The following is a 57671-nucleotide window of genomic DNA, read 5'->3' as shown; positions in this document are numbered from 1 at the left end:
GTCTTGAGGAGCCAAAGTATCGTAGGCGGCTTTTTCAAGATATCCGTATCGCACCATTTGGTTCAACACTACATTTCTTCGTGCTTTCGAGTTTTCGGGATTTCTTATAGGGTTATAACGCGTAACTGCTTTCTGAAGTCCAACCAAAACTGCGGCTTCTTCAACATTAAGTTCTTTAGGTTTTTTATTAAAGAAGCTTTCTGCTGCAGATTGAATTCCAAATGTGTTGTTTCCGAAACTTACCTGGTTGAAGTACATGGCCATTAGTTCGTCTTTTGTATAAGATCGCTCCAATCGCACCGCTAAAATCCATTCCTTAGTTTTATATATAAGTTGGTCTAGCATGCGGTTTATGCCTTCTAACTTTCCTTTTTCGTCTTCTTCAATAACACGCGTATCAAACAAGTTTTTAGCCAACTGCTGGGTTACGGTACTTCCTCCTCCTTGTGGATTAAAAGTTAGCACCCCAAAAGCTGCTCTTAACATACTTCTTAAATCAATTCCTGAGTGGCTATTAAAACGAATGTCTTCTGTCGCTTTTAATGCATTAATAAGGTTAGGCCCAAGCTGATCATAGGTAACAGGCTTTCTATTGTCTCTATAATAAGCACCAAGAATTTCGTCATCGGCACTAAAGAGCAATGAGCTGAGGTTTTGCTCGGGATTTTCTAACTGACTATAGCTAGGAAGTTCACCAAACAGGTTGCTCATATTGCTACTAACTGCCCAAATGTACACAGGGAAGCCCACAAAAATTAGAACGAAACTCACCCAAAGTAGTACCGTTAATTTTTTGAGTATTTTTTTGTCACCTTTCTTTTCTTCCTTGGCCATGTCTATTGATAGAATGTATTATGAAATCTGAGGTAAGCTTCTAACTCTTTACTTTGAAAGAGCATCTGAAAGTTATCTCGTGATATTGCAAAATTATTAAAATTTGAATCGACTTCTATTGTGAAGTCGGCTAAAGCTTTTTTGAATGCCCTATGATAGGCTTCTACTGTTTTTTTGTCTTCAAAAGAATTGATGAAGATAATACCCAATTTTTTACTTTCATCGAAAGCCAACTGCCCCACACTCAGTTTTAAATGACTGAAAGTTTCTTTATTGAAGTTTTCGATTGCTGTTCTTAAATCAGCTGTTTTGGTTACTTCACTGTTATATACAATTGCCAAAAGGTGAAGTTGTTTGAAATCTTCACTGTATTCAAAATCTTCACTCCTTACGATGGTTTCCTTAACTGGGTTAACCGCGATTAAAAGATCTTTTGCATAATTGGTCAAACGACCCTCAGGATATTTGGCTACAAAAGCTTTTAAAGCTTCTTCATAAGAAAACAAGCTTTCAGTTTTTCCTTTTAATATGGCCGATAGCAATTCAACAGTTGGCATAAAATCGACATCTTCAAAGGATTGCAACGCGCCTCTTAATATTTGGTCAGCTTTTACGTATTCTCCGTTTTCATAGGCACTATAGGCCGAAGCATATACTTTTTGTAATGCCTTGTTACGCGCTTCTTTTTCGGCCAAGTAATTTGGGTTGATGAGTGTTTTGGCGATTAAAGATTCAGGGAAAGCATCAATAATTTGCTGCTTATAAGTTTGAGCCTGATTTGGGTCTGATTCGAGATAAAGGGTGTACAGCGCAAAAAGGGCATCTAATTTATATTCAGTATTGGGGTATTTTTGAACAAGCGTTTTGTAAGTAGTGGCAGCTTTGGCCGTTTTTTCGAGCCCAAACCTATATACCGACCCAAGCTTAAAGTAGGCTTCTTGAATTTCAAGGTGAAGTTTTTCTTTCGCTTCTGCAGTAGTAGGAATAGTAGCCAGCAACTCTTTTTTCTTGGCGGCTCTTCCTTCATCTGCAAGGGCAGCTTCTTCTGGTTGGTCAGTAGCATCGTCTGTAATATTCTCTTCAGTCGATGATTTTGTAGTGGAAGATGCTTCTTTTGTAGATCTCCTCCAATTATCTTCTAGTTTTCTATTGCCCCATCGTCTTTGGAACTCGATTGTTCCTAGTTCTACTGCTGCATCATTATAGAAATACCATTCGCTTGATGGCGCATTGGAAGAAAAACCACTTCCGCTAGAGGGAGATATTACCGCTCCTGTGGAAGCCGCGTTTCTAGCTTCTTCTTTTTCGCGTTCCTTAGCCTCTTTTTCTTGTTGGTTTAAATAATTGTCCACAAACGCGTCTAGCGAAATAGCGGGTAATTCTGCCAAAGACAGCAAGCTATCGTTTACCTGAATGGTTTTGAGTTGTGTTACAAAATCAGTGAGTACTTCTTTTCTTTTTACATGATTTGGATAACCGTCAATATCAGTAGGCATTATAGAAACTGCACTGTCGTAATAGTTGCTGGCGAGTTCAAACTTTTCGTAGATATCGAAATAAAGTTGGCCAATTCTTAAATAAGAAAGAGACTTCTGTCGGGGCGAAGGTTCTTCAACCGATACCGCCTTTAGGTAATTATCAATGGCCAAATCGTAATGGGTTTGTTTCTTTTCAAACTCTCCCATTTCATAATAAATCTTGCCTTGGTACTCTTTGTTTTTGCCGTCTTTTAAAAGCTGGGCATAAAATTTCCTCACTTTTTCTACTTCAGAAGTGCCATTCACCGAACTTACTTGTTGCATGTTTAACTTGGCGTGGAAAGTAAGGTCGTATGGCGGGGTGCCGGCCAATGAGGCTTTATAGTATTGATAAGCTTCGGCATTCTGACCTTTTTCTTGCTCAATTTGTCCAAGAATGAAATTGATCCTCGATTTGGTGTCTTTTTTAGTAATGACCTCTGCCACTTCTTTAAGATTTTCAGCCATGGCTTCATAATCTTCTTCGCGCTGATAATAATAAGCGAGCATCACCTTATAGTCGGCCATGTTTTCATCTGTAAGCTCTTCGGTTTCTAAATAATTAGAAACTTCCTTAGCTTTTTCTTTATCGCCAGCGTCCATATAGGTTTGCATTAAAGCAATCAATGAGGCATGCCTAGTGGGGTCGTCTTCGCTGGTTTGATTGATGTATTGAAGGGTTTCAATGGCGAACTGAAATTGGGCTCGAAGGTGGCGGATTTTTCCAATTATTAAATAATTATCATCCGTCCAGTCGCTGCTTCCGTACCATTCAATCACCTGAGATGCTTTTTTAAAGGCATCGTCTAATTTGGCTTTATTGCTCTGGATGGTGCTTGAGTCTATATCAGGATAGATTTTTAGAATCTGATCGTAATTGTATTGATACGAATCTTCAATTTGCTGATTGACTTCATTTAAATATTGGTTGGCATAGAAGTATCCATTATACCGGGCGTTCATATTCTGATACCCTTTGGAATTACAGCCTACGAACAATGATATAATGGCCAGCAGACCAAAAAATCTAATGATATGTAAAAATCTAAATCTCAAAATTTCGTTTACCCGATTAAGGAACGAAATTAAATCTTAATTAATACAAATAAAGGAAGTGGATTATCTATTAATCTATAATTTTGTTGTCCTTAGAAAATAACGGTGGCTAAAATTAAAAAAACACTCTCGAACTGGTTGAATAACAGGCACATTCTGATCATTCAGAATGAAGAGGATTTCTCTCATAAAGCAACATATAATTTTACTTACGCGAGAATTATCTTTTTTAGCTTCCTAGCATTTGTCTTGATATTCGTTATCAGCTTTTATTTGGTAAATACAGTTTTAGCACAATGGTTTGACCCTACCCATGCCGAAAGAGAAACCAGAAAGGATTTAGTAACGATGAGCCTTTCTCTGGATTCGTTAGCCACAGAATTAGAAAATAGAGACCTTTTTATTCAGAGCATCAAGCGAGTATTAGAAGGCGATGAAGGAACTGGAAAAGAAGAATTGGCCGAGACTGAGGCTGGGCAAGTGGAGCTTTCAAGAAATCCCAACTCTCAAGAAATAGACTCACTTTTTAAATCTGAGTTCGAAACAGGAGGAGATTTCTTATTAGGCCGAAACATCGATAACATGGAGTTAAGGCAAACCTATTTGTTTTCGCCCATCAGTGGTTACGTTTCGCAGCCTTTCGATCCTAAAAACGAGCATTTTGGAATTGATGTGGTTTCGAAAAAGGATGAACCTGTTAAATGTATTGCCGATGGCACGGTAATTTTTGCCTCATGGACGCAAGATGCCGGGAATGTAATAGCCGTTCAACACAAAGAGAATTTAATTTCAGTTTATAAACATAATTCTGCACTGACCAAAGAAGTGGGGAACTTCATTAGTGCAGGCGAAATTTTGGCAATAATTGGCAATACAGGAGAGTTAACCAATGGGCCACACCTGCATTTCGAACTTTGGTATAACGGAAGCGCTGTGAATCCTGAAGATTTCATCGTATTTTAGGCGCACTCAACTCAACAGTATATAGTAAAATGTTCACATCTAAGGAATCAAAGAAAGATACTAGGACTACCGAAGAACAAAGCAATACCAGTAATATAATTGGTAAAGACACCGTGCTCGAAGGTAGTATCGAGTCGGTCGGTAATATCAGAATTGAAGGCAAAATATTTGGCCACGCCAAAGCAAAAGCCAAACTGGTAATGGGTACAGACGCCACAGTAGATGGCAATGTAACGGCTAGAACAGCTGAAATTGCAGGAACCATTAACGGTAATATTGAAATTTCTGAACTGCTAATCTTAAAACCTTCTGCAGTAATTAAAGGTGATATACTTACCAATAAATTGGTGGTAGAGCCAGGCGCAACTTTTAACGGAGGCTGTAAAATGGGACACTTGGCCAAAGAAATTGAAATAGGTAAGCCAGCAAGCCAAACCAGAGAAGCCGCCATAAAAAGAGCGTAGGTAACTTCTTTTTTCTATTTCTTACTTTATTTATGAAGCCTAAGAAATCACCTTTCGAAAAAAAGCCAGTGAATATTTACCTCAAGTATTCACAGTTAGGCTTACAGATGTTTTTAACCATAGGCCTTTGCGCTTGGCTAGGCTACAAAATCGATCACAGGTATTTCGAGGGTAAACCTATTTTTTTTATCATTCTATTCCTCCTAGGAGCCTTTGGGGCTTTCTATCAATTTTATAGACAAATAAAGTCTGACTGAAATCAACATAATTCGCTACCTTTGCGCGATGAATTCGATTAAGACGCAGACGCTCAGGCTTTTGGTATTTTCCGGGGTCGTGTTTTTGCTTATTTTCGTTCTAGATAAAGTACCTGTTACCAGTGGTTTAATTCACGAAAAGGCCTACGGATTATACGTTTTTATAACCGTTTTAAGCTTTGTATTGAGTATTGGAACCTTATTCTTTATTAAAAATACCGACCAGAATGTTTGGAAGGGAGTTTTTATGGGTGTGATGGTAATAAGGTTATTATTTACAATAGCATATATCGCTATTGTGCTTTATTTGGGAATGGAGGATCGACTTCTCTTTGTAATTAATCTTTTTGTTGTCTATTTGTTTTACATGGTGTTTGAAATCATGGGCTTAGTGTCTAACTTGCGCGCGATTTCAAAGAAGGCTGAATAAGTAATGTTCGAAAAAAAATCAGTAGTACCAAGCAAAGCGCTTTTAATTAGTTTTTTAGCGTTATTCCTACTCTTAGTTCCTGCACTTTCTAGTGCAAAAGCATCTTCGGGTGGAGATGATAAAGAAGGAGCAACAGACTTTATCCTTCATCACGTAGTGGATGATTATACTTGGCACTTCTTTGATGGAGATTATGGTACAATTTACCTACCAGTAATTCTTTATTCTGAAGATAGAGGTATAGAAGTTTTCTCATCACATCACTTCTATAATGAAGCCCACGAAAAAATAGCATATAACGGTTATGAGATAAGTGAAGATGGCCACATTGCTGCTTTAGATGAGGGCAGACACGCCATGGACTTCTCGATTACAAAAAATACGGCCATGCTTATTCTTATAATGATTGTTTTATCAGTCATTGTGTTAAGTGCCGCCCGCCATTATAAGAAGAACCCTAGAACAGCTCCAAAAGGAGTGGCTTCATTTCTAGAACCTATTATAATATATATAAGAGACGAAATTGCAAAACCAAACATTGGTAAGAAGTACGAAAAGTTCATGCCTTATTTGCTCACGCTTTTCTTCTTTATTTGGTTTGGAAACCTTTTAGGGTTGTTGCCAGGAGCTTCTAACCTAACAGGAAATATTGCTGTAACTTTTGTTTTGGCAATGTTTACTTTCGTTTTCACGAATATCAATGGTAATAAAGATTACTGGAAACACGTGTTTGCAACACCTGGTGTTCCAAAACCATTATTATTAATTATGGTACCAGTAGAGTTTGTAGGCCTTTTCACAAAGCCTTTCTCTCTAATGGTTCGTTTGTTTGTAGCCATTACGGCAGGTCACATTGTAATCTTAAGTTTGATTGCTTTGGTATTTATCTTCCAGTCTCATGCGGTAGGTGTGGCCAGTACAATAATGGTAATCTTTATTAATATGATTGAATTGTTGGTAGCAACTATTCAGGCGTATGTGTTTACGCTTTTCTCTGCTATGTATATTGGCGCAGCGGTAGCAGAACACGAACATCACTAAGAAACTTATTTGTTTAATTTTATAAAACACGAATTATGTTAACTACAATTTTACTTACTGCAGGTTATGCTCTTATGGGAGCAGGTATTGGTGCAGGGATCGTTGCGATAGGCGCGGCCATAGGCATCGGTAGAATCGGTGGTCAGGCAATGGAAGGTATTGCAAGACAACCAGAAGCTGCGGGAAAAATTCAAACAGCAATGTTGATCATCGCTGCTTTGATCGAGGTAGTTTCTCTATTTGGTGTGGTAGTTTGTCTTTTGATTGCTACTAACCCAGGTATTGTTGAGAAATTATAAAAAAACTAATCGGAGTGGCGTTAGGCCACTCCTTTTATTTGATTTGAACACAGATTTTAAAATATAAATTATGATTGCTGCTAACTTATTATCTCCGGGTGTTGGCTTAATTGTTTACCAAGCAATAGGTTTCTTAATCTTATTGTTTGTTCTGGGTAAATTTGCTTGGAAACCAATTTTAGGTGCCCTAAAAGAAAGAGAAGACAGTATTGAAAGTGCATTGCTTTCTGCCGAGCAGGCAAAAAACGAAATGCAAGCTTTACAGGCCGATAATGAAAAACTATTGGCAGAGGCAAGAGTAGAAAGAGATAGCATCTTAAAAGAGGCCATCGCTACTGCTACTTCAATCAAAGAAAGCGCTAAGGAGGAAACTTCTAAAATTACTGCAAGAATGATTGAAGATGCCAAAGCAGCAATCGAAATCGAAAAGAAAGCCGCTCTTACCGATGTGAAAAATAAGGTTGCTGTGCTTTCATTAGAAATTACCGAAAAGCTGCTTAGAAAGCAGTTGGAGGATCAAAAAGCTCAGAAAGAGCTGATTGATGGTTTCGTAAAAGATTTGAACCTTAACTAATAGGTATAAATGTCAGAATTCAGAATTGCTTCCCGATATGCCAAATCACTGCTAGAATTAGCCAGTGAACAAGGTAAGTTGGAAGAAGTGAACAAAGACATGCTACTTTTCTCTGAAGTTATTTCAGAGAATAGAGATTTTCAGTTGTTTCTGAAAAACCCAGTAGTAGCACACGACAAGAAATTGGCGGTATTGAATCAGGTATTTACTGGTAAAGTAAATGACCTCACATTGGCAATCTTTAGAATTCTAGTAAAGAAACAGAGAGAAGCCTATTTATCGGCAATAGCTACAGAATTTCATCACCAGTATAATGCCAAAACAGGGATAGAAGAAGCTACGGTTACTACTACTTTCCCTATTGATAATGAACTCCGCAATGAGTTTAAGGCTGTAGTGAAGAAAATATCTGGAAAGGAAGTAGAACTTACCGAAAAAATTGATGAAAACTTAATCGGGGGTTTTATTCTAAAAGTGGGCGACCGTCAAATAGACGACTCCATTAACTCAAGGCTTAAGGCCTTAAAATTGAAATTTAGTCAAAACCCTTATGTAAAGGAGTTTTAAATAATTAACACATAACTGTATCATAAAATGGCAGATGTAAGACCTGATGAGGTTTCAGCAATTTTAAGAGAGCAACTCTCAAACTTTAAATCAGAAGCTGAATTAGAAGAAGTAGGTACCGTATTGCAAGTAGGTGATGGTGTAGCCAGAATCTATGGCCTATCTAAGGCGCAATCGGGAGAGCTTCTTGAATTTGAAAACGGACTGAAAGCCCTAGTATTGAACCTTGAAGAGGACAATGTAGGTGCTGTATTACTTGGTGAATCAGCTGAAATCAAAGAAGGCGATACCGTTAAAAGAACAGGTAAAATCGCATCTATCAATGTAGGTGAAGGAATGGTTGGCCGTGTGGTCGACACCCTTGGTAACCCAATTGATGGTAAAGGACCTATTTCTGGCGAAACGTTTGAAATGCCATTGGAGAGAAAAGCTCCTGGGGTAATTTACAGACAACCAGTAACTGAACCTCTTCAAACAGGTATCAAAGCAATTGATGCTATGATTCCGATTGGAAGAGGACAGAGAGAATTGGTAATTGGTGACCGTCAGACAGGTAAAACTGCCGTAGTTATCGATACTATTCTTAACCAAAGAGAATTCTACGAAAAAGGAGAGCCTGTATTCTGTATCTACGTTGCCGTAGGTCAAAAGGCATCTACTGTAGCAGGTGTAGTAGCAGCCCTTGAAAAAGGTGGTGCAATGGATTACACTGTTGTAGTTATGGCTTCTGCTTCTGATCCTGCTCCAATGCAGTTCTTCTCGCCAATGGCGGGTGCTGCTATTGGTGAGTATTTCAGAGATACCGGAAGACCAGCGCTAGTAATTTATGATGACCTTTCTAAGCAAGCAGTAGCTTACCGTGAAGTTTCTCTTCTTTTAAGAAGACCTCCAGGGCGTGAAGCTTACCCAGGTGATGTATTCTATTTGCACTCTAGACTTTTAGAAAGAGCTGCAAAAGTGAACGATAACGATGACATTGCTGCGGCAATGAACGACCTTCCTCCTTCATTACAGGGAAAAGTGAAAGGTGGTGGTTCGTTAACAGCCCTTCCAATCATCGAAACACAAGCAGGTGACGTTTCTGCTTATATTCCAACCAACGTAATTTCAATTACAGACGGACAGATTTTCTTGGAAACTAACCTTTTCAACTCTGGTGTGCGTCCTGCAATTAACGTAGGTATCTCAGTATCAAGAGTAGGAGGTAACGCTCAGATCAAATCAATGAAGAAGGTTTCTGGTACTTTAAAGCTTGACCAAGCTCAGTTCCGTGAATTAGAAGCTTTCGCAAAATTTGGTTCTGATTTGGATGCATCTACTAAACTTACAATTGATAGAGGTAGAAGAAACCAAGAGATTTTGAAACAACCTCAATTTTCTCCAGTACCTGTTGAAGAGCAAGTAGCAATCATTTATGCTTCTACTAAAGGACTTTTAGATAGAGTGCCAGTTGAGAAAGTTAGAGAGTTTGAGAAGGAGTTCTTAACAATCATGAGAACTTCTGAAAGAGCAGCGCTTGATTTACTAAAAGCAGGTAAGCTTGACGAAGCTGCTACTTCAGCAATCGAGAAGACGGTTAAAGATTTAGCAAGTAGGTATTAATTTCATTAAGCCTAAATCGTAATAGATGGCGAATTTAAAGGAAGTAAAGGAAAGAATTAAGTCGGTATCTTCTACCCAGCAGATAACCAGGGCCATGAAAATGGTGGCTGCTGCAAAGTTGAGAAGAGCTCAGGATAAGATCATTCAGTTGAGACCTTATTCAGAGAAATTATCGGCTATTCTTGCCAATGTATCTGCTGGTAACAGCGATGAGTCTATGACCACTTACGCCCAAGAGCGTGACGTAAAAAATGTACTTATTGTGCCAGTAACCTCTGATAGAGGACTTTGTGGAGCGTTCAACTCAAATATCAACAAAGCATTAAATGTAGTAGTAAAAGCCCATGAGGGTGCAACTATTCACGTAATGCCTATTGGTAAAAAAGCGTTCGATATGTCTAAAAAGCAGAAATTCACTAACGTGACTGCTTATTGGGATATGTTCTCGAAACTGAGCTTTGAAACGGCTCGTGAGGCAGCAGAATACGCTATGAACGGTTATGTTGAGGGTAAATACGACAAAGTAATATTGGTATATAACGAGTTTAAGAACGTAGCCACTCAGGTTGTAAGAAGCGAACAGTTACTGCCTATTGTTCAGGTAGAACAAGAAGGCGAAACAACCGCTACTGGAACGGATTATATCTTCGAGCCTTCAAAGGATTTTATCATTGAAGACTTGATTCCGAAATCGTTGAAAATTCAGTTTTACAAAGCAATATTAGAATCTAATGCTTCTGAGCATGGTGCTCGAATGACGGCCATGGGCAAAGCAACCGATAACGCTGGTGATTTGCTGAAAGAACTGAAATTGATGTACAACAGAACACGTCAGGCAGCCATCACCAAAGAAATCCTAGAGATTGTAGGTGGAGCAGAAGCTTTAGCTGCCGACAACTAGAAATTCAATTGTAATAAGTAGAGAAAGCCCTTTTGAGAAATCAGAGGGCTTTTTTGTTTGCTGTAGGCTCGTGAATTTCCTGCATCCCTTCCTAGTTCGCAATGCAGTGCGGACTGGTCTTATTACTCTTCTCAACGCTTAATCTCATAAAAAAACCAGCCTTGTTCCCAAAGCTGGTTTTCTGTTCTTTCTAATTTATGCACTTAAAGCTTTGCCTGCCGACTTTAGGCAGGTGCATTACAAAATAGGTACTCGCCAAAGGCTCGCTTGCCGCTAGGCAGGCAAGCACCAGTTACCGTAGTGGACAAGTGAGTGCCAGGGGGAGTAAATCAAATACTTTGATACATTACTGAAGCATAATCCAAAACAAGAAAAACGATTTTTTCATAAATAGATTAATCTCCAGCTGACTTGACTAAAATCAGTCAAGTCAGCTATTTCTAGACTTTATTCTACTAACTATACTTAAAAATATGATTAAAATATTGGCTATAATAAACGGAAATATATGAATTTTAGAAAAAACACTTTTTTCCACATCAGGCTCTGATCTTAACCAATAGAAGGCAAGTAAAACTGAAAGAAAGAATATGCTTAAAATTGCAAAACACCAAGCCTTTTTATTATTAAAGAGGATTACTGGCGAAAAGACCACGAACAATACCACCGACCTAAATAATCCAAATGTAAAACCCAAGAATAGAGCCTTCGAAATTGAATTCATGAAGAGAAAGTATGCCAAAACCGTAAAAATGAAATCGGATACAATTAATACTACGGCCAGTTTTTTCATCTCACAGGTGGGTAACTTACTTTCATAAATTCAATCAAACGCCCTTGTTGGTGGCTTTTGACCAAAGGATGCTTTGGTTTATGCCTATTGGCATCTAATACATCAAGACCGTTCTCCTCTGCATATGCTTTATAAGCATCATGATTCGCAAACTCAAGTAAACCACTAGGGTCAGAATACGAAATTGGATTATCGTAAAACGCACGATATGGAGTCCAACTAGTTTCAACGTCTGCCAATGGATCAATATTGGCAAACCTACCCAATGTAGCATCATACATTCTGGCATTGAAATCGTACAGATTCAGGTCGAATTCCGTCTGCTCTTCGTTACCATTGAACTTGTAGTTGTTGGGCTTGGACAGCGGGGCAGTGGAACTTAATGCACTTATGTTGAGACCGAAAGGATAGTAATGATCCTCTTGAAGAATTGCCCCCTTGGTGTGGGTGATGTTCAGGTCATCAAAATATACATCAAAGCCCGTTTGGCCTTCGTTCGATAAATATACATAAACATAGCCGCCTTGTGTAATATTTACTGTATTGAAGGATAATTTTTCATGGGCTCCACTGGCCGCACTGGTCACCTGGTTAAAGCCTCCGCTAAGGTAATTGAAGTCTTGGTTACAGGGTTAGCACACACAAAGTGTACGCACCAGTTACCGAAGTGGATAAATGAACCTCAGAAGCTTCTTAGTTGGCAATGCAGTGCGGACTGGTCTTATTACTCTTCTCAACGCTTAATCTCATAAAAAAACCAGCCTCTTTTTGTAGCTGGCCTTTGCTAATTCATTCATTTTATAAGCCAATCAAAGCTTTATAAACTTACCTTCTAAATTAATCTTATAAGACTCCTTTGATTCAGTAACCTCACTGCCCCCCGAACTTACATCAGTTTTTTTATCACTGTAAATCATACTTAAAGTCAGATCAGAAGTTAATGTCGAGTAAGTCATTTTATCGTTTCCAAAATGGTATTCAAAACCTCCTATTTCTTTAGAGTCGATGAGCTTTCCATCTTCATCATATATGCCCAAAAGAACTTTCTTCATCTTAACATCAAAAGGAATTTTAGGATTAAGCCTGACTACATAAATTAACCCTTGATTAGACTTACCTAAAGTGACCTTAGAGAGTAGGTTAACTTCGTACATAGGTAATTCTCCATGCTTCTCTGATAGTTGGTCAATCTGAGATAGTTCAAGTAACTCAGTTTCAAGAATCAAATATTCTTTGTCTTCGGTATTCAAGGAAGATAAGAATGCAGAGTCAATATTAATTGGCAGGTTAGTTTCATCAAAGGACTTGACGAAAGCGTCAAAACCGGTATCATTGATTTCGCAACTTTGAAAAGCCAGTGATAAAGCCAAAACAGTAGTGAAAAAAAGTGATTTCAGTCTCATTTTTATAATTTTTAAACCTATTAGATAATTCTTTAAAATTTATCCTCCCCCCAATATTCTTCTCCTACCTTCCGCTAAAAACGAAGCTACCTGACCTCTAACATTACGAGCAGTTGAAGAAATTCTACTGGAAACACTCCTTCCAGAAGAACTCGTTCTTGATGCTGAAGTCGATGACGCTTGACTAGTTGCTGTAGGTGCCCCACCGCTAGTATTAGACTGAGCATCTGGAGTAGTATCCCACTTGAAAAATGCAGGAGAGTTAGAGTCCCAACTTTCGCCACTGCCCAGAACAAAAGAGTCTGATTGAGCTCCATTTCCTGACGAATTATGGCCAAAAGTAATCACTGTATTTCCTTCATCATTTGTTGAAACACCTGTGACCAGACCTGTATGATATGGGTAGTTACCATCCATTCGGAAAGTCACGATATTACCAGCTTCGACTTCACTATTATTGACAGAAGTCGTATTACCTTCAATATTTAATACACCACTACCAGTATCTCCGGTAGGTGTCACATTACTTGGGTTTGGCTCGCCCGCAGTAACAACACAATTGGATACAGTTGATGAGCAGTTACCAGCAACACCAGGAGCATTTCCACTAGGGGCAGTATATGCAGAGATATTCCATGTATAGGTGGTTCCTTCATCAATATGCTGTTGCATTTGAGCAACGGCATTTGCTCTTTGAGTTGAATCAGACCCCAACGGATCATTGAAAGATATAGGATTATTGGTATTCCATGCATAAAGGGATTCATGATGCTTGACAACTGGGTCTACCTGATGGAACCGTCCTAATTGCGGATCATAAGACCTAAACTCAGGTGTGTACCAGTCCAGGTCGAACTCTTCATTTAACTCCATGCCGTTGTATTTAAACTTGTTCGGCTTGGTCAGTGGGGCAGTAGAACTCAGGGCGGATATGTTTAGACCAAAGGGATAGTAATGATCTTCTTGCAAGATTGCGCCTTTGGTGTGGGTAATCCTCAAATCATCAAAGTACACTTCAAAATTTGTATTGCTCTCGTTAGAGACAAACACATAAAGATAACCACCTTGAGTAATATTTACTGTATTGAAGAATAATTTTTCATGGGCTCCACTGGCCGCACTGGTCACCTGGTCAAAGCCTCCGCTAAGGTAATTGAAGTCTTGGTTACAGGATTAGCACACACAAAGTGTACGCACCAGTTACCGAAGTGGATAAATGAACCTCAGAAGCTTCTTAGTTGGCAATGCAGTGCGGACTGGTCTTACTCCCTTCTCAACGTTTAATCTCATAAAAAAACCAGCCTTGTTCCCAAAGCTGGTTTTCTGTTCTGTTATCAGGCTCTTAACTCTTAAAAAGCGTAAACCAGATACTTTGATACGCTGCTGATTACTTCCAATGCTGCCAGACAGTATCCTTTTCTATCAAAACTAAATCTCCACTTTTAACATTGTACTTCCAAACTGGAGGAAAAGTCTCATCGAAACCATCATCAAAGTCAAACATCTGAAAGCTAGACATTAGGCTGTCATTAAAAAGGCCCTTGTTGTAAAGTTCACTTGTTTTTTTGCTTTTCAAATCCATTAGTGATACAGGTTTACTGTTATAGTAAAACATCCCCTTTAATTCTAATTGTAAATCTTCTGGTGACAAAAAACCTATTCTCATAAATTTTATCAGGTTGCCGTCTATTATTATATGATAGTGATAATAGTTGGTCACACTTATATGAGGAATTGGATATTCTTCTTGGTAATGCCCTAACTCAGTTAATATGCTTTGGTTAATTTGAAGGGTATCACTAGGAGATATTGGCTCTTTACTTTCGGTACTGGCTTTATTCCTGCTCTGGTTACAAGAGTTACAGATTAAGACTAATATTAGAAATAATAATTTTTTCAATTACTTAGAGTTTAATTGACCAAAAAACAAACGTTTATAATTTCCTTTTATATTACGTATATATTCGCCTTCGGAATAGAAGCTACTTAACGCCCAAAGCCTACCTGAATTTTTCATATATATGTAATTGTTAAAAGGCTGAATTCCACCATTCCTATTAGTCAATCCCTGTATCCTTCTACGATCACCATACAAACCATCCTTTTCATCAGCTATTGTGGTTGTTTTTACGTGAGAATGTATTTCAGCAATAGTTTGATTTGCAGTAAGTCCGAAATGACTGAAGCCAGGAGCTACTTCTTCATTTTGAAAAGTTCCCACGCCAAATAATTCCTTCCCATTTTTACCCCCCCCTAACCGCAGACCATTCAACCTCACTATTGTTAGAAGCAAATAAGAATAATTTAAACACATCATCTTGACCATCTGCACCAGTCGTTGCAATGCTTTTTAACTTTTTCGTTCCTCCTGTGTGCTCGCCTGCAAATTCCGAAACTGACAAATCAGATATTATAGTCCCATCACCAGCGTCTTTTTTATCCACTTGGACGTATTTAGATTCCTTAACATTACCATTTTTATCGGTGGCATAAAGGCGATCATACTTATCATCAGTTTCTTCTAATAACTCAACTGAACCATCTTGATTTAATTTATAGTCATCCAGTGTACCACTGGGGTCAACCCTGATCATAGGGTTGTTCTGGACATAGTTGTAAGGGGTCAGCCACTCCCGACTGTCCGCCATTGGGTCTATGTTCATAAACCTGCCCAAGGCGGCATCATACATCCTAGCATTAAAATCATAGACATTCCAATCAAAGTCAACCTGCTCTTCATTCCCAGACAGTTTGAACTTATTAGGTTTAGATAAAGGAGCGGTGCTTGAGAGGGCGGATATGTTCGCGCCAAAGAGATAGTAATGGTCTTCTTGAAGAATTGCCCCCTTGGTGTGGGTTATGTTCAGGTCATCAAAATATACATCAAAGCCCGTTTGGCCTTCGTTCGATAAATATACATAAACATAGCCGCCTTGTGTAATATTTACTGTATTGAAGGATAATTTTTCATGGGCTCCACTGGCCGCACTGGTCACCTGGTTAAAGCCTCCGCTAAGGTAATTGAAGTCTTGGTTACAGGGTTAGCACACACAAAGTGTACGCACCAGTTACCGAAGTGGATAAATGAACCTCAGAAGCTTCTTAGTTGGCAATGCAGTGCGGACTGGTCTTATTACTCTTCTCAACGCTTAATCTCATAAAAAAACCAGCCTTGTTTCCAAAGCTGGCCTTTCTGTTCTTTTCTAATTTATGCACTTCAAGTGCATTACAAAATAGGTACTCGCCAAAGGCTCGCTTGCCGCTAGGCAGGCAAGCACCAGTTACCGCAGGGGGCAAGTGAGCGCCAGAGGGTATACCTTTAATCCTCAAAACCTTAAGCTTAATCAAACTTCTTCACGAGTTTGTACTTACCATCCTTAGATTCAAAGTAACCTTCAACTGTCGTGACTTTTTCTTCTATGATCTTGCCACCTTGGTCTATTCTATAACGGGTCTTAACTTCTAAAAGAGCGTGATTTCCTTTCATGTCTTTATCTTCTATTTCAGGATACAGATACTGATAAAAACTCTTGTTTATAATATAACCCTCCAAAATATTAGAAAAAGCCTGCCAGGAGTCAACTAAAAAGCCTGCCAGTTCCTTGTCGTCAATGAGAGTTCCGTCATGTTTATATGTAATAGCATGTATTTTAGTAACAGTGTCTCCGTACCCGTCTATAAACTTCTCCATTATTAACACTGCCTTAAAATTATCTCTCACAGGTAATAGACATACTCCTCGAAAAGTGCTTTTTACATTTTCTCTTAAGCTAGATGGTATAAACACCGTAAAATTGTCATCAATAATGAATGTAGCCTTCTTATCTTCAAAAGTATATGCGGCATATGGTAAGGATTGGTTCTCAAACTCCTCAAGATAGTCATCGAACAATTCTTGACTCAAGTCTTGTCCCTTACATGCAGTTATAGATAATATTATCAGAACTGCTGATAAAGTTCTTTTTATTGTACTCATTTATATCTTTTCATTTATTGGTTTCTTCTTACTGCAACAATCGTATAGGTTACATTTGAATTTGCCCTGTATGCTGTTGTCCCTGAAATACTCCCATTATTAAGACTTAAGGTATTATCTCTAGAAGTACCATTAGCTTGATTAATTGTTCTAGGATCATAAAAATTAAATGTAGAACTACCGTTTTGAAGGTTTGTTGTAGCCGATGATATGGACACCCAGTGGTCACCAACCCCATCACCATTGTAATCAACATGCACTCTTACCGAGCTCCCATTAGTAACTTGCGACCTGATATAATCTATTTGATTTTGTGTTCCAGTTATGTTATTGACAGTTCCTCCCAGAGAAGTTGCCCCACTATTACTAACCATTACACCACATTGATAAAAACAATTACCTTCGTCCCCTTCTTTATTTTGAGATCCTATCTGCCTTCCATTTTCATCATACCTAGGTTCTCTTTGAGTTTCCCAGTCATCTTCTTCCAAGACAGTTTCAGTCCTTGACTCTAATTGATTCTGATTAAATGTGATGCTTAATCCATCACCTAAATCCATAGTGTAGCTCGTACCAATATTCTGATATCCATCTTGCTCATCACTGCCTTCTCTCCAAAAGACAGCACCACCATCAACTAAATTACCATCTTCATCAACCTCTTGATACCAATCAGTACCTAATGGATCAATAAATCTTGTTGGATTATTTGCAACATAGTGATATGGTGTCATACCAATACTATGCTCTACATCTGCCATAATATCAATCTGCATGAATCTTCCCAAAACCGGATCATAAGTTCTGGCATTAAAATCATAAACGTTAAGGTCGAATTCTGTTTGTTCTTCATTGCCTGACAACTTAAACTTGTTCGGTTTGTTGAGTGGAGCGGTGGAAGAGAGTGCTGCAATCGACAAACCGAAAGGATAGTAATGATCTTCTTGCAAGATTGCGCCTTTGGTGTGGGTGATGTTCAGGTTGTCAAAGTAGACCTCAAAATTGGCGGTGCTCTCATTGCTGAGGTATACATATACATAACCGCCTTGGTTGATGGTGGCTGAAACGGAGAGGGTTTGGTAACCAGAAGTCTGGTCAGCCCTGTCGAAACCGCCAACGCCCACAAAGTTGAAGTCTTGGTCAAAGACAAGCATGTTCAAATAGGCCTTTGCACTGGTGGACGTACTTCCCGAATACAAAAACCCTGTGGTTGACACTCCATTAAAAAGGTCATACACGGCCTGCTGCTCTACGCCCCCACCGCTTAGGCTTCCAAAGAGCCCTGCTATGGCTGATACCATGGTGGCCTTGGTTTGCACACCAGTGGAAGTGTTGCCCGTATGATAGGAGTCCACGGTGACGGACACCTGGTCGCCTGCGGTTACGGCCAGCAGTTTGGCCGGGCCTGCCCGTCTTGCGGCCACAGAACCGTTCAGGGCGGCTACCTTGTCATCGGTAAAACCGGGTACATCGGTGGTGTTGATGCCCGGTTGGGTGCTGCACACTTCTTCCACATTGAGGAACAGGTTTTCTTCATAGGTTTCCATGTTGGTACCGGAACTGCTCGTCCCGGTTTCCATGGTGGCCCTGTACTCAGTTATGTCGGTGGCTTCTGTGAGGGTCATGCGCGTATTGCCCAAATGGTCTTTAATATAGTAATCATAGACCAGATTTGCACCACTTTTTCTTACCCTGCCTTCTTCGTGGGCAAAGTGCTGCAGGGCGTTGTTCTCGTAAATAAAGCCCCCTGAATAGTCGGTGGTGGTCACTGTGCCGTTGTCGTTGGTGGTCTTCTTTAGTTTTGTGCCTGCTGCATCGTAGGTGTAGGTGATGGTGCGGTTGCAATTACTGAACGATCATAGAGTTCTACCATGCTATTTTGTAATTACCCACAAATGTGTTTAACAGTAATTTCAGTAAGTTTCATTACCATTTGGTCGTTCGTGTGTCGGTTTTCAGTAAGCCAAAGAGTTTTCTTGTTTAAGCTTTATAACTTTCCATACATTTGATCCATCGCTATGAGAAAGCTTTTGATCCTTATTCAGAACCTTAGTCTTGACGTTACGACAGGGGCTATAATTTGTAGCTTGTATGTAGCCAGATTATTTGGTGTTACCCTCGAAAACTCGATGCTCATCGGTCTGGGTGTGGCGATTTGGCTTATTTATACTGTAGACCATCTTTTTGATGCCAAGAAAAGCATTGGATATTCAACCAATCAACGACATGCTTTTCACCAAAAATACTTCAAGCCAATTGCCTCTGTTGCGTTCATGGTTTTTCTAGTAGGAGCGTTTAATCTATATTATTTGCCTTGGGTTACTACTAAGCTAGGGTTGATTTTAGCACTGTTGGTTGCGATTTACATTGGCTCCCTGCATTTGCTTAAGCTCAAGAAGACATGGCATAAGGAATTTTTAGCCGCCATAATCTACAGTTTTGGGATTTTTGTTGCGCCACTCAGTTTATTAGAACACTGGGATATTTTCGTTTTTTATGTCTTCATCGTGTTTTTTCTCATTGTGATTACCAACCTACTTATTTTTCCAATGTTCGAATATGAGAATGATAAAAATGATGATATTCAATCAATAGCTACACTTTACGATAGCGCTTTTGTCGGGAAACTGGCTACCGCTATTCTTGTCTTTAATGTATTGCTTATTGTTGGCGGAATGGTTTACCTCAACCCTGTGATGACAGGTGCTCGCTGGTTAAGTTCAGAGTATATATTGTTTATGATGACTTTGGTTTTGGCGATGCTCTTAATGTTCCCTAATTTTTTTCAGCGAAATGACCGTTACAGATTGGTGGGAGATGGCATCTTCTTTTTCCCTTTGATTTATCTTTTACTGTGAAAAACAACTTCAACCTTATCGCCCCAGTATATGACGGCTTGGCTAAAGTTGTTTTTGGGAAAAAGCTAAAGCAGATTCAGACTCATTTTTTACCCGTGATTCCCGAAAATGCTAATGTATTAATCATGGGCGGAGGCACAGGATGGATTATCAACGAACTGTTCAACACGGGTTTTAAAGGGAAACTTACTTATGTAGAAGCCTCTGAGAGGATGATTTCCTTATCGAAGAAGAACTGTGAGTTCAGTGAATCAGTAAACTTTATTCATGGGGAAGAAAGTGCGCTCCCTGCAGATAGACAATATGATGTAATTATCACCAACTTCTTTCTCGATGTCTTTTCCGAGGTGAGGTTAGATGAAGTAATCGTTCAGCTTTCTAAGCAACTCAATAACGATGGAATATGGATTTGTTCAGACTTTCAGAATACTGATCGATTTGGTCACCAGTTATTGCTGTGGTTTATTTTTAAGTTTTTCAAAATTACAGCAAACCTAGAGTCAGGATCACTGATGAACTTTGACCACAAGTTCAAAAAAATAGGCCATTCAAGAAGTGAAAATTTCACTTTAATGAATGGCCTAATATTCTCGTCAGTATATACTAGCGAACGATTACTTTAAAGGTTTGTCGCTCTTTAGTAGCTTTATCGGTTAGCGTAATCATGTGCAAGCCTTTGCTCAGCCCTGAGGTTTCCAGAGTAATGCTTCCAGTTTCAGGATTCAGTATGGTAGATTGACTATTGATAAGCACGCCCGATGCTGAAATTAGCTGTACAAGTACTTCGCTTTCTACCTCAACACCGTATTCTATGGTAATCAAATCTCCTCGATTTACCGGATTCGGGAATACATTAAAGGTTTGAACTAAGGTTGTTTTTTCTACAAACACTCTTTTGATTTCAGAAACCGTAGACATTCCATTGAAATCGGTTTGTTTTAAGCGGTAGAAGTTGTTACCTGATTTAGGTGCTTTGTCTATGTAGAAATAATTGTTTACATCCTGGCTGTTGCCTGCACCTACGAGTGTACTAATGCCTTCAAAGTCTTCACCGTTAGTGCTTCTTTCAATGGTAAAGTAAGCGTTATTGGTTTCGTCTGCGGTGCTCCAATCTAATCTAACATAATCCTCATTGGTTTTTTGGGCCTCAAAGGATAATAGCGTAATAGGTAGCGAAGCCGCTTGTAAAGAGCCTAAAGTGAAATACTGAGTGTCATTTAGGTTGACCGCAAAAGTTACCGTTTTTTCTGTTGCGTTGATGGATGTTGGAGCCACTAAGGTTACTCCAGAAGTAAAGTCTCCATCATTATCTACCATTAATCTTACTTGGTTTAGGTTGTTTGTTCCAACACCGCTTGGTCCCATAATATCGGCCAGATCGAAGGTTAGATTTACGGTTCCTACGGTACCTGTTTCTTGTACATACCATTCTCTGAATAGTCGGCCACTTACCTGAGAAGAGTTGTATTCTGTATTGCCTTCTTCTCTAGTTCCAGTTTTCGCTACATTATCATTTCCCCAAATTAGGAATGAATTGTCGGTAGTAAATGATCCCGCCATTTCCATAGTAACAATAGCATCATCATTTTCACTTTTTGACTTCCATTGTTGGAAACATGAGTCGTCATCGCGGCCTATACCAGCAATATCGTTATTGTAAACGGTCTGTTCAGACCAGTCCCATGTGATGGTACCCGCAGACGACAAATAGTCTTCAGTAGCAGTACCACCAGCGTTTCTTGTAATACCGTATTTAACAGCCAAATAAGATTCAACTCTTTGCCTTTCATTTTCTGTAAGATCATCTGAGAAAACCAGTACTTCAGCAATTCTACCGCTAAACTGCGAAGCTACGTTTGAGTCATCGTGGTTTCCTATTCCGAAAGAACCAGGACCGGTAAGCGAAGTGTTGGTAGAGGTTCCTGAGCCAACATTTGCAGAGTTAATATATAGCTGAATAGATCCTGCCGAGGTTAATCTTCTACGGGTACCAGTAGCAATGAATGGTTCAAAGTTGTTATATACTGGGCCAGATGCACTTCGCACATTCAATGTAGAGTTATTGGCGGCATTCATATGTACCCTGCCACCAGAAATTCCTAACCCGTAATCTGCCGACCCACCAGAATCACCGCCTCCAATAATAGCTGGGGCATCTTCAAAGTTAGAAGTTGAACCGCCTGTTTGACCAGTTTCAAATACTGCTATTAATGTAAAATCTTCCGACACGTTGTTTCCACCAGAAGTTTCCATAAAGGAAGCGTTGGTTGAGTTAGGGTCGCTAAAATTAATTGCTGGGTTAAAGTTGATTTGGTTGGTTTGGTATTTTGGCTCTACCGGTGCACCTCCGCCCAAGTTGATTTCATTGGCATTTCTACCGATTGGGCTTTGGTCTGTCCAAGTATTAAGGTCAGTGTTATTTGTGGTTGTGCCGGTGCCGTCATCAGCCCTTAACCATAATGCTAGGTCGGTTGTTACTCCACCAGGCCCACATGTTTCTCTTGCTGTTCCCAGCGTAAAGTAATCTCCATCGGCAAAATTTACATTATTAAATGTAATCACATTGCCGTTAAATGTACCTCCAGAAATGGTTGAACCACTAGCCATTGTTGAAGATGAAGATACAATTAATTGAAAATCTGAGGCATTAGATGAATAGCCTAAACCTGTCAGGTCGAAAGAAACAGATGTATTTCCAACTGTTCCTGACTCATCTACTCTCCAAATACGTTCCATTCTTTCCGTTACGTTACCAGGAACATCGCCAGTATTTGCGTTGGCTTGATTGGCATTATCTCCATCATTTCCCCATATCAAGAAAGAGTTATCAGCAGTGAAACTATTTGGATTAGAAGCATTGTCTGTAAAAATCCCACCATTTCCGATGGTAACTATTGAACCAGAGTTTTGGCTCTTAGATTGCTTTTGCTGTAAACAAGAACCATCGTCTCGGCCAATTCCAGCAATGTCTCTATTATATGTGCTGTTTGTAGTCGCATTCCAAACAGTGGTTCCAGATGAATTTACGTAGTTTTGAGCTGTATTCTGGCTTAGTGTGATTCCATATTTAATGGCTAAATATGATTGAATTCGGTTATGTTCTGCATCTGAAGGGCGAGCCGAAAAGGATATCACTTCGGCTATTTGTCCATCAAAAGTATCATTAGTAAAAGTGTTAGCGTCTAGGTTACCACCTATTCTGTAAGCCACGTTGGTAGAGGTTAGGAATGTTCCTCCTTGTAGGTCTGCTTGGTTTATACCATTTACAAACATTTCTGTGTTGTTATTGGCGGCATTGTTTTTTACTCCAAACAGCATGGTTTGGTTATTATTAATCCCACCAAATGCTGCGAAGCTAGTACCTCTTCTCCAACGGGTTCCAGTTCCTCCAATGGAATGAGAGAATACCTCATTAGTTATTACTGAAGTTACGCTTCCAAAAAGTAGACTCCCAAACTGGTTTGTTGCTGTGCCAGGTACTGCAAATTCTACGATTGTTTCTTGTGGAGATGAGTTATTATAAGTTTGATCTGTATTCAACACTATATAATAGGCACTTGAATTAAAACCAGCACTTCCGGAAATTTCTTCGGTATTAGCGGCATCAAAATTAAGTGCGGGGTTAAAGTTGATGGAATTACTCTCATAATTAGGTTCATCGCCAGAGGCTGCGGTGGCGTTATTACTACCTGCCTGATCGAACCAAGTGCTTACATTGCCTCCATTTGTAGTTGAGCTTGGTCCAACATCCGCTTTAAGCCATAGAGTTAAGTTTGAGCTTACTTCGCCAGGAGCACAGTCTATAAATCCAGTGCCCAGTGTAAAGTATTGACCATTAGAAAGGTTGACATTACTAAAGGTTATAGTATTACCAGAAATAACACCTCCTGTTATTACTGAACCAGAAGAAAAGTCTCCATTGGAACTATTACCTGCTACTAACAGACTGTAATCAGCGGCCGCTGGGCTACCAGAAATAGTAAGTTCATCAAGGTCAAAAGAAATAGAGTTGTTACCCGTTTCCCCCGTTTCTCCAACGCGCCAAACGCGTTCTACACGTTGCGAAATTAGTGGTGGAACATCTGTAGTTTCTGTGTCAGTATTAGCTCCACCATCATTTCCCCAAATAAACCAAGAATTATTAGAGGTTATGCTTCCTCCGTTGTCTACTGTTACCACAGAGTTATTGTTCTCGCTTCTTGATTTAACCTGTTCAAAGGCAGAATTATCGTCTCTTCCTATACCTGCAATGTCTTTATTGTATTCTAAAAATCCACCAATAGAGGCAGCCGAGGTGGTGTTGAAAATAACAGTGCCCTCAGAATTTACATAATTAAGAGGCGTAGATTGATCGAGGGTAATGCCGTATTTGATTGCTAAATAGCTTTCTATCCTGTTGCGCTGTGTAAGTGGGAATGCGCCTGGTTCGTTACAGTAAATGAGTTCCGAAATTTCTCCGTAAAACGAATTGCCGTTGTTATCGGAGCCATCATCAAATCTCATATTACCGTCAGCACCACCGAGTTGGATTCCTCCGGTATGTTGATAAAGTAGACCAACATTTCCAAATGATCCAAAACTCTGTCCGTTTAAATATCCAGTAATAGTTCCAGTTCCTGAAGAGTTTCCGTTTTCTTCTAATGTAACAATGTATTCAGTGTTTGTAGTTATTGCGGTGCTTACCGTGGTTACGTTTCCGCTGTTGTTCCATGGAGAACCGGCTCCATCATTTGGTACGTTCCAAGCTGTAAGGTGTAGAAAACCATTTCGGATATATATGTTGATTCCTCGTGAATTTCCGCCTTGCTCATATAAAACTTGTCTTGTATTAATGTCACTTGTGCTAGTTCTGAATGCAAGGTTAATTCCCTTTCTGGTGTAGGAAGTAGCGGTGTTGAAGCCATCATTATTAGCTATATCGAGGCTATTGTTTCCGTTGCCAAAATCTGCTGTAGGGTTAAAATTAATACTGCTTGAAGTACTTCTATACACCACTGTTCCAGTGCTTGAAGTAGCATCATTATCTCCTACCCATTGGTCTTGCCAGTCAGATAAAGTACTGCCATCTGTTGCGGTGGTAACACCTACATTGGCTTTCAACCAGGTGGTAAGCGCTGCTTTATAACCTCCAGGGCCAACGGCTGGTGTTAAGCAATCATCAGAAGATACTGCTGCCGAAACCCCAGCTACTAAATCCAAACCTGAGTTTAGTGCAGTTGTATTAGTAGGGAAAGTATTAATGTCGGTTAAAGTATGGTCGGTAGCATTGGTGTCGAATGCAAAGATTGAATAGCCATATACTACTTGGTTGGCCGAAATACCAAGCTCTGTAAAAGAAACTCCAACCCCCTGAATGGTTTGAGCTGATTGCCCAGCAAATGTACCGATGTTTATAAGTGGTAATGGGTTTTGCCCCACGGTTTGCCTTCTTAAAATAAGGTAGTTATTAAAGCTATTTCCCGTACCAGGCCAGTCCGAATCCTCGATATCCACCATATTACTATAAGCAGAAGGGTTACCATTACCATCTAGGGCTGTAATGGCGGCAATCTTTATTTCGTCATTTCCTCCTCGTTCAATAACAGGAAAAACAGCATTATTTGGCTCGCAGGTTACAATTCCAGTATACCAAATTACATCTACCCGTTCGATTTGTGCTTGAATACTACCGCTCGCTTCGTCATCTGTATTTACCAAAATATTGTCATAACCAGTAATCAAACTTCCAGTTTGATAGATTGCATCAGCATCGTCTACTTCTAGACCATCAAGACTAACAGTATTTGCGGTAAGGTTATTAAGAGTGTACCAAATGTTTACAAAACGCCCCCCGTCAGTTCTTTGGATGATTAATGTGTCAGGTTGTAAAAAGTTATTGTAAGAAGAACCGCCTATGGTATAACCATTTAATATAAAGTCGTTACCAGTTCCATAATTAACTGTGTAAGAAGTTGAAGCATTGATGTTGTTGCTTGCATCACTAGGAGCAGTAGCCGTATATGAAGTATTTGCCGGATTTACGGTAGTTGTACTGTATGCAGTAATTGCTGTCTGACCAAAAAGTTTTTGGTTTGAGCACACGATCAAACATAAAACAAGGAATACCTTGAGCAGTTTTGGCATTGAAGCGACATGTTTAGGTGAACACAGCATATAAAATCTTGCTATCTGTTAGGTATTGTAGAGCCAAGGCAAAAACCTCAACTATTTATACTTAACAAAACAGTGCCAAGAATTTACTTCTTGCTGATAGAACAAAAATGTTGGTTTTTTTATTATAAAACAATAATAATTCAAAGGAATTTATCTCCATTTTGGAAATCGTTTCCCAATTTGAGACTGCGGTGATTTGAGCTAGCTTTTATTAATTTCAGATGATTTTAATATTGAAGCTAAGCGAACAAGCTTACCTTTATCACGTAATAGGGTTGAATGCTCATTTCTATGATGTCAAACCACTTTTCTGTATTTAAATACCTCAAAATGGTGAGAGGTTTGAACCTCATTATCGTGGGGCTTACTCAGTATTTTACTGCTATTTTTTTATTACATGAGGGGCTTAGTTGGCATCTGTTAAATGATCAAAAATTTTTTTTGCTTGTTCTTTCCACGGTAATTATCACTAGTGCTGGATACCTGATTAATGATTATTATGATGTTAAAATAGATTATGTCAATAGGCCTGATAGGGTGATAGTTGGCAGAGCCTTGAAAAGAAGATGGATAATTATTGCACATACTGCTTTTAACTTTATAGGAATTGGTATTGGGTTCTATATTTCACCAACCATTGGTACTATTAATTTTATTGCAGCTTTTCTTCTTTGGCTTTACTCAAATCAGTTAAAGAGGCTGCCCTTTATAGGAAATTTCACCATTGCTATTCTTACAGGTACTACGCTATTTTTAGTTGGTCAGTATTTTCAAGAGCGAGAATATTTGGTTTTATGCTACGCCATTTTTGCGGGATTCATAACACTTATTCGAGAGATTATTAAGGATATGGAAGACTTGAAAGGAGATGAAAAATTTGGCTGTAAAACCCTTCCAATTGTTTTAGGAATAGCCAAAACTAAGCAGATTATTTATGGAATTGTTTTGATCTTTTGCACAGTGGTATTCGTTCTGATGAGTTCCATAAATATTGTTTTCCCCATCACACTTTCAGTTATTATGATTTTCCTCATCTTTGAGCTTTTAAAGGCTGATAAGATCAAGGATTACGGTAAACTCAGCACATTTTGTAAAGTTATTATGCTGTTGGGAGTAATCAGTATGGTTTGGATATGAACAAAAATCGAATTGCAATTTTTGCCTCAGGCAGTGGTACTAATGCCCAAAAAATTTTCGAATATTTTGAAAATCATAATAAAGTAGAAGTTGTTTTGCTTTTGTGTAATAAGACAGAAGCTGGGGTTCTTGAAAGGGCGAAGAATTTTGATATTCCTACTTTCAATTTTTCGCGAGAGCAATTTTACAATACTCAATCAGTGCTGCATACTCTAAAGAAGTTCAAGGTTGATGCTATTGTTTTAGCGGGTTTTATGTGGTTGATTCCAACCTATTTGGTAGAGGCTTTTCCAAATAAAATTGTAAATATTCATCCCGCCTTATTGCCAAAATTTGGTGGTAAAGGCATGTATGGAATGCATGTGCATGAAGCTGTGAAAGCAGCTGGAGAATCAGAAACGGGTATTACCATACATTTGGTAAATGAACATTATGACGAAGGTTCCATTTTAGCTCAGTTTTCATGTCGTATCGAACCAAACGACTCGCCTGATGAAATTGCGAGAAAGGTTCAAGTGCTGGAACATGAAAATTATGCAAAAGTGATTGAGAATCTAGTTCTTAATAAGTTCTAAAATGCCTAGTTTTGCGACTTAATTAAAAGCCAACCTACATGTCAAAGGTTAAAATCCAATCTGCATTAATTTCTGTTTTTCATAAAGACAACCTAGCTCCAATTGTTAAGAAATTAGGGGCTTTAGGTGTTCAAATTTACTCTACAGGGGGTACGCAAACTTTCATCGAAGAATTAGGTGTTCCGGTTACCGCTGTTGAAGATCTTACGAGTTATCCGTCAATTTTCGGTGGCCGAGTAAAAACGCTTCATCCTAAGGTATTTGGTGCAATTTTACACAGGAGAGATAATGCTGGAGATTTAGATCAAGCGAAAGAATTCGAAATCCCTTCAATTGATTTGGTGATCGTAGATTTATATCCTTTCGAAGCTACTGTAGCTTCAGGAGCACCAGAGCAAGATATTATTGAGAAGATAGATATTGGCGGAATTTCATTGATAAGAGCGGCTGCCAAAAATTTTAAAGATGTAGTAATAGTTTCGTCAAGAAACCAATACCCCACTTTAGAAAAGCTACTTGAAGATAAAAAGGGGAGTACGGACCTTTCTGATAGAAAAGCATTTGCTGCGCAGGCCTTTGATGTTTCGTCTCATTATGACACAGCTATTTTCAACTACTTTAATCAAGATGAAGCACTTGAAAGATTTAAAGTAAGTGAAACAGAAGGTCAGACATTGCGCTATGGAGAAAACCCACATCAAAAAGGGCAGTTCTTTGGTCCGCTTGATGAACTTTTTGAAAAACTAAACGGTAAAGAACTTTCCTACAATAACTTGGTAGATGTAGATGCTGCTGTAAGTTTGATTGAGGAGTTTTCAGAAGATGAAAAGGCTTTCGCTATTTTAAAACATACCAATGCCTGTGGCGTTGCAATTGGCGACACCGTTAAAGAGGCTTACTTAAAAGCTTTCGCAGCTGATACGGTGAGTGCTTTTGGAGGTGTATTAGTAAGCAACCAACCAATTGACTTGGTTGCTGCCGAAGAGTTGAATTCGCTTTTCTTTGAAGTTTTGATTGCTCCAGCGTTCGATGCCGATGCTTTGGAATTGCTGAAAGGCAAGAAGAACAGAATATTATTGGTGAAAAAGCAGCCATTAAACACTACAAAACAGTTCAAGAGTTTATTAAACGGTGTTATTGTTCAGGATAGAGATTTAGTAACCGATCAAATTTCTGATTTTAAGCAAGTAACTAAAAAAGCTACTACAGAAGCTGAGAATTTGGCATTAGCTTTTGCTAGTAAAATCTGTAAGCACACTAAGTCTAACACTGTTATTTTAGCAAAAGACGGACAAATGCTTTCTAGTGGAGTAGGCCAAACCTCTAGGGTAGATGCTTTGAAACAAGCTATAGAAAAGGCCAAGACTTTCGGTTTTGATTTGAATGGAGCCGTAATGGCTTCAGATGCTTTCTTTCCATTCCCTGATTGCGTAGAAATTGCAAAGGGTGAAGGAATTGTTGCTGTAATTCAACCCGGTGGATCAATTAAGGACGATCTTTCAATTGATTATTGCGACAAAAACAGCATGGCGATGGTGTTTACAGGCACTCGCCATTTTAAACATTAAAAGAATTTTTCAACCCTTAGATAATTGCGAGTAATTCGTAACTTTCAAGGATATAAAATATAGGAGACAAGACTGAATATGGGCTTTTTCGACTTTCTGACAAGTGATATTGCAATTGACTTGGGTACAGCAAATACCCTGATCATACATAAAGATAAAATCGTTGTAGACGAACCGTCTATTATTGCTATCGATAGAAATACCAACAAGGTGTTGGCCATAGGTAGAGATGCAATGAACATGCACGAAAAAACGCATGAAAACATCAAAACCATTCGCCCTTTGAAAGACGGTGTAATTGCCGATTTCGAAGCTGCCGAACTGATGATCAAAGGAATGATCAAAATGATTGACTTAAAGCGAAGAAGCTTTATGCCGTCATCGCACCGAATGGTGATTTGTATCCCTTCTGGAATTACCGAAGTAGAAAAAAGGGCTGTTCGAGATTCGGCCGAACATGCGAACGCCAAAGAGGTATACATGATTTACGAACCAATTGCTGCGGCCATTGGTACAGGAATAAAGATTGACGAGCCAATGGGCTCAATGATTGTAGATATTGGAGGGGGTACAACCGAAATTGCGGTAATTGCCCTTTCAGGAATTGTTTGCGACCAATCCATTAGAGTAGCAGGAGATACCTTTACCAAGGATATTCTCGACTACATGAGAAGACAGCACAACCTTTTGATTGGAGAGCGATCTGCAGAAAAGGTGAAAATCGCCATTGGGTCAGCCTTAACAGAATTAGACGATGCACCAGACGATTACGAAATCCGAGGTCGTGATTTAATGACAGGAATTCCTAAGGTGATTAAAATTTCATATTCTGAAATCGCTTTCGCGCTAGATAAGTCTGTTTCTAAAATTGAGGAAGCTGTATTGAAAGCCCTTGAAATTTCACCACCAGAACTTTCTGCCGATATTTATGATCGTGGGATTCACTTGACAGGTGGTGGAGCAATGCTTAAAGGTTTGGATAGACGTTTGGCCTTGAAAACTAAACTTCCAATTCATATTGCAGACGATCCGTTAAGAGCAGTAGTGCGCGGAACAGGCGAAGCCTTAAAAAACATTGATCAATATAGAGCGGTGTTAATGACTTAATAATGAATGGGTCAGTTATTTTCTTTTCTTTATAAATACCGAGCGTTTTTTACATTTCTAACCCTAGAGGTACTATGTATTTGGATCATTGTTCGAAATAACAATTACCAAAGAGCAGCGTACTTCAGTGTGGCCTCTGGCTTTGTTGGAAATATTAATGAAAGAACGAATAACATAAGCGATTACTTTAGCTTAAAAAAGGTGAATAGCGATTTGGCCGAAGAAAACGCCAGGTTGCGAACACTGTTGTTACAGCTAACGGAAACCCCATTAGATTCGCTCAAAACCTTTGATATTGATACCGATACTACTGATGCGGTACATTACAGACTAATTGCTGCCGAAATCGTAGACAATTCCATTCGCTTAAGTCATAACTTCTTTAAAATTAATAAAGGAAGTAATGATGGTATTAAGACGGGCATGGGTGTGATTAGTCAGAAGGGGGTAGTGGGTAAAATTAGAACAGTATCTAAAAACTACTCTAGCGGTATTTCGCTACTGAATTCCAGAAATCAAGTTTCGGCTAAACTTAAGAATTCAAACAGAACGGCCACTATTCAGTGGGATGGTGATGGGCGTAACCCAAGGGTAGCAAAACTCTTATACATTACTAGAGAAGATAATGTTCAAGTGGGCGATACGGTTGTGACTTCTAGCTTTAATGCTGTTTACCCAAAGGATATTATGATTGGAACTGTGGCCAGTGTTAAGCCCGACCCTAATCAGCGCGATTTGGAAATCGAAGTATCCTTAAGTGTGGACTTTGGAACACTGGCCTATGTGTATGTTATAGAGAATATATATAAGGAGGAAGAGGACTCAGTTTCTTTAATAAACAACCCTGTAGACTTTAATGAGTAGAAACCTGATCATATTGACTGTTACAGCAATCCTGCTGATGATTTTTCAGGTACTAATTCTGAAATACTTTGTGATTTTCGGTATTGGGTTTTGCTTTCTATACCTTATGTTTTTGCTATTCCTACCTTTAGAAATTGGCTTCGCCTCGGCTATGATCATTGGGTTAATAGCAGGCCTAATTGTCGATTTATTTTATAATACGCTTGGTATTCATGCTTTTGCCTGCGTTCTGATAACGTTTCTTCGTCCTTATTGGATGAAATGGAATAAGCCTAGAAGTGGCTATGAAGTTAATGATTTGCCGATGATTACCAATTACGGTCTTGGTTGGTTTGTTATCTACGCGCTACCTTTAATCTTTATTCATGCTTTAACCGTATTCTTAATTGAATCAGGAGGAAACCAGCTGGTAGGGATTTCAATCCTTAAGTCTGCCGTTACGGCTCTTATCTCACTGGTTTTTATGATCGCTATTCAGTATCTTTTTTACTCTAAGGCGAAGCGGTAATGTGGGACAACAGAAGGTATATTATACAAGGTGCGTTTGTTTTGATTGGATTAGTTTTTCTGATCAAATTGTTTGCTATTCAGGTATTAGATAAAGATTACAGAACCAAGGCCGAGCGAAATATTATTCAGCCCATTGTTCAATACCCTTTTCGCGGCCTTATTTACGATAGAAATAAACAACTCATAGTTTATAACGAACCCGTCTACGACCTCATGGTCGTTCCAAAAGATGTTGCTATTGCCGATACCACCGAGTTTTGCGAGCTCTTGGGAATAGAAAAAGAAGTTTTTTTGGAGAACATGAAAACCGCGAGGACGTATTCGCGAGTGAAACCCTCTGTATTTCTAAAGAAAATATCGCATGAGGAATACGGTAAAATTCAAGATCTACTTTATAAATACAGCGGTTTTTTTGTAAACCCAAGAACAGTAAGAGGCTACACTAGTCCAGTTTTGGCCAACGAGCTTGGCTATACAGGTGAAATTAGCAGACGTCAATTAGACAGAGATACTACTGGCTATTACAGATCGGGCGATAATATTGGAATTACGGGTTTAGAAGAGCAATATGAAAGACTCTTAAGTGGTAAACGAGGGGTAAGCTATAAACAAGTAAATGTAAGAGGAATTGAAAAGGGCTCCTTTAAAGATGGAGCGCTCGACACCGTTTCTGTACCAGGTACAAACCTAATCACCACTATTGATTTAGAATTACAGACCTATGCTGAAAAGCTACTTAAAGGCAAAACAGGGAGTATTGTTGCAATAGACCCTTCCACAGGGGAAGTATTGGTAATGGCTACCGCCCCCACTTATGAGCCAAAAATGTTGTCGGGAAGAGAGTTTGGTAAGAACTACGGAAAAATAGCATCAGACAGCGCTAAACTTTTATTCAATAGGGCGCATATGGCTACTTACCCTGCGGGCTCGGTATTTAAAACGGTTCAGGCACTTATTGCTTTAGATGAAGGAGTGATTAAACCGAATGAACAAATCTATGTTGATTTAAGTGGAATTGGCGACCACGCCCCAGCAGGCTACTATGATGTAGCCAGAGGTATTGAAAAGTCTTCTAACAACTATTTTCTTGAAGTAATGAGGAGGCTAGTAGTTCAAAGAAAGAACCCTAATTATATTGCTGATTCAAGAATAGGTCTAGCGCTGTGGGCAGATGCCGTAAAGAAATTTGGCTTTGGTGCTCCGTTGGGTATCGACATCCCCGGAGAGGCTTCTGGCCTAATACCCGATGTTGATTATTACGATAAGATTTATGTAAACAAGAACTGGGGCTATAGCACGGTTCAATCCTTATCAATAGGTCAAGGAGAAATATTGGTTACTCCATTACAGGTGGCTAATCTAGCTGCTATTATCGCCAATCGTGGCTATTACATACAGCCGCATTTAGTAAAGGGGTTTGAGAAAGACGGTACCGTAACTTTAAAGCAATTTGAAAAGAAGTATACAGGAAAAGGCTCCGATTATTACCCAGCTATTATTGAGGGAATGAAACGTTCGGCTCAAGCTACTACTAGAGCACCTATTAAGGATATTGTAATTGCTAGTAAAACCGGAACGGCTGAAAATGGAGCGAAAGACGAGACCTTAGACCATTCCGTATTTATGGCTTTTGCACCAGTAGATGATCCAAAAATTGCCATTGCGGTGTATATCGAAAATGCCGGTTGGGGCGGACGAGCCGCAGCTACCACCGCCAGTCTTGTAATGGAAATGTACCTTAAGGGTTATATAGAAAAGGACTGGAGAAATAGAGAGGAGTATGTGCTCAAAGGTGACTTCTTAGACGAAGAACAGAAAAGAGAAATAGAAAGAAAGAAACAGGAAAAGGCTAGAAAGATTGCCTTAGAGCAACAGTGAGAAGAAGAGACTCCATATTAAAAAACCTAGATTGGCCCATTGTTTTCCTGTACATCATTCTTGTGGTGATGGGCTGGTTCAATATTTTCGCATCGGTTTACGACCCTGAAACTGCTTTTAATATTTTCGATGTAAGCCTAAGTTCAGGCCGACAGCTTTTATTCATTGGTGGTTCGGTAATACTCATTATTGTCATCCTCCTGATGGATTTTCGTATTTACGAATCTTTTGCGCCTTATCTCTACTCACTATTTATCCTCTTGCTGATGGCAGTTTTAGTCTTTGGAGCTAAAATTAACGGAGCAAGGGCTTGGTTCGACTTAGGAATTTTTCGACTTCAACCTTCAGAATTTACCAAGTTGGCCACTGCACTTTTGCTGGCTAGGTATATTTCTAACAATAACGTTAAGCTTACCGAATTCAAACATCAGTTGATGGCCTTCTTCATCATCTTCTTACCGGTTGGATTTATAATGCTTCAACCCGATTTGGGCTCATCGTTAGTGTACTTTGCTTTTGTTCTTCCGCTTTTTAGAGAAGGCTTGCCTGCTATTTATTTAATAGTAGCAGGTTCATTTGCATTGCTTGGGGTGCTTACACTTTTATTACCAATTACTACTATAATTATCATTGTTCTTGTTGTGGGCATAATTTGGATTGTAGTAACATCACGGTCCGTTTCGAATATTGTAATTACCTCGCTGTTGATTCTTCTCAGTGTGGGGTTCTCCTATGGCTTCGGTTATGCTTTTGAAAATCTTGTGCCGAAATACCAAAAAGATAGAATCCTTGTCATCTTCGATTCCAATTCGGTAGATCCTTTAGGGGCGGGTTATAATCTTAATCAATCTAAAATTGCCATTGGCTCAGGCGGCTTTTCTGGCAAAGGTTTTTTAGAAGGAACACAAACCAAATACGGTTACGTACCAGAACAAAGTACCGACTTTATTTTTAGCACTTTGGCCGAGGAACACGGTTGGCTTGGAAGCTTCGTGGTGATTGCATTATTTGTTTTTCTGATGATTAGGATCACAGTAATTGCTGAACGGCAGAAGTTTAAATTTGCACGCTTTTATGGCTATTCCGTTGCTGCAATTATCTTCTTTCACTTCACCATTAATATAGCCATGACCATTGGCTTGTTTCCTGTGGTGGGTATTCCGCTGCCCTTCTTTAGCTATGGAGGCTCATCCCTTTGGTCATTCACTATAATGCTTTTTGTACTCCTTAAAATGGACATGCACAGAACTCAGGTGCTTTCGAGGTGATTATGTTTTACTAATCTTGTGCTTCAATATACTTCTCCAACATTTCTTTAATAGACGGGTCTTTTGGCCCTGGCGCATTTTTTTCTACCAAACGTCCATTGGCATCATAAATTAAGTACCGAGGAATTGACTGTATTTGAAGTGCTTTTATAAACTCTGAATTGCTGTGGTTTAAGCTAAGAAAGCTATTTTCATAATTACTGAGTCCATATTTTTCAGCGGCCTTTTTCCACGCACTTTGGTCGTTGTCGGAAGAGAGGTAAACGAAAACGATATCCTCATTTGCATACTCTTTTCTAAGCGCTTCAGCATAAGGCATGGCCTCTATACATGGCGCGCACCAGCTCGCCCAATAGTCAATGTAGATTACTTTGCCTTTGTGTTGGATTAAAATGTCTTGGAATCGGATTACACTGCCGTCTGCTTTTAACAAGTTCAATCCAACTTTCTCATTGATTTGCTTTTCATAGCCCAAAAGGAATTGCTCAGTAAACTCTTCTAAAAAAGTAGAGTCCTGATAAGTCATCATATACTCATTCAGGTAATCGGAGATTTCAACATACGGCTCCTTATATTCCACCATCTTAAATAACGATGTTTCTCGGCCTAACTTCAAAAGTTCTCCTTCAGGCATATGGTTGGGAAGTTTATCGTAAGCCTCTTTGTAATTGATGTATTCCATTGACCTACTGCGATCAGTTTTACCTTCTAGCACTACTTGTATGATAAAATTTTGAAAATAACCCATGCCAAAACGACTGTTAATTATAAACTCACTAGTGAACAAATCAGAAGAGAAAGCCTTGCTTCTGATTTCTTGACTTTTTGTCCAGCGCAGAAGGCTCATTAGTCTATAAAAGGCCATTCTTTTTTCTAAGTCTAGTTTAAGTTCATTCAAGTCACTCAATCCAGAAGTCCCCTCTTGTTCTATTCTTTGTTCCGAAAGTTTATCCAAAAGACCTTCAACAAGTAAATTAAACGCATCTGGGTTGGTTTTAAGCAGATCTTTATTGAGAGTGAGTGGAAACCCAAGGTTTATTTTTTCAAAATCTGAGTTGATCTCGATAGGTTTAAATTTGTTGTTTGAAATCGTGTAGAACCTATATAGCGAGTCGAGGTATGCCTGTTTAGAGCTTGATGTTGATATGCTCTTTTTGCCACCACTTAATTGAAAGGCTTCTCCACTTTGTGGCAACAGAACACGAATTGAATCACCTTTAGCCACATAAAGAGTATCGCTATAAATGCTCTTATGGCTTATAAGAACGACTTCTGGCTGATAAATGGGAATGTAAAGCGTATCTTTTCCTTGGTAAGCATAATAGTCCGCCTCAAGGCTATCGGCTATACTTCTGAAAAACCTGATTCTGATAGGCGAATCACTATAGTTATCAACAAAAAAGGTGACTTCATTTTTTTCTGGAATAATAACCTCTTCAATAACGGCCTTCTGCTTACAACCAAAACTTAAGCAAATGATAAACGCTAAACTTAGCTTACGGATACCCTTCATATTGTTTAAATTGATCTGAAGTAACACTGCCGTTTAATTGGTTTTAAACGCCTTGGAATATACAACTAAAACTTAAGTTTTGGAGAAGGTTAGTTTTTATTATTGGTGAATTTTAGTATTTACATGAAGAGAATTTAACCTATTGAACAATAAGGGTTCAACTCTACTAGCAAAGCGTTTAAAAATCTATTAGCTTTCATTTATGAAAGTACTGTTTATTCAAGCGGGAGGCACTATAGATAAAGACTATCCAAAACTGAATAAGGGATATGCATTTGAAATTGGAGAACCTGCCATTTCGCGAATTCTAGAACGGAATTTTCTTGGCTTTGACTATGAAATTGTAAGCCTCATGAAAAAAGATAGCCTTGACATGACTGATCAAGACAGAAGCAAAATTCGAGACTATTGTATGGCGTCTGAGTATGCAAAAATTGTCATAACTCACGGATCTGATACACTGGTTGAAACGGCCAAAGTGATTGGTCAGATAAAAGGAAAAACCATTATACTTACCGCAGCGTATAGGCCTGAAAGATTTTCGAATTCCGATGCAGATTTTAATATTGGCGTGGCAGTTGGCGGCCTCAATAATATATCAGAAGGCACGTTTATTGCCATGAATGGCCTGCTGATTCCCCCAGGCCAATGTTATAAAAATGAAAAAACGGGAAGGTTTCAACAGCGCTAATACTATATTTAAAAACTAGAAAATATACAGATGAAAAAATATACAATATGGGTGGTACTCTTGTTGGTATCGCTTTCAAGCTTTGCCCAGCAAGGGCTTTTACAAACACCTCCGAAAAACTGGTTCAACCTTGACCCAGTTGAAAACAAAGTGAATGGGGTGAGTACCGAAAAGGCCTATGAGTTATTAAAAGGTAAAACCTCTCAAAAAGTAATCGTTGCGGTAATCGACTCAGGCATTGATATCGAACACGAAGACCTTAAAGATGTGATTTGGACCAATCCAGGCGAAATCCCAAATAACGGAATTGACGATGATAACAATGGCTACATAGACGATGTTCACGGCTGGAATTTCATTGGCGGAAAAGATGGTCGTAACGTGGGTAAGGATAGCTATGAAGTAACTCGGTACTATAAAATTCTGAGCGAAAAGTACGAAGGTAAAGAGCTTAAGGATATTGATAAAAAAGACAAGGAAGAGTTTATTACTTGGCAAAAAGTAAAGAGTGAATTTGAAGAAGCTCATACCAAAGCACAAATGGAATTTGAGCAGTATGGAAGTTTAGCACGCCAAATTGAGCGTTTTAATAAACTGTTTGAAGCCTATATGGATGTGGAAGAAGTGACGGTTGCAACTTTATCAGAAATAGAATCGGATGATGCAGTAATCGACTTAGGGAAAAACTACATGATTCAGATTTTACAATCTATTGATGAAGAAATGTCGTTGGATAGTGTGTTGGTTTTAATCAATATGGATTTGGCTGAAATGGAAGCGAATGCAAAGTACTCTTATAGCTTGGAATATGATGCAAGAGAAATAGTAGGTGATGACCCAAATAACCTTGCAGAGAAAGGTTATGGAAACAACGATGTTATTGGTAAAGGAACCGACAACTTTCATGGAACTCATGTAGCTGGAATTATTGCGGCTTCCAGAGGAAACGGCATTGGAACCGATGGTGTAGCCAACAATGTAAGTATTATGGCACTTAGGGCTGTGCCCGATGGCGATGAGCGTGATAAGGACGTTGCGAACGCAATCCGTTATGCGGTAGATAACGGAGCAAAAATTATAAATATGAGTTTTGGAAAAGCCTATTCGCCTAACCTTCAGTATGTATATGATGCCATAGAGTATGCCAATTCAAAGGGTGTTTTATTGGTACACGCAGCAGGAAATAGTGGGGAAGACATTGATGAGGCCAACAATTTTCCAAATGATAAATTCGGTAAAAATGGCGATTGGGCCAATTGGATTGAAGTTGGGGCTTCTTCATGGGGCAGTGACGGTCAGTTTGTAGGTAGTTTTAGTAATTACGGAGATAAAACCGTAGACCTATTTGCGCCAGGTGTGGCCATATATTCAACCGCTCCAAATAACGGTTACCAAGATGCTCAAGGAACAAGCATGGCATCACCTGTAACGGCTGGTGTAGCAGCTATGCTACTTTCATATTTTCCTGATTTAACTGCAGAACAGCTTAAAGATATTTTGATGAAGTCTGTTCGCAAACTGGATGGCACTAAAGTGACTAAACCAGGAACATTCAATCAAGAAGTGAATTTCTCAAAACTGTCAAAATCAGGCGGAATTGTCAATGCTTATGAAGCCGTAAAAATGGCCGAGTCTATGAAACTAGGTAAGAAGAAATAGAGCCACGCTCAAACACGAAATGCACAAAAAGGGCGCTTGAATTATTCTCAAGCGCCCTTTCTGGTTTATTTCAAGCACCAAGAGCTAGAAAGGGCGGTTAAAAAAAGTTAAATACCAATTTTAGCTTAGGGTTATCTATCAATCAAGCGTTACTTTGTAACGTGTTCAAAACCATCACCATCTTATGTATGTTCCTCTTGTGCTTTGGCCTTCGTGCTCAGCAGCAAGAAAACTATGTATTGAAAGGTCAACTGGTGGAAAAATCCACATTGGAGCCTATATCGTTTGCAACGGTTTTGGTAGTGAACCGAAAAAAGGGAGTAGCTACCGATAATGAAGGGAAGTTTGAATTTCCGGTACAACTTAACGATAGCATAAAAATCACTTCAATTGGCTATGAACCCGTGACTTTTACCATTACAGCCTCTTTAATGGAGACTCACCCCGAAGGGCTATTTATTCAATTGGAAGAAGGAACCTATTTGCTAGATTCAGTGGTGGTAACCGGTTTTGCAAAAGACTTTTATCTTAATCGTCCTGAGCGTGTACCCATGGATTTGGGTTTTGTAGACCCGAATGCCCCCAAAACGGATTGGTCTAAACCACAGATGGAGACCTTGGAGCAAGGAGGTGTTGGCATTTCTGGCTTACTCAATTTCTTGGATCGAAAATTTATGGAGAAGCGGAAGTTGAATGTACTGTTGGCCGCTCAAGAAAAAGAGAAAACACAGAAGGAAGCCGTTGAGGCTAAATTCAATAAGGAGTTCGTGAAATTTGTTACGCGAATAGACGACCGTGTGATTGATGAATTTATGGAGTTCTGCAACTTCTACGATATCGAAATCCTTCGTGCTTCAGAATACCAACTGGCACAAAAAGTACTGAACCGGTACGATGCTTTTTTAAGGCGTTGACAGCTATTTTTTCAGAGCTGAATTATCGACAACTTATATGTCTATAGTTTTAACCACAAAGGGCACAGAGAATTCACGAAGCGCACTAAGGATGAATAAATCGGAGAATGAAATAGCGAATCAAATTATTGGGTGTGCCATAGAAGTACACAAAGCTTTAGGTCCTGGTTTGTTGGAGAGTGCTTATAAAGAATGCTTATTCTACAAACTTCGACAAGAAGGCTTATTGGTTGAGAAGGAAAAACCTATGCCACTCGTATTTGAAGAAGTAAAGTTAGAGTGCGGGTATCGTATTGATTTACTGGTAAAGAGAAAGGTAGTTATTGAGTTAAAAAGTGTGGAAAGTTTGACAGATGTTCATTTGGCTCAAACATTAACTTATATGAAACTTGGTGATTATAAACTCGGCTTGCTTATCAATTTTAACGTGGCATTACTAAAACATGGAATTAGAAGAGTAATAAACGGAAATTTGAATGAGTAACTCTTAGTGAGCTTTGTGAAAGACTTGGTGTCCTTTGTGGTTATTAAAAATACAGTCAGCGATTTAGGCATTACTTTACATACTTCTCCAAATACCTCCACACAGTTTCTGCTACAATTTTATGTCCTGCGCGGTTAGGGTGAATCCCGTCCGATTGATTTAAATCTTCTTCACCACCCACGTTTTCAAGTAGAAAAGGAATTAAATCTACCTTTTTGTCTTTCGCTACTTTGGCAAAAACCTTACGGAATGATTCAGTGTATTCTTGCCCTAGGTTAGGCGGAATCTGCATACCCGCCAAAAGGATTTTAGTGCTCGGTTTGGCTTGGCGTACTTTGTCGATCATGGCTTTTAAATTGGCTTCGGTCTCTTGAATGCTTAAGCCCCGTAAGCCATCGTTTCCGCCCAATTCCAACACAAAAACATCAGGCTTTCCTTGTAGTATCCAGTCAATTCTATCTAAACCACCAGCCGAAGCTTCACCACTTAAACCAGCGTTGATCACCTCATAATTCAGCCCCAAAGAATCTATCTTTTTCTGAATAAGGTTAGGGAAGGCTTCCTCCAAGCTTATACCATAACCAGCCGTAATACTGTCACCAAAAAAGATGATTTTTTTCTTCTCTTGATTGTTCGGGCTTAGCCAAAACGTAACAATGAATGTTAGAATACTAAAGAGTTGAAGTTTTGAAATCATATGTTTCTACACTTAATTGAAGGATCATTAAACATTCAAGATGGAAAAACGTCTTAAATGTTCATATCCCTATTACTACATGGCAAGTATACTGAAGGTTCAAGACCTAACGAAATCTTACAAAAGCGGTTCCAAAAATTTAACCGTACTCAAAAATGTAAATTTTGAAATTGAAAAAGGCACAAGTTTCTCCATAGTTGGACCTTCGGGCAGTGGAAAAACTACTTTGCTTGGGCTATGCGCTGGCCTCGACAGAGCATCATCGGGCACTGTGGTATTGAACGGCCACGCCTTGGAAACCCTCAACGAAGACCAAAGAGCCGCAGTGCGTAACCAGAATGTTGGCTTTGTATTCCAGAATTTTCAGCTTTTGCCTACACTTACCGCGCTTGAAAATGTAATGGTGCCGATGGAGCTAAGAAAAGAAAAAAATATAAGAGCGCGTTCTTTAGAACTGCTCGACCGTGTAGGTTTGGCCAACAGACACGACCACTATCCAACGCAACTTTCGGGTGGTGAGCAACAGCGAATTTCAATTGCTCGGGCCTTTTCAAATCAACCTGAAATTCTTTTTGCCGATGAACCAACTGGTAATTTGGATGAAGAAACTTCAGAAAAAGTAGAAGAGCTGCTCTTCAGTTTAAATAAAGAAGCGGGCACCACCTTAATTTTGGTGACGCATGATTTAGAGCTGGCAAATAAAACCAATCGAATCATTAGAATTAAAGGCGGACAAGTGGTTTTTGATTCGGAATTGGCGAATACAGAAACCTCAATTTGATTGTTTTAGATGAGGATTAATTCAAATAATTTTCAGTCGAATTCTTCTGCCAAATGGTTATTTTTAATGGCTTGGCGCGATGCGCGAAAAAGTAAGTCGAGGCTTTTTCTGTTCATTTCATCCATCATTCTTGGTATTGCTGCTTTAGTAGCAATTAACTCTTTCAGCGAAAACCTAAAAGAAGATATTAACGGCCAAGCAAAAGAACTACTTGGCGCAGATCTGGAATTAAGCGCCAACAAAGATGATTTCAACTATCCCTTTTTAGATACCCTCGATTATGAGGTTTCATCTGAAAACAGCTTTGCCTCCATGGTTTACTTCCCAAAAAATCAGGGTAGTCGACTGGTAGATGTTAGAGCTTTAGAAGGTGCATTTCCTTTCTATGGGGTTATCGAATCTAATCCTGCATCAGCAGCGCAATCTTTTAGAGATGGACAAGCCAAAGCTTTGGTAGACCAAAGCGTTTTGGTGCAATACGATGTTCAAGTAGGCGATTCCGTGCGAATTGGAAAGGTGACTTTCTTAATTGAAGGCGCCTTGATCAGTTCGCCATCACAGTCTATGGCCGCTACTTTGATAGCCCCTGCTGTGTATATTCCTATGAAATACGTGGAGGCTACGGGTCTGATTCAGAAAGGCAGCCGTGTTCAATACAGGAAGTTCTACAAGTTGAACGACCTCGATCCTGAATTTGACCTAGATGAACAGCTAAGAACCGACCGAGAGTATCTGCGTACCGAGGGCATTCGTGGAGATACTGTGGAGGAAAGAAAGCGAGACACAGGCCGTACGTTTGAAGACTTGAGCAGCTTCTTAAACTTGGTCGCTTTTGTGGCCTTACTCTTGGGCTGTGTGGGTGTAGCAAGTGCAGTGCATATTTATATTAAAGAGAAAATTAGAACAGTGGCGATTCTTCGCTGCCTTGGTGCTAAAGGACGAGATACCTTTTTAATTTACCTGATTCAAATGGGGGTCATTGGGCTGATAGGGGCAACGATTGGCGCTTTTTCAGGTACACTTTTACAAACCATCTTACCAAAAGTATTTGCAGATTTTCTACCAGTAGAAGTCAACTTCAGTATTTCTTGGCCTTCTATTTTAGGGGGAATTGCAACTGGGCTTGTGGTGTCTATCCTTTTTGCGCTTACACCACTTTTGGCTATTAGAAAGGCGTCTCCATTGCTCACTTTAAGGAATACGCCTGATGGAGAAAACGGTGCAAGAGACCCGCTCAGGTGGTTGGTTTTTGCAGGAATCTTCATTTTCATTTTTGGCTTTGCCTATTTACAAATCGGAGACCTCTCTAACAGTTTTGTGTTTACCATTTCGGTATTAATGGCATTTGGGTTTTTGGTGCTTATCGCTCGTTTGGCCATGTGGGCAGTGAAGAAATTCTTCCCAACGGGCTGGAGTTACCTGTGGCGACAGAGTTTGGCCAATTTATATAGACCGAACAACCAAACTACGATATTGATCGCTTCCATTGGTTTGGGTACAGCGCTGGTTACCACCCTGTATTTTATTCAAGGTTTGTTGATCAGTCAAGTAGAAATTACCACTGATGCAGGCCGTCCGAACATGATGCTGTTTGATATTCAATCGTATCAGAAAGATGAAATAGCAGATTTTACCAAAGCGCAAGGATTGCCGGTATTGCAGCAAGTGCCTGTGGTAACCATGAGGCTATCAAAAATTAACGGCAATACTTTGGCCGATGTAATGGCCGATTCCACCTTGAATTATCGGTCAGGTGCTTTCAATCGTGAATGGCGAATTACGTACCGTGATAGCCTTATTGATTCAGAGAAATTGGTGGAGGGAGAATTTAGAACGATGAATTCAGAAAGCGATTCAGTTTTTGTAACCATTGAGAAGGGGTATGCCGAAAGTAGCCGAATCAAACTAGGTGACGAGCTTATTTGGAATGTGCAGGGTGTTCCTATTACTACCTATGTGGGGGGATTTAGAGAAATTGATTGGGAAAGAGTACAAACCAATTTCTTGGTGCTCTTCCCCGAAGGAGTTTTGGAAAAGGCGCCTCAATTTCATGTGTTGATCACAAGAGTCAAATCCACTGAAGAAGGAGCGCTTTATCAACGCGATATTGTCAAGAAGTATCCGAACGTTTCGGTAATCGATATTGGTTTGATTCTAACAACAGTGGATGAAATCTTGGGCAAAATCTCTTTTGTCATTCGCTTTATGGCCTTGTTTAGTATTGTTACGGGGCTTTTGGTTTTAATTGGTTCGGTAATTCTGAGCAAATTTCAACGTATAAGAGAGAGCATTTTGTTAAGAACTTTAGGTGGAAGCAAACGCCAAATCTTGACCATAAATAGCCTTGAATATTTTGTATTAGGCAGTTTGGCTTCGCTTTCTGGAATTATGTTGGCTTTACTGGGTAGCTGGGCCTTGGCTTACTTTACTTTCGAAACGTCTTTCGTACCAAATGTACTTCCAGTATTACTGGTTTATGTTTCCATTACTTCATTAACGGTTTTGATTGGGTTACTGAACAGCAGAGGTATTTTAAGTAAATCTCCGCTAGAAGTGCTTAGAAGTGAAATTCAATGACCAGTTTAATATTTCATTTAACCATTGTATTTCCCTTTCGCGCTTTTTTCAGATTATTGTAGCAGTCTTTGTGTTTACATTTGACATAATCAAAAACTCAAATTATGAAATTTATAACCACAGTATTACTCGTACTTACAAGTCTTAGTTTTTCTCTTCAAGATAATTCCAAAGTGATTGGTGATTGGAACGGAAAAATAGTTACTCCAAATGGCGATCTCGAAATTATAATCCATCTTACTGAAAACGAGAAGGCCCTAAAAGCCACGATGGACAGCCCAATGCAAAATGCATATGGTTTAGCGTTTGACGAGGTAAGCTTTAAGGAAAATGTGTTAAAACTGAAGATGGAAGCCATCGGTGGAACTTATGAAGGTACTTTAAAAGACGGCAAGTTTACAGGTAAATGGAAACAGTCTGGTCAGATTCTCGACATGAACCTTGAGAAAAAGGAAAAGAATTAATAATTACAAACAAGTAACATATGAAAAGCCTTACAGTGAAAACTGTGAGGCTTTCTGTTTTAATACCCTTTTCATTTAGCTCCACCAAAATAAGCAGCGTTGTGTTCTGATGAGGAAATAATTATCTTCTGCACTAATTCAACCTTAATCACTATGAAAAAATACTTCTTGAGGACAATCGTGTCCCTTTTTCTACTCATCATAGTAGGTCACCTGCAAGCGCAAATAGAAAAAGCACCCAACCGTAGCGAAGGCGAAGGGCCTTTCGAAAGACTTATCATTCGGGGAGTTACACTGATCAATGGCAACGGAGCGCCACCCACAGGCCCAGTGGACATAGTGGTGGAAAAGAACATTATTAAAGGTATTTACAATGTAGGCTACCCAGGCTTAGAAATCCGTGAACAAGACCGCCCGAAAGTAGGGCCAAAGGATCAAGTAATGGATTTGGAAGGCATGTACTTAATGCCAGGTTTCGTAGATATGCACGGCCATATAGGAGGGTCTGCACAAGGTACACCAGCAGAATATGTGTTTAAACTTTGGTTGGCACACGGCATTACCACCATTCGCGATCCTTCTACAGGCAATGGTCTTCAGTGGGTTTTAGATCAGAAAGAAAAGAGTAATCAAAATACCATCACTGCCCCTAGAATTTTGGCCTACACAGGTTTTGGCCAAGGAGCCAAAGAACCAATTTCAACACCAGAAATGGCCAGAGAATGGGTAAGGCAAAATAAAGCCAAAGGAGCAGACGGTATTAAGTTTTTTGGAGCTGCCCCAGAAATTATGCAGGCTGCTTTAGAGGAAAATAAAAAGTTAGGCTTAAGGTCCGCGATGCATCATGCGCAAATGGACGTAGTGCGTTGGAATGTGCTAAATTCTGCCCGAGCTGGATTGACTTCAATGGAGCATTGGTATGGCCTGCCCGAAGCGCTATTCACAGATAGAAGGGTTCAGAACTACAGTTTAGACTATAACTACAGAAACGAACAGGACCGTTTTGGGGAAGCAGGTAGACTCTGGGCACAGGCAGCACCTCCTTTTTCAGATCATTGGAACAACGTAATGAATGAATTGATTGACTTGGATTTCACTTTAGATCCCACCTTCAATATTTATGAAGCTAGCCGTGATTTAATGCGTGCTTATACAGCCGAATGGCACCAAGAATATACCCTTCCTTCGCTTTGGGAATTCTATCGCCCAAGCAAAAGATCGCATGGTTCTTATTGGTTTTATTGGGGAACGGAAGAAGAAGTGGCTTGGAAAGAAAATTATCGTTTATGGATGACTTTTGTGAATGAATACAAAAACCGTGGCGGCCGAGTAACTGCTGGTTCCGATTCTGGGTTTATCTTCCAGTTGTATGGTTTTGCTTATATCCGTGAATTAGAATTGCTTCGCGAAGCAGGATTCCACCCGCTAGAAGTAATTATGTCTGCAACATTGAATGGAGCAGAAGCTTTGGGAATGGCCGATAAAATTGGAACAGTTGAAGTAGGTAAGTTTGCAGATTTTGTAATTGTAGAAGAAAATCCTTTACAAAATTTAAAGGTGCTTTACGGTACAGGAGCATTAAAACTGAATGATGACAATGAACTTATCCGTGTTGGGGGAGTTCGTTATACAGTGAAGGACGGAATAGTATATGATGCCAAAAAACTTCTACAGGATGTGAAGAAAATAGTAGATGAGAAAAAGAATGGAATGACCTTTAAATTGACGGATAAATACTAAGTATATGAAAGCTCACTTATCGATATTACTATGCTGTACTGTGTTTTTCTTTGCTTGTTCAGGCGATAAGGCTGAAGAAAAAGAAGAAGTTCAAGCCTATGCTGTGGATGGCACGGCCCTTTATATTCCCGACAGAAGTGAAGAAGCTACTTCAGCCTTGACTGCTAATTTAGAAGAAGCTCAAAAGAACTTTGATGACGAGCCTAGCGAAATGAATACCATTTGGTTAGGAAGGCGTTGGGCGTATTTAACCAACTATAATAAAGCCATTGAGGTGTTTACAGCGGGAATTAATAAGTTTCCGAATTCTTATAAGCTTTATAGACATAGAGGTCATCGCTACATTAGTACACGCCAATTTGAAAAGGCAGAAGTTGATTATAAAAAGGCCTTTGAGTTGATGGACAAAGAGAAGATTGAGGTTGAACCTGATGGTGCACCAAATAGCATGAATATTCCGCTTTCAAATACCCAATTCAACATTCTTTATCACTATGGTTTGTCGCTTTATCTCCAAGGTAAATTTGAAGAAGCTACTGCTATTTATAAGGAATGCCTGAAATACAGTGTAAATGATGACCTACTTGTGGCTACTACGGATTGGCTTTATATGAGCCTTATGCGAGAAGGTAAAGCAGAAGAGGCCGCCACAGTACTTGAGCCGATTCATTCAGAAATGAACATTATCGAAAACGATAGTTATTATAAGCGCATTATGATGTACAAGGGTGAGCTGGCAAAAGAAGAGCTGCTCAGAACTGACCAAATGGATGTGGCGCTTAGCTTGGCTACTCAAGGTTACGGAATGGGAAATTGGTATTTGTATAATGGAGACACTACCAAGGCGAAAGAGATTTTCCAAAAAGTAATCGATACTGGAAATTGGCCTGCCTTTGGCTATGTGGCCGCTGAGGTTGATTTGTATAGATTGAAAGACTAGTTTAAAAGCTCATAGAATCAAAAAGGCCATCTCAATTGAATTGAGATGGCCTTTCATTTTGGGAGTGATATTTTTTAGTTACCTCCTGATTTTGCTGCTGGGGCTCCACCTTCAGGTGCAACAGGCATTGGAACGCCTAACTTGTCGAAAACAGCTTTAGTAATGTTATCTTCTTCTCTTGCTGCTAAAACGATTCCGCCAGTATCAGTACCTGCATTAAGAATCATGCCATAGCCTTTTTCTTTTCTAACCTCTTCAATGGCATTTTGAACCTTTACATAAATTGGGTTGAACAGATTGTTCGATTTATTGCTTAAAGATTCGTCTGCTTTTTGAGAAAAGTTTGCAAAATCGGCTTGTAGCTTTCTGATTTCAGTTTCTTTTTCTTGCATTACTGTTGGCGATACTGTTGGCTGCTGAGCCAATTTTTGATACTCTGCAATTTTAGCATCGATTGTTTTTTGTTTGCTCTCTACCTGACTGGCCAATTGTTTTTGATAGACTTGTAGGTCGGCATTGATTTGAGGAATTTCAGGCATACTAAATACAATAGCATCTATGCTTGTATAACCAACTTTAAATTCCTGGCTCCAGGCTGTCATTGCCATTAAAAACAATGATGTAGCGAGTAATAGTTTACGATTCATGACTTTAAGATTCAAATTAATGTTTTAGTTCTTCTTTTTTAATAACTCCAATTCCTCTAGCACAAACTCTGTGTAATCATGTTCGGGATTAGAGTAAATAATGCTCATGTCGGCAGCTTTGTCAAGCATGTAGTCGAGGTTGTGTTTTCTACAAACCACTTCTGTTGCTTCAAACATTTTTTGTCTGATGGGTCTTAACAATTCGTTTTGCTTTTTATATATAAGGCCATCATAACCAAAAAACTCTGTCGATTTATCTAAGGCTTCTTGTTCTTTAAGGTCAACTTCTTTTTGTTTTTCCTTTATCATTTCAGGAGTAAACAAAATTTCTTTGGCCCTAAGCTCTGCCCTCATCTTCTCTGCTTCGTTTTGCAAACTCCGTACCACTTTGTCATATTCCTTATGGAGATCTTCTATCTCCTTCTTTTTTTGGCTGTATTCAGGCATTTTAGATAGAATATACTCTGAATCTATGTGGCCAAACTTTTGTGCAAAGGCTTTATTTTGAGCGAGCACAAAGTTAGAAATTACGAAGAATAATACTATGGCAGGCGAAATTTTGTGCATGTTATCTGATTTGTTGACCAATAGTGAAGTGAATTTGAGAACCTCCATCAATTCCCAATTCTCTATCAGAATCAAAACCATATGCCCAGTCAAGACCTAGCAAGCCAAATGCAGGAAGGAATACTCTTGCTCCTACTCCAGCCGATCTAAATAAATTTCTTGGAGAATACTCCGAGTAATTATTCCATGCATTACCCGCTTCACCAAAGCCCAATAAATAAATTACTGAAGATGGCTTGAGCGATACAGGATACCTTAGTTCAGCTACAAACTTATTAAAGATAAGTCCACCTCTAAAACCGGTTTTTGGGTCTACTGGCACAATACTGTTATCATCATAACCTCTTAACGCAATAATGTCTTGTCCAATTATAAAGTTGTTTGCTCCATTTAATCCGTTACCCCCTAAAAAGAACCTTTCGAATGGTCCTGTGTCGGTTTTGTTTCCGTAAGAACCAATGAACCCAAGATGAGCTCTGGCGTTTAATACAAACTTGCTAGGAAGCTGTATAAAGAACGATGCATCCATTAAAGTTTTGTTGTATTCGATAAACTGATAACGTTCTCTGGTAGTAAGGTTTGGTCTGCCTTCACCGCTAAATCTATCTAAGAATAGTGAATAGGGTGGTGTTAAGTTTATATTTAAAGAGAACTGAGATCCACTAGTAGGAAACTGCGGACTATCAATGTTACTTCTTGAAATGGCTGTGTTGAATGTAACACTATTGGCCTGACCGGTAGCAAAACCGAGTGTATTGCCAAAGTTGAATACATCGTAGAATTGGTATGAAATACTATTAGAAAGGGTGAAAAAATCGTCTGGCCAACGAAGTTTTCTACCTAAGCCAATGGTAAATCCAGAAGCTTTAAGGTACCCATTTACATCAGAAGGATTGTAATAATCTGTAAAGGTTCTGTTTACTGTTCTGTTAAAGCTTATACTGAAGTTGTTAGGCTTTTTTCCTCCAAGCCAAGGTTCAGAGAAAGTCATGTTATAGTTCTGGAAACGTCTACCATTAGATTGAATCTGTACGGAAAGCCTTTGTCCATCACCTGACGGGTAAGGTCTCCATTTGCTCCAGTCGCCAATGTTTTTAACCGAGAAGTTGTTCAGTTGAAGCCCTACTGTACCCACAAAACCAAATGGGCCACCGAAGCCTCCAGAAAGCTGGATTTGATCTGATGATTTTTCAACAAGGCTGAATTCAATATCTACAGTGCCATCTCCGTTGTTCGGAATTGGCTTTGGATTGATCTGTTCAGGGTCGAAGTAACCTAGTTGAGCCAGTTCTCTCGTGGTTCTAATTAATTCTTTTCTACTGAATTTTTGTCCTGGTAGGGTTCTGATTTCTCTTAACACTACATGGTCACTTGTTCTATCATTTCCTGTAAGAATAATTCTTTTAATAGTGGCTTGCTCGCCTTCATACATTCTCATTTCAAGGTCTATAGAGTCATTGTCAGCTCTTACCTCAACTACTTCAAGCCTAAAGAACAAATACCCGTCATCCATGTAGAGCGAGTTGATATCATCTCCGTTCTGTCCATCAAATGAGGTTCTGGCTTCAATTCTTTCTCTATTGTATACATCACCTTTTTTAATTCCTAAAACCTGAGAAAGCTCTGAAGAGGTGTATTTGTAGTTTCCTGTCCAATCAATATTTCTGATATAGTATTTATTGCCTTCATCTATTTTGATGTCGAGGTCTATATAATCATCATCTACTTTTTTAACGCTACTGCTCACGATGGCCGCATCTCTGTACCCTTTTGTATTGTAGAAAGCAATCAACGCATCTTTGTCTGCTTCAAATTCTGATTGAATAAACTTCGAGCTTTGAAGGAAGTTGAGCTTTACGTTATCGTTTATAAACGATTTAAATCTAGACTCACTTACAGAATAGGTTGAGTCCATATAATTTGATACCGTTTTAGGACTGGTCTTAAATATTTGGTCGAAAAGTCTTGCTACAAGCCAGAAACGTGGTTTTTCATTGGTTTTCTTTAAAGGCTTTTTTAGTCGTTGGTCTGAAAAAGAGTTGTTGCCTTCGAATTCAATTTTATTGATTCTAACCTTCGACATTTTATCCACTATAAAGGTCAATTGCGCACCCTTATTGCCAAGCGAATCTGCCTCTTGAAGTGTTTTTACATTGGCATTTAAATAGCCTTTTGCTACATAATATTTTCGAATAATGTTTTCACTGTTTTTAATCAGTGGAGCACTAGCTACCTTACCAATTACGCCAATTTGCTCTTTTAAGTCTGATTTTTGAGAGGAGTTAACGCCTTCAATTTCGAATTTTGTAATTCTTGGTCGCTCGGTGATTCTAAACTCTAAAAAGGCTCTATCTCCTTCAATTTTGGTGAGCCAAATCTGAACATCAGCGATAATGCCTTGCTTCCATAGTTTTTTGATGGCATCGGAAATTTCGTTTCCGGGAATACTGATTTTATCGCCAACTTTAATGCCCACTAGGCCAGTAAGCGCTCTTTCCTCTATGGTGCTGAGGCCAGTGTATTGTACCTCTGCAATTTCAAAAACCCTTGGGTTTGTATAGTCAATTTGAACACCTTCTGCCGTATTCACACCATATCTCACCTGCCCTTTAACTTGCGTTAAACCACATATGCTAATGACCAGAAGTAAAAATATTTTCTTCATTCCCAAGGTTAATTCTATATCTGTTCGCTCGTTTTACCGAACCTTCTTTCTCTTGTTTGGTACGAGACAATTGCCTCATATAAATGCTCTCTTCTAAAGTCTGGCCAAAGCGTATCCGTGATAAAAAACTCGGTATATGCCATTTGCCATAATAGAAAATTACTTATTCTTTGTTCGCCACTTGTTCTAATCAACAACTCTGGATCAGGAATCCCCGATGTAGACAAATGGTTTTCAACCACTTCACTTGTAATGTTTTCAGCTTTTAATGCTCCTGTTTCGCATTTAGCGGCAATTTGCTTCATTGCATTGGTAATATCCCATTTACCACTATAACTCAAAGCCAAAACTAAAGTCATTCTTTTGTTATTCGAGGTGGTTTCCATTGCTTGTGCCAATTCGCGTTGGCATGAATCTGGTAAACTGGCGATGTCACCAATAGCGGTTAATTTGATGTCATTATCCATCAAGGTTTTTATTTCCTTGTTGATGGTGGCCACCAATAACTGCATTAGGGCGTTAACCTCTAGTTTAGGCCTGTTCCAATTTTCAGTTGAAAACGCATAAAGAGTAAGGTATTCAATGCCCAATTCTGCACAACCTTCGGTAGTATCTCTTACCGCCTTGATGGCATTTTTATGACCAAAAACACGGGCTGCACCTTGGCTTTTTGCCCAACGGCCGTTACCATCCATGATTACGGCTATGTGTTTTGGAAGTGAGTCGAGCTTAATTTTGTTCTTCATTGTATCTGCTTCGCGAAAAAGCGAGTGCGAAGGTACGAAAATGGTTATTGTTTTTAAACCCTAATTGATTCTTTATCAGAGCTATCTAAATTTGCCTTGCGGACACACGATTTTATAGAGTGTATAGCTTATGGATATTGACGTGAAGAACATCCAATCGTCATCATTAGGATTGCCCCCTCTGTAATCTTTAATCGAAGGAGTGTCTACAGAAACATTATCCAATGTGTCTGAATTTGTTTTGATTGCGCTGGTTGATGCTGCTAATGTCCACCTTCTATCAATTCTGTATTTAAGCCCTATACCTATGGGTAATTTTAGATTCAATCCAGAATCATAAGAAGTTCCAGAACCGTCTTCTCCCGTATATTTATAAGCCCCAAGGCCAAACAAAATATAAGGTGTCCAGAACTGTTGTAGCTTTTCGTCTCGATAATCGAGGAAATTATATTCCCAGAGAAAGTCAACGTTGAAAAAACGACCTTTAAATGAAGCCTTTCTGTTTGCTGAAAACACGTCAAATGCTTCGTTATCTACACCTTTGAGTTTTCCATATCCCGCTGAAATACGGGTGTTAAAACCATTATTAAGGTGTTTCTTAACAAAGAACTGTGCCCCTAAAGTTGAATTTCCAAAATCATATGTGCGGGCTACATCGCCAAGGTAGTTATAAGCCCCTAGCTCAAAACCCACCTCAGAGTCTTGTGCTTTCGCACTGAAAGTTGACAGCAGAAATGCTGCTATCAAGAATGATTTCTTCAAAAACTTAGGTAATACAGTTTTATCCGTATGATATGCTCGCAAGCTAGATAACATTGTGATTTTGTTTCAAAAATAGCCAGTTAAATATTGTTAATTCAATTTCTGGCGTCTACCCCCCAATTCAACTTTTGTCGCAAGGTATCAAAATAGCTGTTATGATCGAACCTAACCAGCTTTGCCTCGAACGACTCCCTCTTAACGGATATTTTTACTTTATCGTCTACACTGCACGATCGTGAATCTAAAGACACCATAAAACGATTGGTTCTACCTTCAATCTCAAAGGTAATTTCGCTTTGGTCTGAAACAATAATTGGCCGAACATTTAGGTTATGCGGTGAAACTGGGGTAAGAATAAAGTTCTTTAACCTTGGGTGAACCAATGGCCCTCCACAACTTAATGAATACCCCGTTGAGCCCGTTGGGGTAGATATGATCAATCCATCGGCCCAATAGGCATTTAAGTATTCGCCATCTACGTAGGTATGCACCACAATCATAGATGAGGTTTCTTTTTTGACGATGGTAAATTCGTTCAACCCAAAATTGAATGGAGCAAAAAGGTCATCGTTTGAATCTACATGAATTAATGACCTGCTTTCTACATTGAAATTGCCAGAAACCAATGCGTTAACCGCATTGTTAATTTCACCACGCGGGGTAGTGGCTAAAAAACCAAGTCTGCCTAGGTTGATACCCACAATGGGTGTTTCATATTGCGCTGTGTAAGCTATCGTGTCGAGCATAGTGCCATCGCCACCTAAGCTGAGTACAAAGTCGATATCAGAGAGGTCGTCACCGGGCAGGAGAATTCTACTTGGGTTAGCATTGAGCTTTACTTTTTTTAGCTGCTTTTCAAAATCTTTCGACATCGCGATGTCGATTGACTTTTCGCTTAAAACCTGAAGTAAATCTTTAACACAATCAATGGCTTCGGGCGTAATACTTTTTCCGTGGAGGGCAATTTTCATAGGCGGTTAAATGTTGAGGTATTTCATCAACATGTCATAACGGTCTTGGTCGTTCGATTTGATTTCAATTTCTTGAAATTTACCAATTACTTTATATCCAAAACGTTCGATGGAAGCACTGATATGCGAAATATCTGGCTTGTTTACTTTTAAAGTAAGCTTAATTCTTGAGGCATCCATGTAATCGTTGGTTACACAGCTACTCAAAATCTTGGCGTTTTCGCCTTCAACAATTCTGCTGATTTCGGCTAAAGAGTAGTCTCTATAATTCATCGAAACAATGAGAATTGCCCCCGGTTCTTGAACAGCCATTGATTGAGCAAAACTGCTAATGGTGTCTTCTATGGTTACCACACCCAAGAAGTTTCCGTTTCTTCCAATAATTGAAACCAGTTGCACTTCATGCTCATGTGCCATTTTGATGACATCGTAAAAATGCTGGTCTTCAAAAATAAAGCAGTCTTCTGCAAACAAATCGTACTCACTAATAGGCCGTGTAGCATCATTATTTTCGAGGATCACTTCTTCGGAAATAAAGCCTAAGAACTTTCCTTTTTCCACCACAGGTAACTGGTTTGTGCGTAATTCTTCCATCCAAATAATGGCCTTATTGCCATCATCGGTTAATTTTAAAGGTGGAATCAAATAATTTATCAGTTCTGCTGCGGTCATGCTGCCTTTGTTTAAACCTTTTAAATGCAAGGCTAATTTCTCCAAATCACCCAATACGTTAAAAGGTTGTGTAACCAGTTTTCAACTTGTGATTTAAACAATATTATAAAAACTCACCCAATTTTTAAGCATTTCTAATCCGTATTGGGTCAAAATAGCTTCGGGGTGAAACTGTATTCCTGCTACTTTTAACTCAACATTTTCAAAGGCCATTAGTTCTCCATTTTCTGTATAAGCAATGGGGAAAAGACTTTTGGGCAAATTTTGAAGTACTAATGAATGATAACGTACCACGTTAAATTCATTGGGTAAATCGTTGAATATAATTGCTTCTGTGGTTTTAATGCTAGAAATCTTACCATGCATTGGGTACTTGGCTTTTACCAAAGAAGCTCCCAAATATTGACCTATGGCCTGATGTCCCAAACAAATTCCAAGCATTGGTATTTGACCAATTTTGCTTTTTACCACGTCCATTAATATACCAGCTTTTTCTGGCTTTTCTGGCCCAGGAGATAAAACAATAGCCGAATACTTACTAAAATTAATGCTTTCAATAGAAACGTTGTTTCTAATTACCTCAGCTTCAATGTTGAGTTGACCAAAGTAGTCCACCAAATTATAGGTGAAAGAATCGAAGTTGTCTAAAATGAGTATCAAGTGATTTGGGGCGAAACCATTTCTTTGATAGAGTCCAGCATTTCTTCGGCAAAGGGCAAAACTACATTTAGGGCTTCAATCAGGTTGGGGCCAAGTTTTACCAAATAAGGGTAAAGTATTAGGTCTTCGTCTTGCCCAGGTAATTCAATACCAAAATTATTGGTAAGCCAAAGGAGAATACTTAAGCCAATGGCCCATTTGGCAATACCGACAATGGCCCCGGCAAATTTGTCAACTCCTCCTAGTAGTGTCATATCCACTACCTTCTTCATTAGTTTTCCGATCATATTCACCAACAGAATAATGGCTAGAAAAATAACTAAGAAGGAAATAAAAGGGAGCAAGTGATCCATGCCTTCTATGTGCTCTTGCAAATAGGAAATGCCAATTTCCATAAGTTTAAAACCACCAATAATCGCCAAAACAAAAGCCAATATTCCGATGATTTCTAAGAGTAACCCTTTTCTAAAGCCCATTACCGCCCCGAAAACGAGCGGTATTAATAGTATGATGTCAAGGGTTTTCAATGAATTAGGCTGTCAGTAATTGCTTTACTAAAGTTGAAATGGTTTTGCCATCTGCTTTCCCAGCTAGTGCTTTGGTGGCTGCGCCCATTACTTTGCCCATGTCTTGAGGGCCAGTAGCACCTACTTGAGCAATAATTTTCTGAAGTTCAGCTTTTACCTCTTCTTCGCTAAGTTGTTTTGGTAAATATTTTTCGATTACCTCAACTTCGGCCATTTCAATAGCATAAAGGTCCTCTCTGTTTTGCTCTTTATAAATTTGTGCAGAGTCCCTTCTTTGCTTTACCGCTTTTATTAAGAGCTTCATTTCAGCATCTTCAGAAACTCCTTCGGTATTTCCTTTTTCAGTTTCCGCTAAAAGAATCATCGATTTGATTGCTCTTAAGGCTTTCAAGTCATCTTTACGCTTCTCAAGCATTGCACTTTTAATATCTGCGTCAATCTGTTGTTTTAGGCTCATCTCAAAATTTTTACGATCAATGAAATCATTAACTTGCGGGCAAAGTTATGCAAATAAAAATATTCCATGACTAAGCTTAGTGTCAACATCAACAAGATAGCCACAATTAGGAACGCCCGTGGTGGAAATAACCCTAATGTAGTTCAAGTAGCAATTGATTGCGAACGATTTGGTGCTCAGGGAATTACTGTGCATCCGCGACCAGATGAACGCCATATTACCAGACAGGATGTTTACGATTTGAAGAAAGTAGTAACTACTGAATTCAATATTGAAGGCTACCCAGACGAACGTTTTATGGAAATGGTAAAGGAAGTGAAGCCAGAACAGGCTACGCTAGTACCTGATCCTCCGGGAGTATTAACTTCCAATGCGGGTTGGGATACGGTTGCTCATGAAGAATTTCTGAAAGGGGTGATTTCGGAACTAAAAGCGGCAGGAATACGTGTTTCGATTTTCGTAGCGCCAGAAATTGATATGATTGAAGGAGCTGCCAAAGTAGGCACCGACCGTATTGAGCTTTATACCGAAATGTATGCTTCTGCTTACGAAAAGGATAAAACGAAAGCGATTGCCGATTATAAATTGGCTGCAGCAAGAGCAAAAGAATTAGGCCTTGGAATTAATGCTGGCCACGATTTAGATCTAAAGAATTTGGCCTACTTGAAACAGGAAATCCCTTTTATGGACGAGGTTTCCATTGGGCATGCCTTGGTTTGCGATGCGCTATACTTTGGTTTAGAAAATACTATTCAACTTTATTTAAGAGAATTAAGATAATGCAAGAACTCTATTTTAGAGAATTAGGAGAAGGGAAACCACTCATTATACTTCATGGCCTGTTGGGCACATCAGACAACTGGCTTACACTGGGCAAGAAGTATGCTGAGCATTTTAAAGTATACATCCTAGACCAACGGAATCACGGTCAGTCTTTTCATGATGATGAGTTTTCTTATCCTGCAATGGCAGAGGATTTACTCAACTTTATGAACAATCATAATATTGAAAAGGCTCATATTTTGGGACATTCAATGGGAGGTAAGGTGGCAATGACATTCGCTACTGAGCACCCAAATCGAGTTGATAAGTTGATTGTAGCCGATATTGGTCCACAATCCTATCCGCCACATCACACCCTTATTTTTAAAGGTCTATTCTCTTTAGATCTTCCCAATTTGAGTTCTAGAAAAGAAGCGGATGAAAAGCTGGCGGAATATATTCCAGAGTTTGGAGTGCGTCAGTTTTTGCTTAAAAACTTAGCGAGGAATAACGATGCATTTGAGTGGAAAATGAACTTAGATGTAATTGCGAAAGAAATTGATAAAGTGGGCTTGGGCCTAAACCATAATGCTGAATATAAGGGAACCACTTTATTTGTCCGAGGTGGAAAGTCGGATTATATTCAGGATTCTGACTTCAACTTAATCCATTCCATTTTTAAGAAAAGTAAAATCGAAACGATTGAAGGCGTAGGTCATTGGCTGCATGCCGAAAAGCCAGAAGAGTTTTTAAATCTCACCTTAGATTATTTGCAAAATGGGTAGTGGACAAGTTTTTATGATTCCGAATGTGATTTCGGCAGATACCCAGCAAGCGGTTATTCCCGAACAAGTGCGCGAGGCCATTCTTAAATGCGACTTGTTTTATGTAGAAGATTTAAGAACTGCTAGAAGATATCTTAGTTCGTTAAGGCTTGGTTTAGTGATTGAAGAGCTTCAGTTCGAGATTCTAAATAAGAAAACCTCTTTCGAAGACTGTTTCGAATTGATACAGCCTGCGCTTTCAGGAAAAAACATTGGAGTGATATCAGAGTCTGGCTGTCCTGGTGTGGCCGATCCTGGCGCTCGTTTAGTACACATGGCACATCAGTTTGGGGTGAAGGTAAATCCATTGGTTGGGCCTTCTTCAATACTTTTGGCCTTGATGGCAAGCGGTTTCA

At 39.3% G+C, this 57671-nt stretch carries 57 protein-coding genes (2 of these 57 only partly in view); 33 read left to right on the top strand and 24 right to left on the bottom strand.

The genetic code is table 11. The features are described from left to right. Nucleotides 1–834, bottom strand: the 5' portion of a protein-coding gene (locus OB69_RS03685; RefSeq protein WP_071426694.1) for a penicillin-binding protein 1A. It extends 1488 nt beyond the left edge of the window; the window shows 834 of its 2322 coding nt (coding positions 1–834); the start codon lies at nucleotides 832–834; its stop codon lies beyond the left edge, outside the window. Nucleotides 835–836: 2 nt separating this feature from the next. Further along, the gene (porW, locus tag OB69_RS03680) at nucleotides 837–3407 is read right to left on the bottom strand and encodes a type IX secretion system periplasmic lipoprotein PorW/SprE (protein WP_221404848.1); all 2571 of its coding nucleotides are present in this window, start codon (nucleotides 3405–3407) and stop codon (nucleotides 837–839) included. A 105-nt stretch (nucleotides 3408–3512) separates the two neighbouring features. Between porW and OB69_RS03675 the strand changes: the two genes are divergently transcribed. From OB69_RS03675 to OB69_RS18550, 11 genes are all read left to right on the top strand, one after another. Next, nucleotides 3513–4370, top strand: a complete 858-nt coding sequence (locus tag OB69_RS03675; RefSeq protein ID WP_245620774.1) for a M23 family metallopeptidase — start codon at nucleotides 3513–3515, stop codon at nucleotides 4368–4370. A 29-nt stretch (nucleotides 4371–4399) separates the two neighbouring features. Next, entirely contained in the window at nucleotides 4400–4834 is a 435-nt protein-coding gene (locus tag OB69_RS03670) for a bactofilin family protein (protein ID WP_053222332.1), read from the top strand. Between the two features lie 32 nt (nucleotides 4835–4866). Continuing rightward, entirely contained in the window at nucleotides 4867–5091 is a 225-nt protein-coding gene (locus OB69_RS18970; protein WP_053222331.1) for an AtpZ/AtpI family protein, read from the top strand. A 28-nt stretch (nucleotides 5092–5119) separates the two neighbouring features. After that, nucleotides 5120–5521, top strand: a complete 402-nt coding sequence (locus tag OB69_RS03660; protein WP_053222330.1) for a hypothetical protein — start codon at nucleotides 5120–5122, stop codon at nucleotides 5519–5521. 3 nt (nucleotides 5522–5524) lie between these two features. Further along, on the top strand, nucleotides 5525–6562 hold the full coding sequence (gene atpB, locus OB69_RS03655; protein WP_053222329.1) for a F0F1 ATP synthase subunit A: 1038 nt from the start codon (nucleotides 5525–5527) through the stop codon (nucleotides 6560–6562). 35 nt (nucleotides 6563–6597) lie between these two features. Then, nucleotides 6598–6861 (top strand): ATP synthase F0 subunit C, encoded by a 264-nt coding sequence (gene atpE / locus OB69_RS03650; RefSeq protein ID WP_053222328.1) that lies wholly within the window; start codon nucleotides 6598–6600, stop codon nucleotides 6859–6861. Between the two features lie 70 nt (nucleotides 6862–6931). Beyond that, entirely contained in the window at nucleotides 6932–7435 is a 504-nt protein-coding gene (gene atpF / locus OB69_RS03645; RefSeq protein WP_053222327.1) for a F0F1 ATP synthase subunit B, read from the top strand. A 9-nt stretch (nucleotides 7436–7444) separates the two neighbouring features. Further along, nucleotides 7445–8002 carry an ATP synthase F1 subunit delta gene (gene atpH / locus OB69_RS03640; protein WP_053222326.1) on the top strand — a complete coding sequence of 186 codons (558 nt, stop codon included), beginning with the start codon at nucleotides 7445–7447 and terminating at the stop codon, nucleotides 8000–8002. A gap of 27 nt (nucleotides 8003–8029) precedes the next feature. After that, nucleotides 8030–9604 carry a F0F1 ATP synthase subunit alpha gene (atpA, locus tag OB69_RS03635; RefSeq protein WP_053222325.1) on the top strand — a complete coding sequence of 525 codons (1575 nt, stop codon included), beginning with the start codon at nucleotides 8030–8032 and terminating at the stop codon, nucleotides 9602–9604. A gap of 25 nt (nucleotides 9605–9629) precedes the next feature. Beyond that, nucleotides 9630–10505, top strand: coding sequence for an ATP synthase F1 subunit gamma (atpG, locus tag OB69_RS03630; RefSeq protein ID WP_053222324.1), 876 nt, complete (start codon nucleotides 9630–9632; stop codon nucleotides 10503–10505). A 590-nt stretch (nucleotides 10506–11095) separates the two neighbouring features. Beyond that, nucleotides 11096–11326: a hypothetical protein gene (locus OB69_RS18550; protein WP_157608479.1), complete on the top strand. Its 231-nt coding sequence runs from the start codon at nucleotides 11096–11098 to the stop codon at nucleotides 11324–11326. Here the strand turns inward: OB69_RS18550 and OB69_RS03620 are convergent. The 9 genes from OB69_RS03620 to OB69_RS03580 form a co-directional block, all read right to left on the bottom strand. Then, on the bottom strand, nucleotides 11295–11885 hold the full coding sequence (locus OB69_RS03620) for an RHS repeat domain-containing protein (RefSeq protein ID WP_053222322.1): 591 nt from the start codon (nucleotides 11883–11885) through the stop codon (nucleotides 11295–11297). The two genes, OB69_RS18550 and OB69_RS03620, sit on opposite strands and share 32 nt — an antisense overlap. Before the next feature lie 222 nt (nucleotides 11886–12107). Next, on the bottom strand, nucleotides 12108–12701 hold the full coding sequence (locus tag OB69_RS03615; RefSeq protein ID WP_053222321.1) for a hypothetical protein: 594 nt from the start codon (nucleotides 12699–12701) through the stop codon (nucleotides 12108–12110). Between the two features lie 39 nt (nucleotides 12702–12740). After that, nucleotides 12741–13829 (bottom strand): RHS repeat-associated core domain-containing protein, encoded by a 1089-nt coding sequence (locus tag OB69_RS03610; protein ID WP_053222320.1) that lies wholly within the window; start codon nucleotides 13827–13829, stop codon nucleotides 12741–12743. A 259-nt stretch (nucleotides 13830–14088) separates the two neighbouring features. Then, nucleotides 14089–14601 carry a hypothetical protein gene (locus OB69_RS03605; protein ID WP_053222319.1) on the bottom strand — a complete coding sequence of 171 codons (513 nt, stop codon included), beginning with the start codon at nucleotides 14599–14601 and terminating at the stop codon, nucleotides 14089–14091. Continuing rightward, nucleotides 14602–14922, bottom strand: a complete 321-nt coding sequence (locus OB69_RS03600; RefSeq protein ID WP_053222318.1) for a hypothetical protein — start codon at nucleotides 14920–14922, stop codon at nucleotides 14602–14604. Nucleotides 14923–14944: 22 nt separating this feature from the next. Further along, nucleotides 14945–15697 carry an RHS repeat-associated core domain-containing protein gene (locus tag OB69_RS03595; protein ID WP_053222317.1) on the bottom strand — a complete coding sequence of 251 codons (753 nt, stop codon included), beginning with the start codon at nucleotides 15695–15697 and terminating at the stop codon, nucleotides 14945–14947. Between the two features lie 106 nt (nucleotides 15698–15803). Further along, nucleotides 15804–16049, bottom strand: coding sequence for a hypothetical protein (locus OB69_RS03590; protein WP_053222316.1), 246 nt, complete (start codon nucleotides 16047–16049; stop codon nucleotides 15804–15806). After that, nucleotides 16042–16677: a hypothetical protein gene (locus OB69_RS03585; protein ID WP_053222315.1), complete on the bottom strand. Its 636-nt coding sequence runs from the start codon at nucleotides 16675–16677 to the stop codon at nucleotides 16042–16044. Before OB69_RS03585 ends, OB69_RS03590 begins: the two co-directional genes overlap by 8 nt. Nucleotides 16678–16691: 14 nt before the next feature. After that, a complete protein-coding gene (locus tag OB69_RS03580; protein WP_053222314.1) occupies nucleotides 16692–18446 on the bottom strand; it encodes an RHS repeat-associated core domain-containing protein in 1755 nt (584 codons plus the stop codon). Between the two features lie 249 nt (nucleotides 18447–18695). Here OB69_RS03580 and OB69_RS03575 point away from each other — a divergent pair, with 249 nt between their 5' ends. Continuing rightward, entirely contained in the window at nucleotides 18696–19535 is an 840-nt protein-coding gene (locus OB69_RS03575; protein WP_053222313.1) for a hypothetical protein, read from the top strand. Further along, on the top strand, nucleotides 19532–20158 hold the full coding sequence (locus OB69_RS03570) for a class I SAM-dependent methyltransferase (RefSeq protein ID WP_053222312.1): 627 nt from the start codon (nucleotides 19532–19534) through the stop codon (nucleotides 20156–20158). The genes OB69_RS03575 and OB69_RS03570 overlap by 4 nt, the downstream gene beginning before the upstream one ends. On the opposite strand, the gene OB69_RS03565 is transcribed toward OB69_RS03570, so the two are convergent. Then, a complete protein-coding gene (locus tag OB69_RS03565) occupies nucleotides 20139–25658 on the bottom strand; it encodes a T9SS type A sorting domain-containing protein (RefSeq protein ID WP_053222311.1) in 5520 nt (1839 codons plus the stop codon). The two genes, OB69_RS03570 and OB69_RS03565, sit on opposite strands and share 20 nt — an antisense overlap. 309 nt (nucleotides 25659–25967) lie before the next feature. Here OB69_RS03565 and OB69_RS03560 point away from each other — a divergent pair, with 309 nt between their 5' ends. From OB69_RS03560 to rodA, 8 genes are all read left to right on the top strand, one after another. Further along, nucleotides 25968–26825: a geranylgeranylglycerol-phosphate geranylgeranyltransferase gene (locus tag OB69_RS03560; RefSeq protein WP_071426693.1), complete on the top strand. Its 858-nt coding sequence runs from the start codon at nucleotides 25968–25970 to the stop codon at nucleotides 26823–26825. Then, complete coding sequence (purN, locus tag OB69_RS03555) at nucleotides 26822–27400, top strand: phosphoribosylglycinamide formyltransferase (protein WP_053222310.1); 579 nt, start codon at nucleotides 26822–26824, stop codon at nucleotides 27398–27400. Before OB69_RS03560 ends, purN begins: the two co-directional genes overlap by 4 nt. A gap of 38 nt (nucleotides 27401–27438) precedes the next feature. Next, nucleotides 27439–28968, top strand: a complete 1530-nt coding sequence (purH, locus tag OB69_RS03550) for a bifunctional phosphoribosylaminoimidazolecarboxamide formyltransferase/IMP cyclohydrolase (protein WP_053222309.1) — start codon at nucleotides 27439–27441, stop codon at nucleotides 28966–28968. Between the two features lie 78 nt (nucleotides 28969–29046). Further along, nucleotides 29047–30075, top strand: coding sequence for a rod shape-determining protein (locus OB69_RS03545; protein ID WP_053222308.1), 1029 nt, complete (start codon nucleotides 29047–29049; stop codon nucleotides 30073–30075). A gap of 6 nt (nucleotides 30076–30081) precedes the next feature. Beyond that, nucleotides 30082–30939, top strand: coding sequence for a rod shape-determining protein MreC (mreC, locus tag OB69_RS03540; protein WP_053222307.1), 858 nt, complete (start codon nucleotides 30082–30084; stop codon nucleotides 30937–30939). Further along, a complete protein-coding gene (mreD, locus tag OB69_RS03535; protein ID WP_053222306.1) occupies nucleotides 30932–31447 on the top strand; it encodes a rod shape-determining protein MreD in 516 nt (171 codons plus the stop codon). The genes mreC and mreD overlap by 8 nt, the downstream gene beginning before the upstream one ends. Continuing rightward, on the top strand, nucleotides 31447–33327 hold the full coding sequence (locus OB69_RS03530; protein WP_071387073.1) for a penicillin-binding transpeptidase domain-containing protein: 1881 nt from the start codon (nucleotides 31447–31449) through the stop codon (nucleotides 33325–33327). The genes mreD and OB69_RS03530 overlap by 1 nt, the downstream gene beginning before the upstream one ends. Continuing rightward, nucleotides 33324–34595, top strand: a complete 1272-nt coding sequence (rodA, locus tag OB69_RS03525; protein WP_053222305.1) for a rod shape-determining protein RodA — start codon at nucleotides 33324–33326, stop codon at nucleotides 34593–34595. The genes OB69_RS03530 and rodA overlap by 4 nt, the downstream gene beginning before the upstream one ends. Nucleotides 34596–34605: 10 nt before the next feature. Here rodA and OB69_RS03520 read toward each other — a convergent pair whose 3' ends face one another. Further along, on the bottom strand, nucleotides 34606–36108 hold the full coding sequence (locus tag OB69_RS03520; RefSeq protein ID WP_053222304.1) for a TlpA family protein disulfide reductase: 1503 nt from the start codon (nucleotides 36106–36108) through the stop codon (nucleotides 34606–34608). A 202-nt stretch (nucleotides 36109–36310) separates the two neighbouring features. On the opposite strand from OB69_RS03520, the gene OB69_RS03515 reads away from it, so the two are divergent. The 4 genes from OB69_RS03515 (at nucleotide 36311) to OB69_RS03500 (ending at nucleotide 39856) form a co-directional block, all read left to right on the top strand. Next, nucleotides 36311–36799 (top strand): asparaginase domain-containing protein, encoded by a 489-nt coding sequence (locus OB69_RS03515; protein WP_053222303.1) that lies wholly within the window; start codon nucleotides 36311–36313, stop codon nucleotides 36797–36799. A gap of 30 nt (nucleotides 36800–36829) precedes the next feature. After that, nucleotides 36830–38458, top strand: coding sequence for a S8 family peptidase (locus OB69_RS03510; protein ID WP_053222302.1), 1629 nt, complete (start codon nucleotides 36830–36832; stop codon nucleotides 38456–38458). 161 nt (nucleotides 38459–38619) lie between these two features. Next, a complete protein-coding gene (locus OB69_RS03505) occupies nucleotides 38620–39372 on the top strand; it encodes a carboxypeptidase-like regulatory domain-containing protein (RefSeq protein ID WP_157608477.1) in 753 nt (250 codons plus the stop codon). 91 nt (nucleotides 39373–39463) lie between these two features. Then, nucleotides 39464–39856, top strand: coding sequence for a GxxExxY protein (locus OB69_RS03500; RefSeq protein WP_053222437.1), 393 nt, complete (start codon nucleotides 39464–39466; stop codon nucleotides 39854–39856). A gap of 70 nt (nucleotides 39857–39926) precedes the next feature. Here OB69_RS03500 and OB69_RS03495 read toward each other — a convergent pair whose 3' ends face one another. Then, nucleotides 39927–40553, bottom strand: a complete 627-nt coding sequence (locus OB69_RS03495; RefSeq protein WP_053222300.1) for an arylesterase — start codon at nucleotides 40551–40553, stop codon at nucleotides 39927–39929. Nucleotides 40554–40632: 79 nt separating this feature from the next. On the opposite strand from OB69_RS03495, the gene OB69_RS03490 reads away from it, so the two are divergent. The 5 genes from OB69_RS03490 (at nucleotide 40633) to OB69_RS03470 (ending at nucleotide 47055) form a co-directional block, all read left to right on the top strand. Beyond that, nucleotides 40633–41334, top strand: a complete 702-nt coding sequence (locus tag OB69_RS03490) for an ABC transporter ATP-binding protein (protein WP_053222299.1) — start codon at nucleotides 40633–40635, stop codon at nucleotides 41332–41334. Nucleotides 41335–41343: 9 nt separating this feature from the next. Further along, the gene (locus OB69_RS03485; RefSeq protein WP_245620773.1) at nucleotides 41344–43911 is read left to right on the top strand and encodes an ABC transporter permease; all 2568 of its coding nucleotides are present in this window, start codon (nucleotides 41344–41346) and stop codon (nucleotides 43909–43911) included. Between the two features lie 104 nt (nucleotides 43912–44015). Next, nucleotides 44016–44375 carry a hypothetical protein gene (locus tag OB69_RS03480; protein ID WP_053222298.1) on the top strand — a complete coding sequence of 120 codons (360 nt, stop codon included), beginning with the start codon at nucleotides 44016–44018 and terminating at the stop codon, nucleotides 44373–44375. A gap of 153 nt (nucleotides 44376–44528) precedes the next feature. Continuing rightward, a complete protein-coding gene (locus OB69_RS03475) occupies nucleotides 44529–46115 on the top strand; it encodes an amidohydrolase family protein (protein WP_053222297.1) in 1587 nt (528 codons plus the stop codon). 4 nt (nucleotides 46116–46119) lie between these two features. Beyond that, nucleotides 46120–47055 carry a tetratricopeptide repeat protein gene (locus OB69_RS03470; protein ID WP_053222296.1) on the top strand — a complete coding sequence of 312 codons (936 nt, stop codon included), beginning with the start codon at nucleotides 46120–46122 and terminating at the stop codon, nucleotides 47053–47055. Between the two features lie 74 nt (nucleotides 47056–47129). Here the strand turns inward: OB69_RS03470 and OB69_RS03465 are convergent, their stop codons facing one another. The 10 genes from OB69_RS03465 to OB69_RS03420 form a co-directional block, all read right to left on the bottom strand. Further along, nucleotides 47130–47702: an OmpH family outer membrane protein gene (locus tag OB69_RS03465; protein ID WP_082338056.1), complete on the bottom strand. Its 573-nt coding sequence runs from the start codon at nucleotides 47700–47702 to the stop codon at nucleotides 47130–47132. A 24-nt stretch (nucleotides 47703–47726) separates the two neighbouring features. Beyond that, entirely contained in the window at nucleotides 47727–48269 is a 543-nt protein-coding gene (locus tag OB69_RS03460) for an OmpH family outer membrane protein (RefSeq protein WP_071387072.1), read from the bottom strand. Nucleotide 48270: 1 nt separating this feature from the next. Next, complete coding sequence (locus tag OB69_RS03455) at nucleotides 48271–50934, bottom strand: BamA/OMP85 family outer membrane protein (protein WP_053222294.1); 2664 nt, start codon at nucleotides 50932–50934, stop codon at nucleotides 48271–48273. 14 nt (nucleotides 50935–50948) lie between these two features. Next, nucleotides 50949–51680 (bottom strand): isoprenyl transferase, encoded by a 732-nt coding sequence (locus OB69_RS03450; protein ID WP_053222293.1) that lies wholly within the window; start codon nucleotides 51678–51680, stop codon nucleotides 50949–50951. A gap of 81 nt (nucleotides 51681–51761) precedes the next feature. Continuing rightward, nucleotides 51762–52496: a type IX secretion system protein PorG gene (gene porG / locus OB69_RS03445; protein ID WP_053222292.1), complete on the bottom strand. Its 735-nt coding sequence runs from the start codon at nucleotides 52494–52496 to the stop codon at nucleotides 51762–51764. A gap of 41 nt (nucleotides 52497–52537) precedes the next feature. After that, nucleotides 52538–53413, bottom strand: coding sequence for an NAD kinase (locus OB69_RS03440; protein WP_053222291.1), 876 nt, complete (start codon nucleotides 53411–53413; stop codon nucleotides 52538–52540). A gap of 6 nt (nucleotides 53414–53419) precedes the next feature. After that, complete coding sequence (locus tag OB69_RS03435) at nucleotides 53420–54085, bottom strand: CBS domain-containing protein (protein ID WP_053222434.1); 666 nt, start codon at nucleotides 54083–54085, stop codon at nucleotides 53420–53422. 93 nt (nucleotides 54086–54178) lie between these two features. Continuing rightward, complete coding sequence (locus OB69_RS03430; protein WP_053222290.1) at nucleotides 54179–54745, bottom strand: anthranilate synthase component II; 567 nt, start codon at nucleotides 54743–54745, stop codon at nucleotides 54179–54181. Beyond that, complete coding sequence (locus OB69_RS03425; RefSeq protein ID WP_071426692.1) at nucleotides 54742–55272, bottom strand: CvpA family protein; 531 nt, start codon at nucleotides 55270–55272, stop codon at nucleotides 54742–54744. The genes OB69_RS03430 and OB69_RS03425 overlap by 4 nt, the downstream gene beginning before the upstream one ends. A gap of 4 nt (nucleotides 55273–55276) precedes the next feature. Next, nucleotides 55277–55729 (bottom strand): GatB/YqeY domain-containing protein, encoded by a 453-nt coding sequence (locus OB69_RS03420; protein WP_053222288.1) that lies wholly within the window; start codon nucleotides 55727–55729, stop codon nucleotides 55277–55279. 66 nt (nucleotides 55730–55795) lie between these two features. Here OB69_RS03420 and OB69_RS03415 point away from each other — a divergent pair, with 66 nt between their 5' ends. The 3 genes in view from OB69_RS03415 to OB69_RS03405 are tightly spaced (each overlapping or abutting the next) and all read left to right on the top strand, a layout consistent with a single transcriptional unit that may run on beyond the window. Beyond that, nucleotides 55796–56509, top strand: coding sequence for a pyridoxine 5'-phosphate synthase (locus tag OB69_RS03415; RefSeq protein WP_053222287.1), 714 nt, complete (start codon nucleotides 55796–55798; stop codon nucleotides 56507–56509). Continuing rightward, a complete protein-coding gene (locus OB69_RS03410; RefSeq protein ID WP_053222286.1) occupies nucleotides 56509–57276 on the top strand; it encodes an alpha/beta fold hydrolase in 768 nt (255 codons plus the stop codon). Before OB69_RS03415 ends, OB69_RS03410 begins: the two co-directional genes overlap by 1 nt. Next, nucleotides 57269–57671 carry the 5' portion of an SAM-dependent methyltransferase gene (locus OB69_RS03405; RefSeq protein WP_053222285.1) on the top strand. Its footprint extends 308 nt past the window's final position, so the window shows 403 of its 711 coding nt (coding positions 1–403); its start codon is at nucleotides 57269–57271; its stop codon lies off the right edge, out of view. The genes OB69_RS03410 and OB69_RS03405 overlap by 8 nt, the downstream gene beginning before the upstream one ends.

The sequence above is a fragment of the Roseivirga seohaensis subsp. aquiponti genome, assembly GCF_001267955.1.
Taxonomy (GTDB): domain Bacteria; phylum Bacteroidota; class Bacteroidia; order Cytophagales; family Cyclobacteriaceae; genus Roseivirga; species Roseivirga seohaensis.
The sequence above is the reverse complement of the archived record's forward strand: the minus strand, read 5'-3'. Positions and strand labels throughout refer to the sequence as shown.

Excerpts from the sequence above, each read along its gene's own strand:
- OB69_RS03670 (WP_053222332.1), top strand. The coding sequence starts at position 4,400 with ATGTTCACATCTAAGGAATCAAAGAAAGATACTAGGACTACCGAAGAA.
- OB69_RS18970 (WP_053222331.1), top strand. The coding sequence starts at position 4,867 with ATGAAGCCTAAGAAATCACCTTTCGAAAAAAAGCCAGTGAATATTTAC.
- OB69_RS03660 (WP_053222330.1), top strand. The coding sequence starts at position 5,120 with ATGAATTCGATTAAGACGCAGACGCTCAGGCTTTTGGTATTTTCCGGG.
- atpB (WP_053222329.1), top strand. The coding sequence starts at position 5,525 with ATGTTCGAAAAAAAATCAGTAGTACCAAGCAAAGCGCTTTTAATTAGT.
- atpE (WP_053222328.1), top strand. The coding sequence starts at position 6,598 with ATGTTAACTACAATTTTACTTACTGCAGGTTATGCTCTTATGGGAGCA.
- atpF (WP_053222327.1), top strand. The coding sequence starts at position 6,932 with ATGATTGCTGCTAACTTATTATCTCCGGGTGTTGGCTTAATTGTTTAC.
- atpH (WP_053222326.1), top strand. The coding sequence starts at position 7,445 with ATGTCAGAATTCAGAATTGCTTCCCGATATGCCAAATCACTGCTAGAA.
- atpA (WP_053222325.1), top strand. The coding sequence starts at position 8,030 with ATGGCAGATGTAAGACCTGATGAGGTTTCAGCAATTTTAAGAGAGCAA.
- atpG (WP_053222324.1), top strand. The coding sequence starts at position 9,630 with ATGGCGAATTTAAAGGAAGTAAAGGAAAGAATTAAGTCGGTATCTTCT.
- OB69_RS18550 (WP_157608479.1), top strand. The coding sequence starts at position 11,096 with ATGCTTAAAATTGCAAAACACCAAGCCTTTTTATTATTAAAGAGGATT.
- OB69_RS03615 (WP_053222321.1), bottom strand. The coding sequence starts at position 12,701 with ATGAGACTGAAATCACTTTTTTTCACTACTGTTTTGGCTTTATCACTG.
- OB69_RS03585 (WP_053222315.1), bottom strand. The coding sequence starts at position 16,677 with ATGAGTACAATAAAAAGAACTTTATCAGCAGTTCTGATAATATTATCT.
- OB69_RS03575 (WP_053222313.1), top strand. The coding sequence starts at position 18,696 with ATGAGAAAGCTTTTGATCCTTATTCAGAACCTTAGTCTTGACGTTACG.
- OB69_RS03565 (WP_053222311.1), bottom strand. The coding sequence starts at position 25,658 with ATGCCAAAACTGCTCAAGGTATTCCTTGTTTTATGTTTGATCGTGTGC.
- OB69_RS03560 (WP_071426693.1), top strand. The coding sequence starts at position 25,968 with ATGCTCATTTCTATGATGTCAAACCACTTTTCTGTATTTAAATACCTC.
- purN (WP_053222310.1), top strand. The coding sequence starts at position 26,822 with ATGAACAAAAATCGAATTGCAATTTTTGCCTCAGGCAGTGGTACTAAT.
- purH (WP_053222309.1), top strand. The coding sequence starts at position 27,439 with ATGTCAAAGGTTAAAATCCAATCTGCATTAATTTCTGTTTTTCATAAA.
- OB69_RS03545 (WP_053222308.1), top strand. The coding sequence starts at position 29,047 with ATGGGCTTTTTCGACTTTCTGACAAGTGATATTGCAATTGACTTGGGT.
- mreC (WP_053222307.1), top strand. The coding sequence starts at position 30,082 with ATGGGTCAGTTATTTTCTTTTCTTTATAAATACCGAGCGTTTTTTACA.
- mreD (WP_053222306.1), top strand. The coding sequence starts at position 30,932 with ATGAGTAGAAACCTGATCATATTGACTGTTACAGCAATCCTGCTGATG.
- OB69_RS03530 (WP_071387073.1), top strand. The coding sequence starts at position 31,447 with ATGTGGGACAACAGAAGGTATATTATACAAGGTGCGTTTGTTTTGATT.
- OB69_RS03520 (WP_053222304.1), bottom strand. The coding sequence starts at position 36,108 with ATGAAGGGTATCCGTAAGCTAAGTTTAGCGTTTATCATTTGCTTAAGT.
- OB69_RS03515 (WP_053222303.1), top strand. The coding sequence starts at position 36,311 with ATGAAAGTACTGTTTATTCAAGCGGGAGGCACTATAGATAAAGACTAT.
- OB69_RS03510 (WP_053222302.1), top strand. The coding sequence starts at position 36,830 with ATGAAAAAATATACAATATGGGTGGTACTCTTGTTGGTATCGCTTTCA.
- OB69_RS03500 (WP_053222437.1), top strand. The coding sequence starts at position 39,464 with ATGAATAAATCGGAGAATGAAATAGCGAATCAAATTATTGGGTGTGCC.
- OB69_RS03495 (WP_053222300.1), bottom strand. The coding sequence starts at position 40,553 with ATGATTTCAAAACTTCAACTCTTTAGTATTCTAACATTCATTGTTACG.
- OB69_RS03490 (WP_053222299.1), top strand. The coding sequence starts at position 40,633 with ATGGCAAGTATACTGAAGGTTCAAGACCTAACGAAATCTTACAAAAGC.
- OB69_RS03485 (WP_245620773.1), top strand. The coding sequence starts at position 41,344 with ATGAGGATTAATTCAAATAATTTTCAGTCGAATTCTTCTGCCAAATGG.
- OB69_RS03480 (WP_053222298.1), top strand. The coding sequence starts at position 44,016 with ATGAAATTTATAACCACAGTATTACTCGTACTTACAAGTCTTAGTTTT.
- OB69_RS03475 (WP_053222297.1), top strand. The coding sequence starts at position 44,529 with ATGAAAAAATACTTCTTGAGGACAATCGTGTCCCTTTTTCTACTCATC.
- OB69_RS03470 (WP_053222296.1), top strand. The coding sequence starts at position 46,120 with ATGAAAGCTCACTTATCGATATTACTATGCTGTACTGTGTTTTTCTTT.
- OB69_RS03465 (WP_082338056.1), bottom strand. The coding sequence starts at position 47,702 with ATGAATCGTAAACTATTACTCGCTACATCATTGTTTTTAATGGCAATG.
- OB69_RS03460 (WP_071387072.1), bottom strand. The coding sequence starts at position 48,269 with ATGCACAAAATTTCGCCTGCCATAGTATTATTCTTCGTAATTTCTAAC.
- OB69_RS03455 (WP_053222294.1), bottom strand. The coding sequence starts at position 50,934 with ATGAAGAAAATATTTTTACTTCTGGTCATTAGCATATGTGGTTTAACG.
- OB69_RS03450 (WP_053222293.1), bottom strand. The coding sequence starts at position 51,680 with ATGAAGAACAAAATTAAGCTCGACTCACTTCCAAAACACATAGCCGTA.
- porG (WP_053222292.1), bottom strand. The coding sequence starts at position 52,496 with ATGTTATCTAGCTTGCGAGCATATCATACGGATAAAACTGTATTACCT.
- OB69_RS03440 (WP_053222291.1), bottom strand. The coding sequence starts at position 53,413 with ATGAAAATTGCCCTCCACGGAAAAAGTATTACGCCCGAAGCCATTGAT.
- OB69_RS03435 (WP_053222434.1), bottom strand. The coding sequence starts at position 54,085 with ATGACCGCAGCAGAACTGATAAATTATTTGATTCCACCTTTAAAATTA.
- OB69_RS03420 (WP_053222288.1), bottom strand. The coding sequence starts at position 55,729 with ATGAGCCTAAAACAACAGATTGACGCAGATATTAAAAGTGCAATGCTT.
- OB69_RS03415 (WP_053222287.1), top strand. The coding sequence starts at position 55,796 with ATGACTAAGCTTAGTGTCAACATCAACAAGATAGCCACAATTAGGAAC.
- OB69_RS03410 (WP_053222286.1), top strand. The coding sequence starts at position 56,509 with ATGCAAGAACTCTATTTTAGAGAATTAGGAGAAGGGAAACCACTCATT.